We start from the raw sequence: 56,227 nt of genomic DNA, 5'->3' as shown, positions 1-56,227 counted from the left end.
GCCAGGATGCGCTCGCGGCCGGCGAAGGCCGACACCAGCATCATCAGGGTGCTCTCGGGCAGGTGGAAGTTGGTCACCATCGCGTCCACGCTGCGGATGCGGTAGCCGGGGAAGATGAAGATGCGGGTGTCGCCGGCAAAGGGGCGGACCTCGCCGTCGCGCAGCGCCGATTCCAGCGCGCGCACCACGGTGGTGCCGACCGCGACGACGCGGCCGCCGGCGGCGCGGGTCTGGGCGATCTGCTGGCACAGTTCCGCGCCGACGTTCAGCCACTCGCTGTGCATCACGTGGTCCTGCACGGTTTCGGCGCGCATCGGCTGGAAGGTGCCGGCGCCGACGTGCAGGGTGACGTGCCCGAAACGCACGCCGCGCGCCTGCAGTTCCGCCAGCAGCGACTGGTCGAAGTGCAGGCCGGCGGTGGGCGCGGCCACCGCGCCGGTGTGGCGGGCGAACAGCGTCTGGTAGCGCTCCAGGTCCTCGGCGCCGGGCTCGCGCTGGATGTAGGGCGGCAGCGGCAGCCGGCCGGCGCGCAGCAGCAGCTTCTCCAGCGGCTCGTCGGTGTCGAAGCGCAGGCGGTAGAACTCGCCCTCGCGGCCGAGCACGGTCAGCGCCGTGCCCTCGTCCAGGGTGATGCGGCCGCCGGCCTTGGGCGACTTGCTGGCGCCGACCTGGGCCAGCACCTCGTGGCCGCCCAGCAGGCGCTCGAGCAGGATCTCGACCCGGCCACCGCTGTCCTTGGTCCCGTGCAGCCGGGCCGGGATGACCCGGGTGTCGTTGAACACCAGCAGGTCGCCGGGCTGCAGGTAGTCGCCCAGGTCCTTCACCTGGCGGTCTTCGTAGGGCGGGGCCTGGGGGCCGACCACGAGCAGGCGGCTGGCCGAGCGTTCGGCCAGGGGCTCCTGGGCGATCAGCTCGGGCGGCAGCTCGTAGTGGAAGTCGGACTTCTTCAAGGCGCGGGCCGGGCGAATGGGGGCGGCATTATCCCAGAATCGCCGGACCGGCCGGCCGTGGCCCGGATCGGCTGTGGCATACTTGCGCGCTTGATTCCCTAGCGAGACGCCAAGTCCATGTCCCTGCTCGATATTCTGATTTCCCCCGCGGCCGCCCAGGCCGCCGGCCAGGCCGCCCCGAGCCCGCTGCCCAGCTTCCTGCTGATGGGCGCCGTCTTCATCGGCATGTACTTCCTGATGATCCGTCCGCAGATGAAGCGCGCCAAGGAACACCGCGAGCTGGTGTCCAAGCTGCAGAAGGGCGACGAAGTGATCACCAGCGGCGGCATCGCCGGCCGCATCGACGGCCTGGACGAGAACTTCGTCAGCGTCGAAGTCGCCGACAAGGTCAGCATCAAGATCCAGCGCGGCGCGGTCACCGCGGTCCTGCCCAAGGGCACGTTGAAGTCCGCCTGAGCCGTCCCCATCCGATCCACCCACGGCCCTGATCGGGCCGCCACCGGTTGTCGCCCATGCTTCAGTACTCCACCTGGAAATACGTCGTCGCCGCGCTGGTGATCGCGCTGTCCCTGTTCTACTCGCTGCCCAACATCTACCCGCAGGATCCCGCGGTGCAGGTCGCGGCCAACCGCGGCAACGTGGTGGACGACTCGCTGGTGCTGCGCGTGCGCGGCGCGCTCGAGGCAGCCAAGGTCCCGGTCAAGTCGGTGGCGATCGAGAAGGGCAACGTGGTCGTGCGCACGACCAACCCCGACCACCAGACCGCCGCCGCCGACCAGCTGCGCGGCTCGCTGGGCACCGGCTACACGGTGGCGCTGAACCTGGCCTCGACGGTGCCCGAATGGCTCGGCAGCTTCGGCGCCCGGCCCATGTCGATGGGCCTGGACCTGCAGGGCGGCGTCAACTTCCTGCTCGAGGTGGACCAGAAGGCGGCGATCGAGAAGCGCAGCAACGCCTTCGCCGACGAGATCTCCACGGTGCTGCGCGACGGCAAGTTCGCCTACACCAGCGTCGCCCGCGCGCCCGAAGGCGTGCAGGTCGAGATCAAGAACGCCTCCGACATGGCCGCCGTGCGCGCCGCCATCACCCGCGAGGCGCCCGAGCTGGAGCTGGTGGCCGACCCGGGCCAGCCGACCCGCCTGCTGGCGCGCATCACGCCGACCGTGATCAAGGAGATCATGGACGGCGCGATCGAGCAGAACCGCACCACGCTCGACAACCGCATCAACAGCCTGGGCGTGGGCGAGCAGGTGATCCAGCGCCAGGGCGACAGCCGCATCGTCGTGCTGCTGCCGGGCGTGCAGGACACCGCCGAGGCCCGCAAGCTGATCGGCGCGACCGCCACGCTCGAATACCGCCACGTCATCGACTACGGCAGCAAGGCGGTCGAGGCGGCGAACACCGGCGTCGTGCCGCCCAACGCCCGACTGTACCGCACCCGCGACATCGGTCCGGACGGCAAGCCGCGCCCGATCCTGCTCTCGCGCCGCATCATCGTCTCCGGCGACCAGCTGGTGAATGCGACCTCGCTGCTCGATCCGCAGTCCGGCACGCCGACGGTGTCGATCGAACTCAACCGCCTCGGCGGCGACCGCATGCAGGCGCACACCCGCGAAAACGTCGGCCAGCTGATGGCGGCGGTCTACATCGAGACGATCCCGGAAGTGAAGATCGTCGACGGCAAGGAAGTGCGCACTTCGCGCGTGAGCGAGGAGGTGATCAACGCCGCGACCCTGCAGGGCGTGTTCGGCCGCAACTTCCAGACCACCGGCCTCGACAGCATGGAAGAGGCCAGCGACATGGCCCGGCTGCTGCGCGCCGGTTCGCTGGCGGCGCCGATGGTGATCATCGAAGAGCGCATCATCGGCCCGAGCCTGGGTGCCGAGAACGTCGAGCGCGGCCTGACCGCCGTGTTCTGGTCCTTCGCCTTCGTGCTGGCCTTCTTCCTGGTCTATTACAAGATGTTCGGCATCGTCACCAACCTGGCGCTGCTGCTGAACCTGTTGATGGTGATCGCCGTGATGTCCGTCGTTGGCGCTACGCTGACGCTGCCCGGCCTGGCCGGCATCGCCCTGACCGTAGGCATGTCGGTGGACGCCAACGTGCTGATCAATGAGCGAATCCGCGAAGAGCTGCGCAACGGCAACACCCCGCTGGCCAGCATCGCCAACGGCTACGACAAGGCCTCCGGCACCATTGCCGACGCCAACGTCACGGCGCTGCTGGCGGGCATCGCGATGGCGGTGTTCGGCTCGGGCCCGATCCGCGGCTTCGGCATCACGCTGATCATCGGCATCCTGACCTCGATGTACACCGCGGTCTCGGTCTCGCGAGGCATCGCCACCCTGATCTACGGCAAGCGCAAGAAGCTCGCCAAGGTCTCGATCTAACCGTTTTCCAGGAGGCGACGTGGAACTCTTCCCGTCCAACAGCAAGATCAACTTCATGAAGATCCGGGTCGCGGCCCTGGTCGTGTTCGCGGCGCTGTCCGTGGCCGCGATCGGCGCGCTCGCCGCCAAGGGCTTCAACTACGCGCTCGACTTCACCGGCGGCACCGTGGTCGAGGTCGAGTTCCAGAAGCCGATCGACGTCGAGGGCGTGCGTTCGCGCCTGAACGCGGCCGGCTACGAGAGCCCGATCGTGCAGACCTTCGGCTCGGGCACCGACATCGTCATCCGGCTGCAGCCGCCGGAAGTCGATGAAAGCGCCGGCCCGGTCGAGGCCACGCCCAGCGAGCAGACCGGCACCGCGATCCTGCAGGCCGCCCAGACCCCGGACAACCCGGGCCGGGTGCTGCGCAGCGACTTCGTCGGCCCGCAGATCGGCGGCGAGCTGGCGCTCAACGGCATGTACGCGGCGATCTTCGTCGCGATCGGCTTCCTGGCCTACATCGCCATCCGCTTCGAGTACAAGTTCGCGATCGCGGCCGTGGCCTCGACGCTCGGCGACATCCTGCTGGTCTGCGGCTGGTTCGCGATCAGCCAGCACGAGTTCGACCTGACGGTGCTGGCCGGCATCCTGTCGGTGATGGGTTTCTCGATCAACGACAAGATCGTGGTGTTCGACCGCGTGCGCGAGAACTTCCGCCTGCTCAGCAAGCTCGAGCCCAAGGAAGTGCTGAACCGTTCGGTCAACCAGACGCTTTCGCGCACCATCATCACGTCCTTCGTGGCCTTCCTGACGGTGCTGGCGCTGTATCTGTACGGCGGCCAGTCGCTGCAGGGCATGGCGCTGTCGCAGATGATCGGCATCGTGATCGGCACGGTCTCGTCGATCCTGGTCGCCTGCCCGCTGCTCCTGGCGCTGGGCGTCACCAAGCAGGACCTGATGCCCAAGGCCCGCGACGACCTCGAGGCAGAACTGGCGCGCCGGCCGTAACGCTTCGCCACCGCTTCATGCAAAGGGCCCGCTTCGGCGGGCCCTTTCTTTTTGCGCGTACCGATCTGGCGCCGTCGGCACCGGAGAGCTGGAGGTCTCTTTCTGCTCAGTGAAGCCTCATTTCGCAGAAAGAGACCTCCAGCTCTCCGGCACCGCCGGTTCGACCAACGCGGTTTCGGGAAGGGAGTTCCTGGGTGGCATCGGCGGTTTGCTTGCGCGTGCGGTGGGCGGGCTTCCGCATGCAAGATCTTTCCTGCGCCACATGTCGGTCAAGCGGGAGCGCGCTAAAGATCGGAGCAGGGCGGCCTATCGTGGGGCGCGTTCCCCTGAACGCGTCCGGTGCCATTTCGGCAAGCTTGCGAAGAGTGCTCGCCGCTGCGCGGCGAACAGCAACGGCAACGGCAACGGCAGGATAGTCCCCGGCCCCGGCCCTTGCTTTGGTTCTGCTTCTTGTCGGGGCTCTGCGCCGCGCAGCGGCGGGCACTCCTGGCCAGTGTGCGGCAATGGCACCGGACGCGTTCAGGGGAACGCGCCCCACGGGAGGCGCGCCGTCGACAAGGGACGCATGCGCCTTAGCCAACGACAAGGCGCAGGAAAGATCCCGCACGCGGAAGCCCGCCAGGCCTACGCGCAAGCAGGGCGCCGATGCCCTCAGGAACTCCAGTCAGCAACCCGGACGATCCGCACCGGCAGTGCCGGAGGAGCGAGGCCCTCTTTCTGCGAAATGAGGCTTCACTGAGCAGAAAGAGGGCCTCGCTCCTCCGGTGCTGCCGGCGCCAGCCCCTCAAGCCGCGAGCAAGAAAAAGCCGCCCAGAAGGCGGCTTTTCCGGAAGCGGGAAGAAAAGCAGGTCAGACCGAGAAGGCCGCCGCGTAGTTGGACGAGACGATCGCCTTCTGCAGCGAATCGCTGATCTTGAGGTTGCCGGCCACGATCTGGCCCGACATCAGCAGCTTGTCGCTGCCGCCCCGGAAATCGCAGACCCGGCCACCGGCCTCGCGCACCAGCAGCAGGCCGGCGGCGATGTCCCAGGGCTTCACCCCGGCCTCGAAATAGGCGTCGGCCCGGCCACAGGCCACATAGGCCAGGTCCAGCGCCGCCGAACCCGTGCGCCGGATGTCCTCGGCCTCGAGCAGCAGCTTGTTGATGCACTCCAGCTGCGCCGGCACCCGCGCCCGCTCGCGCGGCGGGAAACCGGTGATCAGCAGCGCACCGCCGAGGTCCTTGCGCTCGGCCACCCGGATCTTCTTGTCGTTGAGCACCGCACCGGCCCCGCGCGAGGCGGTGAACAGCTCGTTGCGCAGCGGATCGAAGATCACCCCGTGGATCGGCTCGCCGCCCTCGCACAGCGCGATCGACACGCAGAAATGCGGCAGCCCGCGCAGGAAGTTCGAGGTGCCGTCCAGCGGGTCGATGACGAAGGTGTAGCGGCCCGTGCCCATGGCGCCCGATTCCTCGCCGAGGATGGCGTAGTCGGGGAAGGCGCGGCGCAGCTCGCGTATGATCTCCGCCTCGGCCTGGGAATCGACCTCGCTGGCGTAGTCCTGCTTCGACTTCTCGAAGACGTTCAGGGCGTCGAGCTTGCCCATGTGCCGCAGGATCAGGTTGCCGGCCGAACGGGCCGCCTTGACCATGACGTTGACGACAGGTTTTTGCATGGATCCCGTCCGATGACCGCTGGATTGTGTGAAGAACAAGGGGCCGGTCGAGCCGGCGCGGCGCAAAGGATAGCAGGTTGGCCCGAGCCGGGCCTCTAGAACCCCATGAATACCCTTCCGAACCTGCGAATCGTCCTGGTCGGCACCCAGCACCCGGGCAACATCGGCTCGGCGGCCCGGGCCATGAAGACCATGGGCCTGTCGGCCCTGCACCTGGTCGCGCCCGAGCGATTTCCCGACCCCGAGGCCAATACCCTGGCCGCTGGCGCCGACGACCTGCTGGCCGGGGCGGCCGTGCATGCCGACCTGGATGCGGCCCTGGCCGGATGCACCTACGTCCTGGGCACCAGCGCCCGCCGCCGGCACGTGCCCCTGCCCGAGCTGAGTCCGCAGGAGGCCGCCCGCCAGCTGGTCGAGGCCGCCGGCCGCGGCCCGGTGGCCCTGCTGTTCGGGCGCGAGCGCACCGGCCTGGAGAACGAAGAGCTGCAGCGCTGCCATGCCTCGGTGGGCATCCCGACCAACCCGGACTTCAGTTCGCTCAACCTGGCGGCCGCGGTGCAGGTCCTGGCCTACGAGCTGCGCCTGGCCCTGCTGGCCGCTGCCGAAGGCGCGCTGCCGTCGGGCCGGCCGATGCCGGCCCCGGAGCAGGAGCCGCCGGCCACCGCCGACGAACTGGAGCGCTTCTTCGGCCACATGCGCCTGACCCTGGACGAGATCGACTTCCACAAGGGCCGGCCGCCCGAGATGGTGATGGCCCGCCTGCGCCGCCTGTACCTGCGGGCCGGGCTGGACAGCCGCGAGGTGAAGATCCTGCGCGGCATCCTGTCCGAGGCCCAGCGCATGGCCCGCCTGGCCCGCGACCGCCGAACCTAGGCCGCACGGCGGAGCCTAGCGCCGCCGGGGCAGGGCGCATACAGTAGGCCGGCCCGATCCAAGCCGCCTCCGAGCCTTCTGTGACGTCAACGTTTCCCAGCGCAGTTCCCGGCGGTTTGCGACGTCTGAGTTTCCTCCTGCTTTTCCTGGCCGCCGGACTGGCCCAGGCCGCCGACGGCGTGCTGGTGCTGGGCCGCATCAGCGACGACCCGCGCCGCCACTACGAACAGCTGCAGCCGCTGCTGGACTACGTGGTGCCGCGCATGAAGTCGGTGGGCATCACCGAGGGCCGCGTGCTGATGGCGCGCGACCCCCAGCAGATGATGAGCTACCTGCGCCGCGGCAAGGTCGACTGGGTCACCGAGACCCCGGGTACCGGCCTGCTGCTGGCCGACCGCGCCGGCGCCCGCCCGCTGCTGCTGACCGAACGCAGCGGCGCCCGCGAGTACCGCAGCGTCATCTTCACGCGGCGCGACAGCGGCATCACCAGTCTGGCCCAGCTGCAGGGCAAGACCATCGCCTTCCAGTCGCCGTCCTCGACCAGCGCCTACCTGGTGCCGGCCATGGCCTTGCGCGAACAGGGCCTGGCGATGAGCCTGATGGTGTCGCCGCTGGAGGGCGCCGATGCCGGCAGTGTCGGCTATGTTTTCGCCAACACCGATGCCAACCTCGCCGCCTGGGTGCACAAGAAGCTGGTGGATGCCGGCGGCTTCAGCGACCAGGACTGGGCCTCGCTGCAGCGCGTGTCGGAAGCCTTCCGCCGCGACCTGGTCATCATCCACACCACCGAACCGGTGCCGCGCGCGATGGAAGTGGTCAGCGGCGGCATGCCGCCCGCGGTCGCCGAGCGCCTCAAGCAGGTGCTGCTGGGCGCCAGTGCCGATCCGCAGGCGCGCGACGCGCTGCGGCAGTTCTTCCGCACCACCGGCTTCTACGAAGTCGATGCCGGCACCCAGGCCCGTCTGGACCAGCTGCGCCGCGGTGCCCGCGACGTGCGCGAGGCCCTGGAGTGAGGCTGCCGTTCCGGCTGGGTCTGCGCGGAGAGCTGCTGCTGCTGGTGGCGGCGGTGCTGGTGGTGGTGATCGCACTGTTCGCGGCCCTGTGGTGGCACGAAAAGCGCAGCAACGCCGACGTGCGCGAACTCAGCGCCAGCGCCATGCGCGAGCTCGCGCGCGAGGGCCTGCTCAGCCGCGGCCAGACCCTGTCGAGCCAGCTGGCCGACGCCGCCACCAATCCGCTGTACTACCTCGACCTGGCCAAGCTGGGCGAACTCGCGCGGGCCACGCTGCGCCAGCCCGACGTGGTGTACGTCGTCATCCACGACGCCAACGGCCAGGTCGTGCACGACGGCTCCGGCGACATCCCGGCCTTCGGCCAGCCCATGTCCGATCCGATGGCCTACGAGGCGCTCAACGCCCAGGGCGTGCACGGGCAGTGGAGCGACAAGCTGCTCGACGTCGCCAGCCCGATCCGCATCGGCGAGGAGCGCATCGGCGGCGTGCGCGTCGGCCTGTCGCGCGACAACGCCAACCGCCGCGAGATAGAGATGCTCGGCCCGCTCGGCGACCGCCTGCAGGCCGCCAGCAACGAGCACCTGGCCTGGCTGATGGCGCTGCTGGTCGCGCTGATCGGCATCGCGGTCGCGGCGATGGTGCTGCTGCAGCGGCGCATCGTCCAGCCGATCGCCGGCCTGGCGGTGGCGGCCGCGCGCATCGAGCAGGGCCGCTACGCCGACGTGAAGCTGCATTCGGACCGCCAGGACGAGATCGGCGAACTGGTGCGTGCGTTCTCGCGCATGAGCGAGTCGGTGGCGCGCCACGACCGCGACATCCGCCGCATGGCCTACACCGATTCGCTCACCGGCCTGTCCAACCGCCTGGCCTTCCGCGAGGCCCTGGACGAGCGCCTGATGACCCTGCAGGCCAGCAGCGGCGAGCTGGCCCTGCTGTTCGTCGACCTCGACGACTTCAAGCGCGTCAACGACACGCTCGGCCACGAGGCCGGCGACGAGGTGCTGGGCCAGCTGTCGATGCGCATCCGCATGGCGGTCGAACGCCTGGGCGGCCTGGGCACCGAGATCGCACGTTTCGGCGGCGACGAGTTCATCGTGCTGTTCATGGCCGAGGACATCCGCACCAGCTCCGGCCGCCTGGCCGAATCGCTGATCGAGGAGATCCAGCGGCCGCTGGTGCTGCGCGGGCGCCAGGTGTTCCTGGGCGCGTCGGTCGGCATCACCCTGTTCCCATTCGACGCCGCCAGCGCCGGCCAGCTGCTCAAGAACGCCGACATCGCGATGTACCAGGCCAAGGTCGCCGGCAAGGGCTGCTACCGCTTCTATTCCAAGGCCATGGACCAGGCGGTCGAACGCCGCGTGCAGCTGGAGGAAGAGCTGCGCGGCGCCTGGGACCGCGGCGAACTGAGCCTGCACTACCAGCCGATCTACCGCCTGGCCGACGGCCGCCTGATGGGCGCCGAGGCGCTGTGCCGCTGGAACCACCCGCGCCTGGGCGTGGTGCCGCCGTCGGTCTTCATCGAAGTGGCCGAGCAGAGCGGCCTGATCGAATCGCTGGGCCGGCACGTGCTGGTGCAGGCCTGCAAGGACGCCGCGAGCTGGACGCCGCCGGGCGGCGAACGCCCCTTCGTGTCGGTGAACATCTCGCCTCGCCAGCTGCGTACCGGCGACCTGCCGGACGTCGTGGCCAGCGCGCTCGCCGCCACCGGCGTGCTGCCGCAGCAGCTGCATCTGGAGCTGACCGAAACCGCCGTGCTCGGCGACGAGGTCCAGGCCAGCGCCCTGCTGTCGCGCCTGCGCGCGACCGGCGTGAAGGTGTGGCTGGACGATTTCGGCACCGGCTTCTCGGGCCTGAGCCACCTGCGCCGTGTGCCGGTGGACGGCGTCAAGATCGACCGCAGCTTCGTCGCCGACGTGCTGCGCGATCCCGACGACCTGGCGCTCACCTCGGCCATCATCGCGATGGCGCATTCGCTGGGCATCACCGTGGTCGCCGAGGGCATCGAGGCCGAGGGCCAGTACGCGGTGCTGCGCGAACGCGGCTGCGACCAGGGCCAGGGCTTCTGGCTGGGCCGGCCGATGGTCGCTGCCGACATCCAGCGCAGCTTCCGCGAGATCAACTGACCGGGGCGGTCAGCTGAAGAGTTTCGCCACCCAGGCGGCGATCTGGCCGGAGAACAGCGCCATGGTCGCGATCTCGGCCACGCCCAGCACCCAGGCGATCGCCATCAGGCGGCCATCGCGTTCGATCAGCGCGATCGCATAGGCCAGCAGGATCAGGCCGAAGGGGTAGTTGGTCGCCGGCAGCGGCAGCGCCAGCAGGGCCCCCAGCACCACCAGCAGTCCGCCGGTGAAGGTGCGCGCAACCGGGTGGTCGATCAGGGTTTCGGTGCGCGGGCGGCTGACCTTCTCGATCCAGCCCAGCAGGCGCTGGGTGCGGTTGCGGAACTTGGTGACGCCGTCGCGCGAGAGCTCGCGCCGGGCGATGAATTTCGGCACCCAGGGGTGGTCCATCTGCGCCAGCAGCTGCAGGCCGATCAGGCTCACCAGCGGACCGCTGATCGCACCGGCGCCGATCGGCAGCGGCACGAAAGCCGGCAGCACCGACACCAGAAGGAAGACACCGTAGGCGCGCTCGCGGAACTGGTCGAGCAGACCACCCAGCGTCAGCGCCTCGCCGCCCGCACCCTCGGCCAGGGTGTCGAGCAGGGCGCGTGTGCTGATCTCTGGGCTCATGGGCGGGCAGTCTGGAAGGCGATGCCTTTATCCGCCCTAAACCCCGTCGTCGGCCAGCGGGTCGGGCAGGCGGGCGATCAGCAGCTTGTCGATGCGGGCACCGTCGAGGTCCACGACCTCGAGCCGCCAGCCCTGCCAGTCGAAGTGCTCGCCCGCGTGCGGGATGCGGCCGAAGCGCGCGATCACCAGGCCGGCGGCGGTGTGGAAGTCGTGTTCCTCTTCGCCGGGCAGGGTGTTGAGCGAGAGCAGCTCGCGCAGCTCCTCGCTCGACAGGCGGCCATCGACCAGGAAGGAACCGTCGGCGCGGGTCACCACCAGGGCCTCGGTCTCGCTGGCCTCGCTGGCCTGGACGCGGCCGAGCACGGCGTCGAGCAGGTCGTTGGCCGAGACCATGCCCTGGATGTCGCCGTATTCGTCGACCACCAGCGCCAGGGTCTGCTGTTCCTCGCGGAAGATCTCCAGGAGTTTCAGCGCATGCGTGGATTCGGACACGAACAGGGCCGGGCGCAGTTCCCGGAACAGGTCGGGCCGCGTGGTGCCGGCGCTGCAGATCAGGCCGGTGAGCGACTTGACCTCGAGCACGCCCAGCACCTCGGCGTCGCTGCCGCGGTAGACCGGATAGCGCGCATAGGGCGTCTCGCGCATGGTCGCCAGGTTCTCCTCGACGCCGGCGGCGGCGTCGAGCCAGACGATGCGCGTGCGCGGCGTCATCAGCCCGGCGCTGCTGCGGTCGCCCAGGCGCAGCACGCGGTTGATCATGTTGCGTTCGTCGGCGTCGATCACACCCTGCTCGTGGCTCTCGGCCACCAGCAGGCGGATCTCCTCTTCCGTCACCTGGTTGTCGTTGCCGCGGTTGAGGCCGAGCAGGCGCATCAGGGTGCGGGTGCTCAGCGAAAGAAGGTAGACGAAGGGCGTGGTTATCCACGAGATGGCGTTCATCGGCATCGCCACCACGCTGGCGATCCGCTCGGGCGCCAGCAGGGCGATGCGCTTGGGCACCAGCTCGCCGATGATGATGCTGAAGTAGGTGATCAGGGTGACCGCGACGCCGGTGCCGATGCCCTGGGTCCACTTGTCGTCCAGGCCCAGCGGCGCGATCAGCTCGGCCACCCGGTTGCCCAGGCTTTCGCCGCCGAACACGCCGGTGAGGATGCCGATCGAGGTGATGCCGACCTGCACGGTCGAGAGGAAACGCTCGGGGTGCTCGGCCAGCTCCAGCGCGGTCTTGGCGCGGCGGCTTTCCTGGGCCATCTGCCGCAGCTTGGGCTTGCGCGAGGTGACCACGGACATCTCCGACAGGGCGAAGAAGCCGTTGCAGAGAATCAACAGCAGGACCAGGGCGAGTTCTAGGGTCATGGGCCGCCGGGCGGGCCGGCAAAGTCTTCCGAATCGGGGGTGGGGCGAGCCGGCACTATGCCACAGGCCGGCCGGGCGGCCGGCCGGGGCCAACACCCGGCAGCGCGCCCCGGCGGGATTTTTGCGCGGTTCCGAGCCGTTTCCGGGGCGCATGCGCGGGCCGCCGGGCGCTCCGGGGGAGCCGGTCGCCGGGTGGACGTTGTAACATTGCCGCCACATTTGGGCCGGGCGGTTCCCGGCCAGACACGGGGTCCCGCATGTTTTCCCTCCAGACCATCTTCGGCAAGGGCGACAAGTTCTACGGCCTGCTCGAGGCCAGCGCCGCCGCCGCCCGCGAGAGCGCCCGCGCCCTGGGCGAGCTGCTCGCCACGCCGCCGGCCCAGCGTTCGCTGGAGAAGTTCAAGCTGGCCCGCCAGCGCGAGAAGGGTCTGGCCGCCCAGATCAGCCAGGAGCTGGTGAACACCTTCGTCACCGCGCTCGAGCGCGAGGACATCGAGGCGCTGTCGAACGCGCTGTACAAGATCCCGAAGGTGGTCGAGAAGTTCGCCGAGCGCTACACCCTGGCCAGCGAGCGGATCGGCGACGTCGACTTCATCGCCCGTGCCGCGATGCTCGAGCGCGCCTGCGCCGTGCTGGAGGAGATGGTCGGCCTGCTGCGCAAGGGCATGAACCTGGAAACCACCAAGGGCCTGAACGACAAGCTGCAGGCGATCGAGGCCGAGGCCGACCGCCTGATCCTCGAGCTCTACCGCGACACCTACACCAACGAGAAGGATCCGATGCGCTACCTGATCCTCAAGGACCTGTTCGAGATCCTGGAGAAGGCCATCGACCGCTGCCGCGACGCCGGCAACGTGATCTATGGCGTGGTGCTGAAGAACGCCTGACGCCATGACCCTCGCCCTGACCCTCGTGCTCGTCGTCGTGCTGACGGCGCTGGTGTTCGAGTACATCAACGGTTTCCACGACACGGCGAACTCGATCGCCACCGTGGTCGCGACCAAGGTGCTCACGCCCACCCAGGCGGTGATGCTGGCTGCCGGCATGAACCTGATCGGCGCCCTGGCCGGCACCGCGGTCGCCAAGACCATCTCCTCGGGCCTGATCGACGACCAGGTGGTCACGGTCACCTCGCAGCTGATCATCTGCGCGCTGTCGGGCGGCATCATCTGGAACCTGATCACCTGGTGGTTCGGCCTGCCGTCCTCGTCCAGCCACGCCCTGATCGGCGGCCTGTGCGGCGCCGCGCTGGCCGCCGCCGACAACAGCTTCGACGCGTTGATCTGGGCCCGCGAGGCCGAACACTGGACCAAGAACCAGGGCATCTTCTGGAAGGTCGTGGTGCCGATGATCAGCTCGCCGCTGGCCGGCTTCACGCTCGGCCTGGTGCTGATGGGTTCGCTGATGGCCATCATCAGCGCGATGAACGGCGCCGGCGGCTGGATCGCGCGGATCTCGCGCCCGCGCTGGGTGAACGCGCTGTTCGGCAAGGCCCAGATCGTCTCGGCCGCCTACATGGGCTTCGCGCACGGCACCAACGACGCGCAGAAGACCATGGGCATCATCGCCCTGGCCCTGATCGGCGCCGAGGCGGCCGGCACGCTCGACAACCTGCCGGGCTGGCTGGCCTTCATGCACCCCGGCGACGGCGACGGCATCGAGACGTGGATCGTGATCACCTGCGCCATCGTCATGGCCGCGGGCACCGCCGCCGGCGGCTGGCGCATCATCAAGACGCTCGGCCACAAGATGGTGAAGCTGCATCCCATCCACGGCTTCGCGGCGGAAACCAGCTCGGCCACCATCCTCACCCTGGCCGCGCACTTCGGCATGCCGGTGTCGACCACGCACAGCATCTCGACCGCGATCATGGGCGTGGGCGTGGCCAAGAACCCCCGCGCCCTTCAGTGGACGGTGATCCAGAAGATCGTCTGGGCCTGGATCCTCACCATCCCGGCTGCCGGCGGCATCGCCTGGCTGATGCTCAAGGGCCTCATCGCCCTCGGCTGGAGCTAGGCCACCCGCCGCAAGCTTGCTGCCGGCAACCGAAAGCCCCCTTGGTAAGGGGGCGCGCCGAAGGCGCGGGGATCGGAAGTGATGAGTCGGGGCCCGCGATCCGCGCAGCGGATCGTGGGAGTTCCAGGGCGAATGCCCGGGAACTACTTCCCCTTGGTAAGGGGGCGCGCCGAAGGCGCGGGGATCGGAAGTGATGAGTCGGGGCCCGCGAAACGCGCAGCGGATCGTGGGAGTTCCAGGGCGAATGCCCGGGAACTACTCCCCCTTGGTAAGGGGGCGCGCCGAAGGCGCGGGGATCGGAAGTGCTGAGTCGGGGCCCGCGATCCGCGCAGCGGATCGTGGGAGTTCCAGGGCGAATGCCCGGGAACTACTTCCCCTTGGTAAGGGGGCGCGCCGAAGGCGCGGGGATCGGAAGTGATGAGTCGGGGCCCGCGAAACGCGCAGCGGATCGTGGGAGTTCCAGGGCGAATGCCCGGGAACTACAGCAAGTCCCCACCGGCCGAGAGCATGCGCTCCATCTGGTCGCCCAGGCCGCCGATCTCCAGCACCAGGCGGTCGAGCTCGGAGGCCGTCAGGGTGTCGTAGGGGCGGTTCTCGCACAGCTGCAGGTAGGGCACCGAATCGAGCTCGCCGATGGCGAGGTAGCCGACGCGGCTCTGCCAGTTGAAGGCCAGCATGCGGCGCGCGTCGATGCCGGTCATGGGCGCCAGCACGGTGTTCACGCGCAGGTACTCGCGGCCATCGTCGCCCACCAGCTCCGACAGGAAGATGCTCTGGTGCCGCCGGCCCTGGGCCAGCGACAGCTGCACGCAGACCAGGTAGGGCTCGCTGGTGGTGAGCTTGTACTTGCCCTGGAGATGGCCGCGGATCTGTTCGAAGTTCTGCATGGCGGGATGGATTCCGTTGGGGAGGGGTATCCTAAACCCCATGCCGGCAAACCCCAAGGACGAGACCGAAACCCAGCGCAGCCGCCGCCTGATCCTGGCGGCGGTGCGGGCCGTTCCGCGTGGCCAGGTCGCCGGTTACGGCGAAATCGCCCGCCGCGCCGGCCTGCCGGGCCGGGCCCGCCTGGTGGCGCGCGTGCTTTCGACCGGCGACGAACCCGGACTGCCCTGGCACCGCGTGCTGCGCTCCGACGGCCGGGTCGCCTTTCCCGAGGGCTCGCCCGGCTACGACGAGCAGGTGCAGCGGCTGCGCGCCGAAGGCGTGCGCATCGAAGCCGGCAAGGTGCGCGGCCAGCGTGCCGCCGCGACCCTGGACGAAATGCTCTGGGCGCCGCCGGAGCCCAAGCCGAAGGCTAGCCGCCCCGCGGCCGCTGCCGGAACCAGGCGGCGACGCTGAAACGCGGGCGGTCGGCCGCCAGCACTTCGTGTTCGACCGATTCGCTGAGGAAGATCGCGATCGTGCCCAGGCGCGGCGCGATATCGAGCGGGCCTTCGGTCAGGTGCAGGCGCAGCGCACCGCCGGCATCGTCGGGCCAGTCGGGATTGAGATAGACCACCAGCGACAGCACGCGCGCGTCGTCGCTGCGGAAGCGGTCGCGGTGGCGCGCATAACCGGCGCCGGGCGGGTAGTGCGCGAAGTGCGCTTCGACCGAGTCCAGGCCCAGAAGCAGGCGGCGGTTGAGTTCGCCGCGCAGTCCGTCCAGCGCCGCCAGCAGCGCGGCGGCCGCCGAGCCGCAGGCGGGATCGTCCAGCCACAGCGTGGAATCGCCGCGCAGTCCCGCGAAGCGGCGATCGTCCGAACGCCCGGTGGCGGCGGGGCGCAGGTGGCCGGCCTCGGCGAGTTCGCGGGCTTCCGCACCGGCTGCCCGCAGCAGCGGATCGTCGGCAGACAGCGTGAGCACGGCCCAGTCAGCATCGCGCAGTCGCGCGGCCAGGCCGTCGAGCGTGGCGGCATCGGGCGGGAACGTGGGGGCAGGGGTCATGCGGCTATGATACGGCCACGTTCCGCACGAGCCTTCCCGCATGCGACTGCCCCCGGCCACCACTGCCCTGCTCTGGGCCATCGGCATCGGCTTCCTGCTCCAGCAGGTTATCGGTCCCGAATACATGCACTATTTTTCGCTCTGGCCGTTGGGGGAGTACCCGGCCGGGTTCGCCGAGGACGGCTCGCCGGTCAGCGTCGGTTTCCTGCCCTGGCAGATACTGACCTACGGTTTCATGCACGGCAGCTTCGGCCACCTGTTCTTCAACGGCCTGGCCCTGTACATGTTCGGGTCTTCGCTGGAACAGACCTGGGGCAGCCAGCGGTTCCTCACCTACTACCTGGTCTGCGTCGCGGGTGCCGGCCTGATCCAGCTCGTCGTGGTCACCTCGGGCATCACCGGTCAGGGCATCTACCAGACGGTGGGGGCCTCCGGCGGCGTGTTCGGCCTGCTGCTGGCCTACGGCATGCTGTTCCCGAACCGGCAGGTGATGCTGCTGATCCCGCCGATCCCGATGAAGGCGCGCACCTTCGTCATCGTCTTCGGCGCGATCGAGCTGGGGCTGGGCGTGTTCAACACCCAGTCCGGCATCGCCCATTTCGCGCACCTGGGCGGCATGCTGTTCGGCTGGCTGATGATCCGCTACTGGCGCGGCCAGCCCCCGTTCCGGCCGCGCGGGCCGCGGCTGGTGCGCTGAGCGCTGGAAAGTGATGAAGAAGCTCATTGTCGGCGTGTTGCTGCTCGCGGCGTCGTTGCCGGGCCTTTCCCGGGCTGAACTGGAGTCGCCGGAGCGGCCGTGCTTCCGCGCCGAGCGCGTGTTCGATCCCGCGCTGTCCGCCGAGGCGGTGGCGCCTGAAATGGAAAAGCTGCGGGCGGCCGGTGATGCAGGCGATGCCTACGCGGCCTACCTGCTGGGCACGCTCTATCGCCTGGGGCCCGCGCATCCGGCATCCCGGCTGCCGCTCGATCCCCAGGCCGCGCGCGTCTGGTTGCGCAGGGCTGCGCTCGACGGAAACCTGGGGGCCATGTCCGCCCTGGCGGAACTGGAGCTCGCCACGGGGCATGCAATGGAGGCCATGGTGCTCGCGCAGGCCGTCGTGCATTACGACGCCAAGCATCCACGCGGTGAACAGGCGACCTTGCGCCGGTATCAGGCCGGCCTGGTTGCCCGGGCGTTCGAGGACCTGGGCCGCGCGCCGTCGGCGACCGACGATCCGGAAATCCTGGGCGCGTTCCGGCAGTTCGTCGCGGAGAATGGCGCGAAGATCGACGCGGGGATCCGTCGCCGGATCTCCGGCCCCAAGGACTTCGCCTGCCCGCCGTTCCACGACAACGAGCGCTGGCCCCTGCAGTACAAGGGCCGCTATTACGTGATGACGCCCGCCCGCTCAGGCAAGAAGCTCAGCACCCCGGGCGTCGCGGTCTTCCATCTGGTCGTCGGCGCCAACGGCCGGGTGGACCAGGCGTTGCTCATCGACTCGCTGCCTGGTCCCGAGGCGGGCGCGGCGCTGCGGCCACTCGCCGAGGACATGCGCTTCAACCGGATCCGCGGCGCGCCGCCGCGTGCCGCACTGGCACCGGTCACGCAGTGAGTCCGGGCTGCGCCGCGATCAGCGCCGCAGCTGCAGGAAGTCCGTGCTCGCCACCAGGCGCAGGCTGTCCAGGCGCGGGCGGGCGGTGGGCAGGATCGCGAGCAGGGACTCGCGCTCCTTTTCCAGCGCGGCGATCTCTTCCGGGCGCACGGCCGGGTTGACCCGGGCCAGGGCGCGCAGGCGCTGGGCTTCGTTCGACAGCAGCGTGTCGGCCTTGGCGATCGCTTCGGCGATGCGGGCCTGGGCCACGGCCTGGGTTTCCTCGCGGGCGCGCTCGAGCATGGGCGGCACCAGGGCGGCGAGGATCTTGCGCTGCGGCGAGAGGTCGAACACGCGGTCGCCCGCACGCAGGCGCGCGCGCTCGCCGGGCGCGAAATCGGCGCGCACCTGCAGCCGCGTGTCCACCGCCACGCTCAGCGGCGCCGGCGGCAGGTAGCGTTCGATGTCCAGGCCCGCGGGCGCGACGCACTCGAGCACGTTCACCGCCTCCAGCACCACGGTGCGCGGCGGCAGGCTGTCGTCGACCAGGAAGGCGGCGTTGCCGGTTTCGCCCGACACCAGCAGTTCGCCGGCGGAAAGCAGCAACGGGTGGTCGGCGCGCAGGTAGAGCAGGTCGTCGCGCGCGAGCGCGGTGGCGCGGTCGAAGGTGGCGGTGCGCGGACCGTTCTTGAGCTCCTCGAAGCCGTCCACGGTGACGTGTTCGGGATCGAGCAGCCACAGGCCGGCGGCCAGCGGCTCGTTGTGCACGCCGAACTGCTCGAGCAGGCGCAGGGCATGGTCGTCCATGCCGGCGTGGCGGTCGTCTTCCTGCAGCGCGGCCAGCAGCTCGCCGCCGTCGCTGCCGCGGCTGCCGAGTTCGAGCAGGCGGTCGCGGCCCTCGGCGATGATGCGGGCGAGTTCGGCGTGTTTTTCCCTGCTGCGTTCGATCAGCTCGGTCAGCGCCGGCTCGCGCGCGTCGGCGTCCTGCGCCGCCAGCTGCAGCAGTTCGGCGCCGAAGGCGCGCAGCAGCTCACGGCCATCGGCCAGCACGCCGCGGAAGGCGTCCAGGCCCTCGTGCACCCAGCGCAGCAGCACTTCCTGGGCGCTGCCGGGCACCGCCGCGGCATGGATCACCACGTCGCCGCGCTGGCCGATGCGGTCCAGGCGGCCGATGCGCTGCTCCAGCATGTCCGGGTGCAGCGGCAGGTCCCACATCACCAGGTGCTGGGCGAACTGGAAGTTGCGGCCCTCGGCGCCGATCTCGCTGGCGATCAGCAGGCGCGCGCCCTCCGGGTCGGCGAAAAACGCGGCGTTGCGGTCGCGCTGCAGCAGGTTCATGTCTTCGTGGAAACGCGCGACCTGCAGGCCGCTGCGCAGGCGCAGCGCCTCCTCCAGCGCCTGCACCTTGGCGCGCGAACGGCACAGCAGCAGCACCTTGGCCGGCGCGACGGCGTCGAGGATGCCGAGCAGCCAGTCGGTGCGCGGATCGCGGGCATAGTCGTGCGAAGGCTCATCGTCGGTCTCGCCGACGTCGTGCGCGAACTCGGCGCGCAGACGGCCCAGAACGGTCGGTTCGTCCGGGTCGGGCAGGGCGGTGATCGCGGGCAGGCGGCGCGGGAAACCGCCGACCGCGCCGTGCATGGATGCACCAGTGTCACGGGAGGCAGGATGCCGGGAGTGACCGGCGCGGCGGTTGCGCACCATCACCCGGCCGGTGCCGTGACGGTCGACCAGGTCGGCGAGCAGGGCGTCGCGCTCGCCCTCGTCGCCGCCGGCGATGCGGCCCAGGCGGCGCGCCAGCTCATCGCCTTCGTCCGGGAACAGCGCAGCCAGCCGCTGCATGTCGCCGGTGGTGAGGGTCTGGCCGTCGAGAAGGCGTTCGGCCAGCGCGGACAGTTCGAGGTAACCGCGCGCGTCGGCGCGGAAGGCTTCCAGGTCGGTGTAACGCGCCGGGTCGAGCAGGCGCAGGCGCGCGAAGTGGCCACCGAGGCCGAGCTGCTCCGGCGTCGCGGTCAGCAGCAGCAGGCCCGGCGTGCGCAGCGCCAGCGCTTCGACCAGGGCGTAGCCGGGGCTGGAGAACTCCGGCGTCCACACCAGGTGGTGCGCCTCGTCCACCAGCAGCAGGTCCCAGCCCGCGGCCAGGGCCTGGCGTGCGCGCTTTTCATGGCTGGCCAGCCAGTCCACCGAGGCGATGACGCACTGTTCGTCCTCGAACGGGTTGGCCTTGGGCTCGGTCAGCTCCAGCGATTCGCAGCGCTCTTCGTCGTAGATCGCGAAGGGCAGGTTGAAGCGGCGCAGCAGTTCGACGAACCACTGGTTCACCAGGCTTTCCGGCACCAGCACCAGCACGCGCCGCGCGCGGCCGGTCGCCAGCTGCTGGGCGGCGATCAGGCAGGCCTCGATGGTCTTGCCCAGGCCGACTTCATCGGCCAGCAGCAGGCGCGGCGGCCGGCGCTCGCCGGCCATCGCGGCGACACGCAGCTGGTGCGGGATCAGGTCGATGCGCGCGCCCAGCACGCCCCAGCCGGCATGCGCGCGCGCCTCGGCGCGGCGCTGCAGGCATTCGCGCCGGAACTCGAACTGGTCGTTGCGGTCCACGCGCCCGGACAGCAGGCGCGAGTCGGCCTGCGACACCGGCTGTTCGGCGTCGAGCTCGCCTTCGGGGTGCACCTGGCCGTCGCAGGTGTAGTGGATCAGCAGCTCGTGCAGCTCCGCGCGTTCGACGGTCTTGTCGGCGCCGCCGATGCGCACGCGCTCGCCAGGACGGAACACCGCGCGCAGCAGCGGCGCCGACCCCAGCGCGTACATGCGCACCACGCCGGTGCCGGTGAAGACGATCTGCACCTGGCGCCCGGCCAGGCGCAGCACCGTGCCCAGGCCGAGTTCGGGTTCGGCGCTGGAGAACCAGCGCTGTCCGGGCGCGAAATTGTTCACGTCAACGCCACAGGGCGACCTGCTGCTTGGCCGGGCGCTGCATCGCGCTGCCGGCGCGGCAGCCGAAGGCCTGGCCGAAGGCGGGCAGGTTGGCGAGCGGGCCGTTCACCCGCCACTTCGACGGCGCGTGGTCGGCAGTCGCCTGCGCCGCGGCCAGCGCGGTCGCCTTGTCCTGGCGCGCCCACAGCGTGGCCCAGCCAGTGAAGAAGGCCTTGGAAGCGTTGGCATCCGGCGCGCCGCCGGCGTTGAGCGCGCCCCAGGCCAGCTCCAGCCCGGCCAGGTCGGCCTGGTTCTGGGCGAAGCTGCGGGTGCCGTTCACGCGGGTCGCGCCGCCGGTGGCGGAATAGACGTTGTACTGCGCAACCAGCGGCTGCGTGCGCGCGTTCCAGGCGGCGGCGTCGGCGCCGCTCCAGGTCTGCAGGGCCAGACTCATCTGCTGGCCGACCAGCGCACCGAGACCGCCGAAGTCGGCCGCGCTGCCGCCATCGTCGAGCAGCGGCGGCTGCAGGGTGGCGGCGGTGACCAGCAGGCGGTTCTCCTGCGGCAGCCAGACCACCAGCGGCTGCCACTGTTCGGCCGGCCAGGCGAAGCGGGCGCGCACCAGCGCGTACTTCATCAGCCAGCGGCGCAGGTTGAGCACGTTGCCGGCGAGGTCGTCGCGCGAGAAGCGCAGATCGTCGAAGACGTTGTCCGGCACTTCGCTGCCGACCTGCACCTGCATCGCCTCCAGGCGCTGGCGGGCACCGGCCTTGCCCTCGGCGCTGAGCCAGGCCGCACGGTCGACGGCGGCGAGCGCGCTGGCCTTCACGGCCGTGGCGATCGCCTGCGCGCGCTGCTGGCGCGGCACCGGCAGGAAGCGCTGGGTGTAGGCCGCGTCCAGGAACTCCGGCACGCGCGCTTCCAGCACCTGGCGCGCGCGGATGGCGCGCGAGGTCGGCGCGGGCTGGCCGGCCAGCGTCACTTCGTACAGGTCGGCCCAGGGACCATGGAAGGCCTTGCCCAGGGTCGGGGCCATGTCGCGGGCGATCTGCGCACGCAGATAGGCCCGCCACAGCTCGGGCTTGGTCTTGGCCAGGTGCTGGTTCACGGCCTGGAAGAAGCCGGGGCCGGTCATCGCGACCTGGCTGGCCTTGAGGCCGTGGGCGGTGAGCACGCCGTCGAGGTCGAGCGCGCCGGCCACCTTGGCCGCGTCCTTGGCAGCCATCACCTGGAACGGCGCGGCGGCCAGCACGGATTTCGCGAGGTCGCGCTCGATCTGCAGCACCGCGGCGGTTTCCGCCGCCAGCTTGTTCGCCGGCGTGCCGGTCAGGCGCAGCCACTCGGACACCGCGGCCTGGTACTTCTGCTCGACCGGCTGCACCAGCGGGTCGGTGCTGGCGTAGAAGCCCGGGTCGGGCAGGCCCATGCCGGCCGGGCCGACCTGGGCATAGGGCTTGCCGGTGTTGTCGCGCAGCACCTGCAGGTCCACCAGCACCGGCATGCCGGCCGCATGCAGGCTGGCGACGGCCTTGGCGACGTCCTTCGTGCGCTTGATCCGGTTGACGATGGCCAGCAGCGGCTCGATCGGGCGCAGGCCGGCGGCTTCGATCGCGGCCTCGTTCTCGGCGCTGGCGAACAGGTCGGCCAGGCGCACCGACACCGTGGCGCCGGCCGGGGCCGTGGTCGCGGCCAGCACCTGGTCGCGCTGGGTCCGGCCCAGGGCGATCAGCTGGTCCCAGCGGCTGAAGTGGTCGGCATTGGCCGGCAGCGGGTTGGCCCGCAGCCAGGCGGCATTGGTGTGGGAATAGAAGTCGGCGCAGGCCTGGGGGACGGCCGGGGCGCGCTGGGCGGCCACCGGGGCGGCGGCCAGGGTCAGCAGCAGGCTGCCGAGCAGGGGGGCGAGCAGGGGCTTCGGGCGGGAGGACATCGTTGGCTCCACGAGGGGGGAGGGGATTCTAACGCCCCGCCCCCGCCCGCCCCAAAAAAAACGGCCCGGACAAGCCGGGCCGTTCCTTCAGCCGCGTGGCGGCGGGGACTTACCAGATCGCGACCTTGGCGTCGTCGGCCCGGACCATCGCGTCGCCGGCCTTGCAGCCGAACGCGGCGGCGAAGGTCGGCAGGTTCGACGGCGCACCGATGGCGCGGAAGTTGGCCGGCGCGTGCGGGTCGGTTTCCAGGCGCACCTTCAGCTCTTCGGGTTTGAAGTTGCGGCGCCAGACGGTGGCCCAGTTCATGAAGAAGCGCTGGTCCGGGCTGTAGCCGTCGATTTCGGCGACGCGCTTGTTCTGCAGCTCGCGCTGCAGGGCGTCGTAGGCCACGGCCAGGCCGCCCAGGTCGGCGATGTTCTCGCCCAGGGTCAGCTTGCCGTTCACGTGCAGGCCGTCGATGGACTCGTAGGCGTCGAACTGCGCCACCAGCTTGTCGGTGCGCGCCTTGAAGCCGCTCATGTCCTCGTCGCTCCACCAGTTCTCGAAGTTGCCCTTGGCGTCGAAACGGCTGCCCTGGTCGTCGTAGCCGTGGATCATCTCGTGGCCGATCACGGCGCCGATGCCGCCGTAGTTGAGCGCGTCGTCGGCGTTGGCGTCGAAGAACGGCGGCTGCAGGATCGCGGCCGGGAACACGATCTCGTTGGCCAGCGGGTTGTAGTACGCGTTCACCGTCTGCGGGCTCATGCCCCATTCGGTCTTGTCCACCGGCTGGCCGATCTTGGCGAGATTGAACTTGTAGTTGAACTCGCTGGTGGCCATCAGGTTGGCGATATAGCTGTCGCGGGCCGTGCTCAGGCCGCTCCAGTCGCGCCACTTGTCCGGGTAGCCGATCTTCGGCGTGAAGGCCGCCCACTTCTCCAGGGCCTTGGCCTTGGTGTCGGCGCCCATCCAGTCCAGCGCCTCGATGCGCGCCTTCAGGGCTTCGCCGAGGTTGCCGACCAGGGTCTGCATGCGCGCCTTGGCTTCCGGCGAGAACGCCACCTCGACGTATTCCTGGCCCAGAGCCTCGCCCATCTGGTTGTTGATGGTGTTGAGCACGCGCTTCCAGCGCGGCTGCATTTCCTGCTGGCCGCGCAGGGTCTTGCCGTAGAAGTTGAAGTTTTCCTGCGCGAACGCATCGGCCAGGAAGGGCGCGGCATTGTCGATGGTCTGGTAGCGCAGGTAGGCCTGCCAGGTGGCGACCGGCACGTCGGCCAGCATCGCGTTCACTTCCTTGTGGAAGTCCGGCTGGGCCAGCGAGAACATCTCCGGCGCGGCCAGGCCCTGCGATTCGAAGAAGGCCGACCACTTGAAGTTCGGGGTCAGGGCGTCGGCGTCGGCGACCGAGACCGGGTTGTAGTACTTGGACACGTCGCGCGAGAGCTCCTCGCTGGACATCGAGACCTTGGCCAGGCGGGTCTCGAAGGCCATCACGTCCTTGGCCAGCGCGGCGGCGGTGGCGTCGTCGGCGCCGGCGAGCTTGAGGATGTTGCCGATGTGGGCGACATAGGCTTCGCGCACCGAGGCATGCTTCTCGTCGAAGTAGTAACCGCGGTCCGGCAGGCCCAGGCCGGCCTGGCCGGCGTAGGCGATGTTGACGGTGGAGTTCTTGAAGTCCGGGCTCGGGCCGAAGCCGAAGACGTAGCCCTGGCCCTTGGCGTAGCTGCTGCGCAGCAGGCCGGCGATGGCTTCCGGGGAGTCGACGGCGGCGATCTCGTCCAGGATCGGCTGGATCGGGGTCAGGCCGGCGGCATTGATCGCGGCCTCGTCCATGCCGGTGGCCCAGACGTCGCCGATGAGCTTGGCGGTGCCGGTGGCGTCGGTCTGCGCGGCCAGGTTCTCGACCAGTTTCTGCTGGATCTCGAGCGAACGTTCGGCCAGCAGTTCGAAGCTGCCCCAGGTGGTGCGGTCGGCCGGCACCGGGTTGGCGGCCAGCCACTTGCCGTTGACGAAGCCGTTGAGGTCGGTGCAGGCGGCGATGCTGGTGTCGAGGTCGGCGGCCTGGAAGGAGATGATCGGGGTCTTGAGCGCAGCCAGGTCGACCAGGGGCTTGGCGGGTTCCGGCGCGGCGGCGGTTTCGGCCGGGGCCTCGGTCTTCTGGCAGGCGGCGAGGGCGACGGTGACCGCGAGGGCCAGGGTCAGGGGTTTGATCGAGCGAAGGGTCACGTATGGCTCCAGGCGCCGCGGGGCGCGTTCGGAAAGGTGGGATCGGCCGTCGGCAGCGCGGCGGGCGGCTGATTCTGGACCCTTCGCCGGGACCCGGCATAGGTCGAAGGTCACCCCTCACCTTGGTGGCGCCGGGATCGTGCTTGGCGACAGGCCGCCGCACGAGGGTCATTTCCCGGGGACGCCGTGAATCCATCCATGGAGGCTCATCGAAAACGTCCGTGTTTTCGATGCCCCGGAAAATGACCCTCGCACGACGGCCTCCGGACCGTCCGGGCCGGGGTTTCGATCTAAAGGCAGCATCGGGTGTCCTGGCCTGTTGGCGAGACCGGTTGTTCCGGCGACGAGCCTTCGTGCCTTTTGGGGGCACGCGCTTGTCCCATCGGCCCGCGAGGAAGAGTCGTGGCGACGGCACGCATCGCTATAGTCCCCTGAAGCGAAGGCAGGATGCCGTAGCGGCCGCGAATCGGTGGGCAGGACGCCGCGCCGACTGAGCGGGCAGGGGACTATAGCGATGCGGGACGGCGCACGCCGGATCAACCGCCCGCGAGCACTTGATCTACTTGCGGAGCACGCGGCCGGGGGTAAAAGAAAACCCCGGGCAGCGGACTGCCCGGGGTGAGAAACGCGCGGGATTACCAGATGACGACGCGGTCGTTTTCGGAGCGGACCATCTTGTCGCCGGCCTTGCACTGGAAGGCGGCGGCGAAGGCCGGCAGGTTCTGCGCCGGGCCGACCGCCCGGAACATGCCCGGCGAATGCGGGCCGACCGTGATCTGCTGCTTGAGCTGCGCCTCGGTGAAGGCCACGCGCCACACCGTCGCCCAGTTCATGAAGAAGCGCTGGTCCTGCGTGTACCCGTCGATCATCGGGTCGGAGAAGTTCTCGCCCTGCGCCTTCTTCAGCGCGTCGTAGGCGACCGTGACGCCGCCGAGGTCGGCGATGTTCTCGCCCAGGCCCAGCTTGCCGTTGACGAACAGCCCCGGCAGCGCCTCGTAACCGCTGTACTGGTCCGCGAGCTTGGTGGTCGCGGCCTCGAACTTGGCGCGGTCGGCGTCGGTCCACCAGTTGGCCATGTTGCCGGCGGCGTCGAACTTGCTGCCCTGGTCGTCGAAGCCGTGCAGCATCTCGTGGCCGATCACCGCGCCGATGCCGCCGTAGTTGAGCGCGTCGTCGGCATTGGCGTCGAAGAACGGCGGCTGCAGGATCGCGGCCGGGAACACGATCTCGTTGGCGGTGGAACGGTAATAGGCGTTCACCGTCTGCGGGCTCATGCCCCATTCGCTGCGGTCCACCGGCTTGCCGATCTTGTCGAGGTTGTAGCGCATGTTGAAGGCGGCGGCGGCCATCAGGTTGGCGGCGTAGCTGTCGCGCGCCACCGACAGGCCGCTCCAGTCGCGCCACTTGTCCGGGTAGCCGATCTTGGGCGTGAAGCTGGACCACTTCTCGAGCGCCTTGGCCTTGGTCTCGGCGCTCATCCACTCCAGGTTCTCCAGCCGGCCCTTGAGCGAAGCCATCAGGTTCTGCACCAGGGCTTCCATCTTGGCCTTGGATTCGGGCGGGAAGGCCTGGGCGACGTAGATCTGGCCGAAACCTTCGCCCATCGAGCCGTTCAGCGCGCCGAGCACGCGCTTCCAGCGCTCCTGCATCTGCGCCTGGCCGGCCAGCGTCTTGCGGTAGAACTCGTAGTTGGCCTGCTCGAAGGCGCTGCTGAGGTAGGGCGAGGCGCCGTCGATCGTGCGGAAGCGCAGCCAGGTCTGCCACTGCTCCAGCGGCACATCGGCCAGCATCGCGTCGAATTCCTTGAAGAAGCCCGGCGTGGCCAGCGAGAAGGTCTTGGGCGCCTCGACGTCGAGCGCGGCGAAGAAGGCGGTCCAGCTGAAGTTCGGCGTGCTGGCGTCGGCGTCGGCCAGCGCGACCGGGTTGTAGCGGCTGGCCGGGTCGCGCAGCTCGAGTCGGCCCAGCGAGGCCTTGGCCAGGCGGGTCTCGAAATCCATGACCTGCTGCGCCTGCGCCTTGGCGGTTTCGGCATCGGCGCCGGCGAGCGTCAGCACCTTGGCCACGTGTTCGAGGAAGGCGGCGCGCGCGGTCTTGTAGTCCTCGCGGTCTTCCAGGTAGTAGGCGCGCTCGGGCAGGGACAGGCCGCCCTGGATGGCGTAGGCCATGTTGGTGTTCGAGTCGTTGTAGTCGGCCATCGCGAAGAAGCCGAACAGCATGCCCTGGCCCTTGGCGTAGGCCTCGCCGAGGTAGGCGGGGATCTCGGAGGTGGCGGTGAGCGCGGCGATGCGGTCCAGGTCGGGCTGGATCGGCGTGATGCCGGCGGCCTCGATCTTGGCCTCGTCCATGCCGGCGGCGAAGAAGTCGCCGACCTTCTGTTCCATCGTGCCGGCGGCCCAGGTGCCGGCGGCCGCGGCCTTGGCCAGCTCGTGCTGGACCTGCAGCGAACGCTCGCCCAGCGCCGCGAAGGCGCCCCAGGTGGTGCGGTCGCCCGGCACCGGGTTGGCAGCGAGCCATTTCGCGTTCACGAAGCCGTTGAAGTCCTGGCAGGCAGCGATGGACGGGTCGAGGTCGGCGGCCTGCAGCGAGATCGGCTGCTGGGCGACCTTGGCCAGGTCGATCGTGAGCTTGGGCGGTTCGGCGGCGGCGGCGGTGTCCGCGGGCGCCTCGGCCGGTTTCTGGCAGGCGGCCAGGGCGACGGTGATCGAAAGGGCGAGGGCGAGCGGCTTCAGGCGCGGGGTCATGGCGGGTCCGGATGCGGGTACGGAACGGCGAGGGTAGGGGGTTTGGTGGGGCTGGGTGTAGGCCATTGGTCATGCTTTGGCGGGCTTTTCGCGAGTGCGGGTGCGAGGGGGGCGCGTCCAGCTCCTCACCGCCGATTTCGGGCGGGGGGCGGGAGGGGGCTTCGGCTTTGCCGAAGAGGGGACGGGGCTCGCTACCTGGTCGGGCAATGACGGGCCGGTTTTCTTTGGCCTCGTTGTTCGTTATGGTGGGCTCGTAGGTCCTGGACTCCCATGCTCATGAAGCCCCGTCTCCAGACCCGCAGTCACGCCGGTGGCGTCGTTCCGCATCGGCTTTCTGAAGGTCACAGCGCAATCGCGCGATTCGATCGCCTCCCGGCGTCGTCTCTCCTTGCCCGCACGTCCGTGCGCCGGCAGACGGTGGATTTCCTGCGTACCCAAGCTCCCGCCGCGGCGGGCGTTGGCGTTTCCGCGACCTGAATCCGAGCCCGGCCTGCGCGCCCCGGCTCCGGGGCGTGCCGTCCGGTCTCCCACCGCTGTCGAATGAGGAGAGGGTTATGCGCGTATTGGCCTGTGATGGCATCCATGAGGACGGCCTGGCGCTGTTCCGCAATGCGGGATGGACGGTCGAGGTGTCCGAACCGATCAAGGACGCCGCGAAACTCGCCGCGAAGCTCGAGGGCTTCGACGCGGTGCTGGTTCGCTCGGCGACCCTGGTCTCGGCCGAATCGCTGGCCAAGGCCGGCGCCCTGAAGGTGATCGGCCGCGCCGGCGCCGGCGTCGACACCATCGACGTCGAGGCCGCCACTGCCCGCGGCATCGCCGTGATGAACGCGCCCGACGGCAATACCCTGGCTGCCGCCGAACATGCGATCTCGCTGCTGTTCGCCCTGGCCCGGCACGTGCCGCGCGCCGACGCCGGCATGAAGGCCGGCGAATGGCCCAAGGCCGGCCTCACCGGTTTCGAGCTCGAGGGCAAGAAGCTCGGCGTGATTGGTCTCGGGCGCATCGGCGCCACGGTCGCGCGCAAGGCCCAGGGCATCGGCATGGAAGTGGCCGCGCACGATCCCTTCCTGCCGGCGTCCGCGGCGGGCAAGGGCAGCGTGCCGCTGATGGCGCTCGACGAGCTGCTGGCCTGGGCCGACGTGATCACGCTGCACATCCCGCGCACCAAGGAAACCACCAACCTGCTCAACGAGGCGCGCCTGCGCACGATGAAGAAGGGCGCCTTCCTGGTGAACGCCGCCCGCGGCGGCCTGGTGGACGAGGACGCGCTGCTGAAGCTGCTGGACGAAGGCCACCTGGGCGGCGCCGCGCTCGACACCTTCGTGACCGAACCGCTGCCCAAGGACTCGCCCCTGCGCGGCAACCCGAAACTGATCCTGACCCCGCACCTGGGCGCCAGCACCGGCGAGGCGCAGCAGGCGGTCAGCACCATCCTGGCGCGGCAGATCATCGACTTCGTCGCCACCGGCGCCGTCGCCGGCTGCGTCAACCTGCCGCCGCTGACGCCGGAAACCGCGCGCGAAGTGGGGCCGTGGATGCCGCTGATGACCGCGTTGGGCAAGCTCGCGGCCAAGCTGGTTCCGGCGCCGGTGAAGCTGCAGGTCACCTATGCCGGCCGCACCGAGGGCCTGGATACGCGGCCGCTGACACGCCTGCTCGTCGCCTCGCTGCTGGGCCCGGCCTCTGGCCGCGTCACGCCGGTGAACGCGCTGCAGGAAGCGGCGCAACGTGGGCTGGAAGTGGCCGAAACCCTGGGCGGCGACGGCGACGGTTTCGACCGCCTGCTGCGCATCCGCGTGCAGGGCGGCGGCGTGGTGCGGGAGATCGAGGCGACCCTGCACCGCGGCCCGCGCGTGGTGCGCCTGGACGGCGTCGAACTCGATTTCGATCCGCTGGCGCACATCCTGCTGATGCGCAACGAGGACAAACCCGGCGTGATCGGCCTGGTCGGTTCGCACCTGGGCGCGGCGGGCGTGAACATCGTCAACTTCTCGCTGGGCGCCACCGGCGACGGCGGCGCGGTGGCGGCGATCACGGTCGATCGCGAGGTGCCAGAGGCGCAGCTGGCTTCGCTGCGCGGCATCCCGGGCATCGTCGCGATGGAGCAGGTCTGATGAAGGTCCTGCTCGCACGCCACGGCGAAACGCCCTGGAACGCCGAAGGCCGCTACCAGGGCCAGATGGACATCGCGCTGTCGGAAAACGGCGAGCGCCAGGCGCGCCTGCTCGGCGAACGCCTGGCCGGCGTCGACATCGCGCGCGCCGTCGCTTCGCCCCTGGTGCGCGCGCGCCGCACCGCCGAGCTCGCGCTCGGCGAGGCGCGTGCGGCCAGCCTGCGTTTCGACGAGGGCCTGAAGGAAATCGCGCACGGCGACTGGGAGGGCCTGCTGGCCGCGGAGATCCGCGAACGCGATCCGGTGCGCCTGCGCGCCTGGCGCGAAAAGCCCGAGACGGTGCAGATGCCCGGCGCCGGCGGCGAGTCGATCGTGGAAGTGCTCGACCGCGCCTGGCCGGCGTTCCAGCGCGCCTGCGCCGGCCTGGGCGCCGACGACACGCTGCTGGTGGTGGCGCACGACGCGGTGAACCGCGTGATCCTGTGCCGCATCCTCGGCCTGCCGCTGTCGCGGCTGTGGACCTTCCGGCAGGCGCCGACCACGATCAACCTGCTCGAGGGACCGTCGGCCGATGCGCTGGAGGTGGTGCGGCTGAACGACTGCGGCCATCACACCGCGCTGTTCGGCGAGGCGGTGCACCGGGCGCTGTGAGCGGCGAGGGCGCCAGGATCAGGCCGATCCTGGCGTCACGGTCGTTGGGTCCATCGGCCCTCGCGGGATCAGTCCGCGGAGGCGGCCGGATCAGCGTCTTCGGGGGTTTCGGCCTCGGGCGGCTGGCCGGCACGCTTGCGGGCCGCCTTCTCGGCTTCCTTCTCGGCCTTCTTCTTCTGCTTGGCGAGTTCGCGCTGGCGCTTCTCGAACGAATAATTGGGCTTGGCCATGGGGCGCTCGGCGTCTGGAATGCCGCCAGTCTAACCGCTGGGGCTGCTCCGCGGCGGTCCGGCGGCGGATAATGCCGCCATGAATCGAACCCTCGCGCAGTGGCTGGACTATCAGCAGTCGGTCCACCCCAAGTCCATCGACATGGGCCTGGAACGGGTGGGCGAGGTCGCGCGCCGGCTCGGCCTGGGCCGTCCCGGGCGCGCCGTGGTCACGGTCGGCGGCACCAATGGCAAGGGCTCGACGGTCGCCTTCCTGGAGGCGATCGCGCGCGCCGCTGGGCTGAAGGTCGGCGCCTACACCTCGCCGCACCTGCGCCGCTACAACGAGCGGGTGCGCGTCGATGGCGCCGACGCGGACGATGCCGCGCTGGTCGCGGCCTTCGAGCGCATCGAGGCCGCCCGCGGCGAGATCCCGCTGACCTACTTCGAATTCGGCACCCTGGCCGCGCTGCTGCTCTTCGAGGCCGCGGGGCTGGACCTGGCGATCCTCGAGGTCGGCCTGGGCGGCCGCCTGGACGCCACCAACATCATCGACCCCGACGTCGCGGTGATCACCACGGTGGACCTGGACCACCAGGACTACCTGGGCGACGACCGCGAAAGCATCGGCGCCGAGAAGGCCGGCATCCTGCGCGCCGGCAGGCCCGCAGTGCTGGCCGAGAAGGACCCTCCCTCGTCGGTGCTGCGGCGCGCCTACGCGATCGGTGCGTTCGCCATCCGCGGCCATTCGGATTACCTGATCGACGTCATCGAGGGCGGCTGGCGCTGGCGCGAGCCGGGTTACCAGATCGACCTGCCCGAACCCGCGCTGGAAGCGCCGGCCCAGCGCGGCAACGCGGCGGCCGCGATCGCGGCGCTGCGCGCGCTGGATCTGCCGATTCCCGACGCGGCGATCCGCGAAGGCGTGCGTTCGGCCCGGGTGCCCGGCCGCCTGCAGCGGCTGCCCGGCCGCCCCGAGCGCGTGCTCGACGTGGCCCACAATCCGCAGGGCGCGCGCCAGCTGGCCGAATGGCTGGCGGCCCACCCGAAGTCGACCGTGGCGGTGTTCAGCGCCCTGGCCGACAAGGACCTGGCCGGCATCAGCGCCCCGGTCGCGCCCTACCTGCAGGGCTGGCACCTGGGCCCGATCACCGACGCCGGCCCGCGCGGGCTCGCCGTCGAGGAACTGGCGCGGCGCCTGGCCGAGCACCTGCCGGCCGAGATCCTGCACCCGCACCGCAGCCTGGCCGAGGCCCTGGCCGCGGCGACGCGCGCGGCCGGGCCCGACGGCCGCGTGCTGGTATTCGGTTCATTCCACACGGTGGCTGAAGCCCTGGCCGCCGACTGAACCGGCGGCGCCGGCATCCCGGCTATAATTCGCGCCTCTCCCGGCCGGACTGAAATCCCGATGGATTCCGCCCTGAAACAGCGCCTGGTCGGCGCCGCCGTGCTGGTGGCGCTGGCCATGATCTTCCTGCCCATGCTGCTGATGGGGCCCGACACCGCCGAACCCGATGCCGCGCAGGTGCCGCTGGACATGCCGGCCGCGCCGGACCAGGAGTTCGAGACCCGCGAACTGCCGCTGACGCTTCCCGCCCAGGACACTCCGGAAGACGGCGTGCTGGGCCTGGACACCGCGCCCCCGGGCGCGGCCGATCCCGATGCCCTGGTCACGCTCGGCCCCGACGGCCGGCCGGTGGGCGGCAGCGCGGGCCCGGACGCCGCCGATCCGGTCGTGGCGCCGGTGGACGAAGAACCCATCGCGGCGGTGGACGCCGCCAGCGGCGAGCCCCTGGCCCCGACGCCCGCGACGCCGGAACCCGAAACTCCCGCGCCGGCGCCGGTCGCCGCCACCCCGGCACCCGCACCCGCACCCGCACCCGCACCCGCACCCGCACCCGCACCCGCCGCGCCGCTGCCGGCCAGCACCGCCGGTGGCCGCTACGTGGTCAACGTCGGCAGCTTCTCCAACCTCGCCAATGCCCGCGCCCTGGCCGACAAGCTGCGCGCCCAGGGCCTGCCGCTGACCAGCGAGACGGTGGACGTCGGCGGCAAGCCGGCGATGCGCCTGCGCGTCGGCCCCTACGCCGAGCGCACCGTCGCCGAAGCCGCGCGCCTGCGCGTGGAGGGCGTGACCGGCGGGTCCGCGCCGGTGATTGCCCTGGATGCCGGGGCGGCGGCGCGTCCGGCCCCGGCGGCCAGTGCGCCGACGCCGCGCCCTGCGGCGGCCGCCGACGTGGGCTTCGCGGTCCAGCTCGGCGCGCTCAGCTCCGAGGCCGATGCCAGCGCCCTGCGCGACCGCGCCAAAGCGGCCGGCTTCGTCGCCTTCCACCAGCGCATCAACACCGACCGTGGCGCCGTCTGGCGCGTGCGCGTGGGCCCCGAGGCCGACCGTGCCGCCGCCGACCGGCTGCGCGAGCAGGTGGCCAGCAAGCTGGGCCTGAAGGACGCGATCGTCGTCTCGCACCCGTGACCCGGACCTGCCGCCGATGCTGAACTGGGCCGACTACGCGCTGCTGGTCGTGCTCGCGATCTCGATGGCGATCGGCGTGTGGCGGGGCTTCGTGGTCGAGGTGCTGTCGCTCACGGTCTGGATCGGTGCGTTCTGGCTGTCGATCGGGTTCGGCGCCGATGTGGCCGCATATCTCACCGGCGTCGACGAACCCTCGGCGCGGCTGTTCCTCGGGTATGCCGGCGTGTTCCTGGTCGTGCTGGTCCTGGGCGGCCTGGCCACCTGGGGCATCGGCAAGCTGATCGCCAATACCGGGCTGTCGGGCACCGACCGGGTGCTGGGCCTGGGTTTTGGGCTGGCGCGCGGCCTGGTGCTGGCCTGCGTGGCAGTGATGCTGCTGGGCTTCACACCGGTGCCGCAGGACGCCTGGTGGTCGCAGTCGCGCTTCATCCCGGGCGTGCAGCGCGGCGCCGAGTGGATGGTGGGTTTCCTGCCGCCGGCCGCGGCCGAGCATGTCCGGTTCGAGGCGCCGCCCGAGGCGACCGAACCTTTCCTTTCCGGCGAGCCGCAGGACGCGGCCGCCCCCCCTGTTCCGGAGACCTGAAACCTATGTGCGGCATCATCGGAATCGCCGGCGCCAGCGACGTCGCGGCGGCCCTGTACGACGGCCTGACGGTGCTCCAGCACCGCGGCCAGGACGCGGCCGGCATCGCCACGATGGACGGCAACAAGGTCCGCCTGCACAAGGGCAACGGCCTGGTGAAGGAGGTCTTCGACGAGGACGCGATGGCGCTGCTGACCGGGCGAGTGGGCATCGGCCACTGCCGCTACCCGACCGCCGGTTCAGAAGGTTCGGATGAAGCGCAGCCCTTCTACGTGAACTCGCCCTACGGCATCGCCCTGGCGCACAACGGCAACCTGATCAACACCGACGCGCTGCGGCGCCTGGTGTTCGAGCAGGACAAGCGCAACGTCAACACCGAGTCCGACTCCGAGGTGCTGCTGAACGTGTTCGCGCACGAACTGCAGGCGCAGGGCGCGCTGACGCCGCAGGCCGCGGTGGCCGCGGTCGCCGGCGTGCACCGCCGCTGCACCGGCGGCTACGCGGTGGTGAGCATGGTGCTGGGCCTGGGCCTGGTCGCCTTCCGCGACCCGCACGGCATCCGGCCGCTGGTGCTGGGCAAGCGCCAGCGCGCCGACGGCGGCACCGACTACGCGGTGGCGTCGGAAAGCGTCGCGCTCGACATCCTGGGCTTCGTGCGCGAGCGCGACATCCAGCCGGGCGAGGCGGTGGTGATCACCGGCAACGGCCAGCTGCACGCCGAGGTCTGCGCCGAGGCGCAGCAGCACGCGCCCTGCATCTTCGAGTACGTGTATTTCGCCCGCCCGGACTCGATGATCGAGAACATCTCGGTGCACAAGGCGCGCATGCGCATGGGCGTGACCCTGGGCCAGAAGATCCTGCGCCTGCGGCCCGACCACGGCATCGACACCGTGATCCCGATCCCGGACACCTCGCGCGACGCCGCGCTGGAGATCGCCAACGTGCTGGGCGTGAAGTACCGCGAGGGTTTCATCAAGAACCGCTACGTCGGCCGCACCTTCATCATGCCGGGACAGGGCGAGCGCGTGAAATCGGTGCGCCGCAAGCTCAACCCGATCCCGCTGGAGTTCAAGGACCGGGTGGTGCTGCTGGTGGACGACTCGATCGTGCGCGGCACCACCAGTCAGCAGATCGTGCAGATGGCGCGCGACGCCGGCGCCAAGAAGGTGTACCTGGCCTCGGCGGCGCCGCCGGTACGGCACCCGAACATCTACGGCATCGACATGCCCTCGGCCGAGGAGCTGGTGGCGCACGGCCGCAGCGAGGCCGAGATCGAGAAGCTGCTCGGCTGCGACTGGCTGATCTACCAGGACCTGGCCGACCTCGAGGCGGCGGTCGCCGGCCCGAAGTTCCCGGGCAAACGTTTCGACAGCTCCTGCTTCAGCGGCGAATACGTCACCGGCATCGAGCCCGGTTATTTCGAACGCATCCAGCAGCTTCGCAGCGACGACGCCAAGCGCAAGCGGCGCGCGTCCTGAGCCGGCGCCGGGCGGAGACATGCGCTCGCTGTTCGATGCCGCCCGCGCCTGTCTTGACGAGGCCGAGCCGGCCCGCAAGGTCGCGCTGACGCACGCCGCGGCGACGGCCTTCCGCGCAGGCGAGCTTGGTATTCCCGACGACGCGCCGCCGCCGGCGCCGATCACCGCGCCGGGCCGGCCGGAAACGCCGCGGCTGGTGCATCCGCGCGACGTGCCGCAGCGCGGGATGGGCACGGTCGAAGGCCGCGCCGCCTTCCTGCACGCCATTGCCCACATCGAATTCAACGCCGTCAACCTGGCCTGGGATGCGGTCTACCGCTTCCGCGGCATGCCAGTCGGGTACTACGCCGACTGGGTCGGCGTGGCCGACGACGAGGCCCGCCACTTCGCGATGCTGTCCGCGCGGATGGCCGAATTGGGCGCGGCCTACGGCGACCACGCCGCGCACAACGGCCTGTGGGAGATGGCGGAAAAGACCGCCGACGACTGCCGCGTGCGCATGGCCCTGGTGCCGCGCGTGCTCGAGGCGCGCGGCCTGGACGTGACGCCGGGCATGATCGCGCGGCTGCGCGGCAACGGCGACGCCGTATCGGCGGAGATCCTGGAAGTGATCCTGCGCGAGGAAGTGGCCCACGTCGCCGCCGGCACCCGCTGGTACCACTGGTGCTGCGCGCGCGAGGGCCTGGCGCCCGGGCCCGAGTTCATCCGGCTGGTGCGCGAGGTCGCGCGCAGTTCGGTGCGGGGCCCCTTCAACCGCCCGGCGCGCGCCGCCGCCGGTTTTGATGACGACGAGATGCGCCTGCTCGAGGCGATGGAGTGACCGCATGATCCGCAAGCTGCTGCTGATGTCCGCGCTGGCGCTGGCCGCCTGCCAGCCCGCCGAGGTCGACCCCGCCTTCGACGAGGCCAAGGGCGCCGAACTGCTGAAGGCCTACGAGGCCGCGCGCGCCGACGCCGACTGGGAGATCGCCGAAGCCAGGGGCGACGAGCTTCGCCGCCGCCACGGCGAGACCGAGGCCGCGAAGACGATGCGCGCGACTCTGGACCAGGTGCGCGCCGAAGCCGAGGCGATGCGCGAGATGCGCCGTCTGGCCGGCCTTTGGGAATACCAGGCCATTCCCGCCGCCGGCGGCACCCAGCACACGGCCGCGATCTACAGCCGGGTCGAGACCAGCCCCGAGTCGGAAGAGGACGAAGTGGCGGCGATCCCGGACGCGCGCCTGATCCTGCGCCGGCATCCCGAATGGGGCGACAGCGTCTACCTGGTGCTGACCCAGAAGGCGCTCGAATGCGGGCCGCCGTGCCGGCTGCAGATCCGCTTCGACGAGGGCCAGGCGCAGTCCTACGTCGGCGACCCGGCCGACACCGGCACGGGGCCGGCGCTGTTCATCGAGGAGCGCGAACGCTTCCTCGCCGCGATGCGCGCGGCCAAGCGCGTGCGCGTCCAGCTGCCGCGCTCGGGCCACCTGGTCCCGGTCTTCGAGTTCGAGGTCGGCGGCTTCCGCCCGCCGCCGGCGCTGCTGGACTGAGTTCGCGCGGCGCACGGGGCGCCGGCGTCAGATCGCGGTGAGCGCGAGGCCGTCGGCGCTGGCGCGCAGCACCGAGCCCTGCTCGTACCAGTCGCCGAGCACGACCCGGATCGCGGGCTGGCCATTCACGGTCAGCGCATGGATGGCCGGGCGGTGGGTGTGGCCGTGGATCAGGCGGTCGACGCCGTAGCTCGCCAGCGTGCTTTCGACCGTGGCCGGCGTGACGTCGGTGATCATTTCCGAGACGCCGGCCTGGTGCTGCCTGCTGGCCGCGCGCGCCTGCGCGGCGAAGGCCTGCCGCGCCGGCAGCGGTTGCGCAAGGAAGTTCGCCTGCCAGGCCGGATCGCGCACCTGGCGCCGGAACGCCTGGTAGGCCGCGTCGTCGCTGCACAGCAGGTCGCCGTGCATCAGCAGGGTGGGGCGGCCGTGCAGCGAGATGACGCACGGGTCGGGCAGCAGCGTCGCGCCGCAGCGTTCGGCCATGGCCTGGCCGTACAGGAAATCGCGGTTGCCGCGCATCAGGAACACCGGCACGCCGCGGGCGGCCAGCGCCCGCAGCGTCGCGCACACCGAGGCGCCGGGTTCGCCGGGATCGTCGTCGCCGACCCAGGCTTCGAACAGGTCGCCCAGGATGTAGAGCGCCTCGGCCTGGCGCGCTTCGCCGGCCAGGAAGTCCAGGAACAGGGCCGTGATCGCCGGGCGCGAGGCGTCCAGGTGCAGGTCGGAGACGAACAGCACGGTCATCGGGTCGAAGGCTCCGTCGGTTCGGCCGGCGACGGCGCGGGCGGCGGCAGCGGATCGAGCAGCTGCACGCGTTCGATCACCACCGGCGTGTCGGGCACCCAGGCCGGGAACGGTCCGCGCGCGGACGTGGGCAGCGCGGCGATGCGCTCGACCACGTCCAGGCCCTGCAGCACGCGCCCGAACACGGCATAACCGGCGGTGTAGGCGCTGTCGCCGTCGCCGCGGTCGAAATGCGGGTTGTCGGCCAGGTTGATGAAGAACTGCGCCGTGGCCGAATCGCTGACGCCGCGGTCGCGCGCGGCGGCGATCGTGCCGCGGCGGTTGGACAGGCCGTTGCCGGCCTCATTGGGCACCGGTGCGCGGCTCGGTTTCTGCTGCAGGTCGGGCGTGAATGCGCCGCCCTGCACCAGCAGGCCCGGCACCACGCGGTGGAAGACGGTGCCGTTGTAGTGGCCATCGCGCGCGTAGGCCAGGAAGTTCTCGACCGTCTTCGGCGCGGCGGCGGCGTCGAGTTCGATCGTGATCTCGCCGAGCGAAGTCACCATCAGCACCCGCTGCGGCGCCGGCGCGACCACCGGCGGCGTCAGCGGCGCGGCCGGCGCCGGCACGGCGGTGGCGAAGGCGGGTGGCGTCAGCAGCAGGCAGGCGAAAAGCAGGATCGGACGGACCGGCATCCGCGGCTCCGGGGCAGGCAGGATCGACGGTCATGGTACCGCAGGCTCCGCCCTCAGCCCGGCCGGCGGCGGGCGCGGGTAGGATGGAAAACCCCATCGATACGGAGATCCGTCCATGAAGCCGCTCGCCCTCGGCCTGTCCACCCTCTGCCTGCTCGCCGGCGCTGTCCTGGCCGCCGAGCTGCCGCGCACACCGTCGCCCGCGGACGCAGCGGTGTATTTCATCAGCCCCCAGGACGGCGAAACGGTCACCGGCCCGGTGCAGGTGCGCTTCGGCCTGCGCGGCATGGGCGTGGCGCCGGCCGGCACTGTCGCCGAAGGTACCGGTCACCACCACCTGATCGTGGACGCGCCGCTGCCTCCCGCCGGCCAGCCGATCCCGAACGACGCCCGGCACCTGCATTTCGGCAAGGGCCAGACCGAGACCACGCTCACTCTGGCGCCCGGCAAGCACACCCTGCAGCTGCTGGTCGGCGACCACAGCCACATCCCGCACGACCCGGTCGTGGCCTCCGAGGTCATCACCATCACGGTGAAGTGACCCGGTCCGCCCGTCCCGGCCCCCGAGCAGGGGCCGGGGCGAGCGCGTAAAATGCCCGGCTTCCCGTTCCCCGAGCCCGGCCCGATGACCTGCCGCACCCGTTTCGCCCCCAGCCCGACCGGTTTCCTGCATATCGGCGGCGCCCGCACGGCGCTGTACTGCTACCTCGAGGCGCGCCGCCGCGGCGGCCAGTTCATCCTGCGGGTCGAGGACACCGACCGTGAGCGCAGCACCCAGGCCGCGATCGACGCGATCCTGGAGGCCATGGACTGGCTGGGCCTGGAGTACGACGAGGGTCCGGTCTTCCAGACCGCGCGCCTGGACCGCTACCGCGAGGTGGCCGAGCAGATGGTCGCCGCCGGCACGGCCTACTACGCCTACGAGACCAAGGAAGAGCTCGAGGCCATGCGCGAGGCGGCGATGGCCGCCCAGCTCAAGCCGCGCTACAACGGCCACTACCGCGAACGCAACGAGCCGTACCGCGACGATCCGAACCGGGTGATCCGCTTCAAGAACCCGATCGGCGGCACGGTGGTGTTCGACGACAAGATCAAGGGCCTCATCGAATGGAGCAACGACGAGCTCGATGACCTCGTCATCTTCCGCTCCGACGGCTATCCGACCTACAACTTCGCGGTCGTGGTCGACGACCTGGACATGGGCATCACCGACGTCATCCGCGGCGACGACCACGTCAACAACACCCCGCGCCAGATCAACATCTACAAGGCCCTGGGCGCGACGGTGCCGCACTTCGCGCACATGCCGATGATCCTCGACCCGGAGGGCGCCAAGCTGTCCAAGCGCTCCGGCGCGGCCAACGTGATGTCGTACAAGGAAGAGGGCTATCTGCCGCATGCGCTGGTGAACTACCTGGCGCGCCTGGGCTGGTCGCACGGCGACCAGGAAATCTTCAGCCGCGACGAGCTCAAGGCGCTGTTCGCGATCGAGGACGTCAACCAGAAGGCCTCGCGCCTGGACCCGGCCAAGCTGGGCTGGCTCAACCAGCACTACCTCAAGACCGACGATCCGGCCGAGGTGGCGAAACACTTCGAGCCGCAGCTCGTTGCCGCGGGTTACGACCTGGCCAAGGGCCCGAAACCCGCCGATGTCGTGGTGGCGCTGCGCGACCGCGTGCAGACCCTTAAGGAAATGGCCGAACGCGCCGCGGTCTGGTACCAGCCGCTGGCCGTGTACGACGACGCGGCCGTGGCCAAGCATCTGGTGGCCGCCGCGAAGGCGCCGCTGGACACCGTGCGCGGCGAACTGGCGAAGCTGGGCGAGTGGTCGGTTCCGGCCGTGCACGGCGCGCTGGACGCCACCGCCGCGGCGCTGGGCGTCGGCCTGGGCAAGATCGCCCAGCCGCTGCGCGTGGCCATCACCGGCACCCAGGTCAGCCCCTCGATCGACCACACGGTGTTCCTGGCCGGCCGCGAGGCCGCGCTGGCGCGCATCGACGCCGCGCTGGCGAAGATTCCCGCCTGAACCCGAGCCCCCGCACGGCTCGCGGCGAATTGATTTCGCCCCGGCCAAGGCCCACCCTAGCCCCATGCCACGCCACGCCCACGACACCGACTGCACCAGCCCCGAGCATCACGTGCACGATGCCAGCGGCTACGTGCACGCGGTCGAAAAGGCCTGCGAAGAGCGCGGCCTGCGCCTGACCCCGCTGCGGGCCCAGGTGCTGGGCCTGATCGCCGCGGCCGGCAAGCCGGTGAAGGCCTACGACCTGCTCGATTCGATGAAGACGCAGAACGGCAGCAGCGCGCCGCCGACGGTCTACCGGGCGCTGGATTTCCTGCTCGAGCAGGGCTTCATCCACCGCCTGGCCTCGATCAATGCCTTCGTCGGCTGCCACCACCCGCACGCGCGCCATTCGGTGCCCTTCCTGATCTGCGACAACTGCCAGGCGGCGACCGAGCTGGAGGACGAACGCATCCCGCAGCTGCTCGACAGCCAGGCCAAGGCCCTGGGTTTCGTGCCGCGTGCGCAGACCCTCGAGGTGCACGGCCTGTGCGCAACCTGTTCGGCGGCCTGATGCGCACCCGCGCGCTGGCGCTCGCGCTGTCCCTGGCCGCCGCATCGGCGGCCGCGCAGGATTTCCCGGTCGATCCGCCCGGCGGCGAGCCGACGCCGCCGACCACGCCGCCGGCCGGCATCGCCCTGCCGGAAATGCTGCCGCCGGCGCCCGAGCTGGTGACGCCGCTGGCCATCCTCGACCGCCTGGTCGTGCCCGGCACGCGCCTGCAGCTGGAATGGCGCCCGGCCGGCGGCATCAGCAATGCCGAGATCGCCAGCCCGGTGGTGGTGGCGCGCGGCGCGATGGCCGGCCCGGTGCTGTGCCTGGTCGCGGGCATCCACGGCGACGAGATCAACGGCGTCGAGATCGTGCGCCGCATCGCCCACTCGGTGGACCCGACCCGGCTGTCGGGCACCGTGATCGGCGTGCCGATCGTCAACGTGTTCGGCTATTCGCGCGGCTCGCGCTACCTGCCGGACCGGCGCGACCTCAACCGTTCGTTCCCGGGCAGCCGCCACGGCAGCATCGCCTCGCGCATCGCCAATGGCTTCTTCCAGGACATCGTGCGCCACTGCGATGTGCTGGTGGATTTCCACACCGGCAGCTTCGACCGCAGCAACCTGCCGCAGGTGCGCGCCGACCTGACCCAGCCCGACGTGCTGGAGTTCACCCGCGGCTTCGGCGCCACCGTGGTGCTGCACAGCCCGGGCAACCGCGGCATGCTGCGTACCGCCGCGACCGCGGTCGGCATTCCCTCGGTCACGTTCGAGGCAGGCGCGCCGACCAGGCTTGAACCGGCCGAGATCGCCCAGGCCGTCGCCGCCATCGACCGGCTGATGCTCAAGCTGGGCATGCGCCAGGCCGAGGCCGACGTGGTCGAGATCAACGCCGTGCCGCTGGCTGCGCAGGCCGAACCGGCGCCGATCTTCCTGGACTCGCGCTGGGTGCGCGCCAATTCCGGCGGCCTGCTGATCAGCGAAGTCGCGCTGGGCCAGCGGGTGGTCGCCGGCCAGCGCCTGGGCCGGGTGGTCGACCCGGTCAGCAATATCGAGCGCTACATCCTGGCGCCGGTGCCGGGCCGCGTGATCGGCATGTCGCAGAACCAGGCCGTGCTGCCGGGTTACGCCGCCTTCCACCTGGGCACCGAGACCAGCGAACAGCAGGCGGTGCAGGAAGCGGCGATGCCGCATGCGCCCGAACCGGTGGCCGAAGATCCGGAAGAGCGGCCCGAAGCGGCCGAGGTCGAGGACGGCGAGGACTACGAATAGTCCCCGCCGCCGGCTTCTTGCGCCGGTGGAACTCAGAAGCTGACGCGCAGGCCCACCGCGACGTTGCGGCCGGGCAGGGACGCGAAGTCCTTCAGGAACGACGTGTGTGCGCGCGCTTCCTGGTTGGTCAGGTTGCGGCCTTCGAGGAAGGCTTCCCAGCCGGTCGCACCGACATCCCAGTGATAGGCCAGGCCGGCGTCGACCAGCGTGTAGCCGTCGGTGGCGCTTTCGCCGGCCGCGACCTCGTCCTGCTCGGCCACGCGCACCGCGCCGATGCGTGCGCGCCAGCCGGCCAGCGACCAGTTCAGGTCGGCACCCACCCGGCCGGGCGCGATGCGCGGCAGTCGGCCGCCATCGTCGAGCTTCGCGTCCACGCCGTCGGCGAACACGCGCAGTGTCCACAGGCCGCTGGCGTTCTCGAACAACTCGGCCGAGCCTTCGGCTTCCCAGCCGGTGAAGGTCGCGTCACCCTGGATCCAGGCGCGCACCGGCAGGCCGTCGAGTTCGGCGCCGGTGTCGGACAGGTAGATGAAGTCGTCGAAGGCCGTGCGGTACACCGACAGCTTGCCCTCGAAGCGGCCCTGGTGCAGGTGCAGGCCAAGCTCGGCACTGGTCGCCGACTCCTTGTCGAGCGCGGCGTCACCGATTTCGTAGCTCTGGGTGGCGATGTGCGGGCCGTCGGAGAACAGCTCTTCGGCGGTCGGCGCGCGTTCGGCGCGGTCCAGGTTGATGCTCAGGTGCATCAGCTCGCTGAAGCGCCACAGGCCGCCGACCGCGAGGCTGGTGGCGTTGCGTTCGACGTCGGCCAGCGCGCCCTCGGGGTCGATGCGCACGCGGTCGTGGCGCGCGCCGAGCTCGAGCTTGAAGTCGCCGAAGTCGCGCTCCTGCACCAGGAACAGGCCGGCATCGCGGGTGACCGAAGGCGGCACGAAGGCCTCGTCGCCGATCGCGGCGAAATCGCGCCGGCCGTACTGCAGGCCGAAGGCGCCGCGCCAGCCGGCGATCTCGTTCTGCACCGCCTCCAGGCGCACTTCCGTGCCTTCGTTCTCGAACACGGTGCCGACCGCGTCGCCCTCGAACTCGGTGTGCTCGTACTGGCTGCGGGTGGCGCGCCAATTCAGTTCCTGCAGCGGGCCCAGGCCGCGGAAGCCGCCGCGCAGGTCCAGGCGGTCCTGGCGCAGGTCCAGGCGCACGACTTCCTCGCCGTGTTCCTCGTCTTCCTCTTCGCCCCCTTCGTGCGCGTGCGCGCCGGGCGGGATGCCGTAGTTGCTGCGATACGTGTTGGCCGAAGCGCCGAACCAGGCGCGCTCGCCGAACCAGCTGGCACCGACGGCGCCGCCTTCGGTGGTGAGCGCGCTGTTGGGCAGCCTGCCGCGGGCGAAGTGTTCGAGCTCCTCGCCTTCGGCCAGTTCCTCCGCGATGAGCTCGGGCGAAAAGGCGTAGCCGGGAATGCGGTAGTCGCCGCTGTCGCGGCGGAAAAGGTCGGCGTGGAAGGTGAGCGGGCCGGCGTCGGCGTCGATGCGGCCCATGCCGGTGTTTTCGTCCGACACGCTGCCGTGGCGGATCTCGGCCCGGCCGGTGAGGTCGCGGCCGGCGCGCTGGGTCGGCACGCGGCCGTCCACCACGTTCACCGCGCCGCCGATCGCGCCGCTGCCGTAGAGCAGGGTGGCGGGGCCCTTGAGCACTTCGATCTGGTCGGCGAGGAAGGGTTCGATGGTGACCGCGTGGTCGGCGCTGATGGTCGACACGTCGGCGGCGCCGGTGCCGCCGGTGAGCACCTGCACGCGCGCGCCGTCCTGGCCGCGGATGATCGGCCGGCCGACGCCGGCGCCGAAGTAGGACGACTGCACGCCGGTCTGGCGCTCCAGGGTTTCGCCCAGGGTGCCGGCCTTGCGGGCGTCGAGCTCTTCGCCGGCGAGCACCTCGACCGGGCGGGCCAGGTCGTCGATGGCGTTGCGCAGCGGCGAGGCCGTCACTTCGACGGCATCGAGGGTGCGGGCGGTGTCGTGGTCGTGCGCGTCGCCGCGGTTGTCGGCCAGGACCAGGCCGGGCAGGGCCAGCAGGATGGCGGTGGTCAGGGCGGCGGGGCGGGGGATTCGGGGCATGGTCACGGTCCGGTTGTCTGGGCTCGGGGCGGAATGTTATATTGTTCCAACTTGAGCGCAATCCCCCGGACGTCATGGCCAGCCTGATCAAACCGCGAAGGTTCCACCTGCCGCACTGGGCCGACCGCCTGGGCGCCGTCGGCGCATTCATCTGCGCGCTGCACTGCGCCCTGATCCCGGTGGCGCTGGCGGTGGTGCCGGCCCTGGGTCTGGGCCTCGTGGCCTGGCACGGCTTCGAATTCGCCTTCAGCAGTTTCGCCACGGTGCTGGCCCTGATCAGCCTGTACCTGGGCTACCGCGGCCACCGCGCCTACCACGCCTGGCTGCTGGTCGCGCCGGGCCTGCTGCTGATCTGGGGCGCCTATCTGTATCCGCCGCTGCACGATTCGATCACGCCGCATGCGGTGGCCATGGCCATCGGCGGTGTGCTGATCGCACTGGCGCATCTGGTCAACCTGCGGCTGTCCTGGGGCCATTCGCACTGAGGCACCGGGCCGGCCATCTTGGTCGGCAGGGCGCGCGGTGGTAGGCTACGCGCCTCACCGAACATCACTTTCTAAGGAATCACCATGGGTAGGGGCGACAAGAAGACCGCCAAGGGCAAGCGTTTCACCGGCAGCCACGGCAATGCCCGTCCGCAGACGGTCAAGAAGCCGACCGCCGCGAAGGCTGCCACCGTGAAGGCCCCGGTCGCCAAGGCCCCGGCCAAGAAGGCTCCGGCCAAGAAGGCCGCCGCCGCCAAGTAATCGCGCCCCGCGCGTTGCTGGTTCGAAGCCCCGCTCCGGCGGGGCTTCGTCGTTTCCGGGCGCTCAGTCGCTGACGCGGCGCCCGGCGATGTGCACGGCATAGGCCACGTCGCCGCCGAGCCAGTAGCACAGCTCCGCCGGATGCTGGATGTTCCACTGCACGAAGTCGGCGCGCTGGCCCGGCTGCAGCCGGCCGCGGTCGTGCAGTCCGAGCGCGGCGGCGGCATGCACGGTGGCGCCGCGCAGGGCCTCTTCGGGCGTGAGCTTGAAGTGGGTGCAGGCCAGCGACATCGCCAGCCGCAGCGACTGCAGCGGCGAGGTGCCGGGGTTGAGGTCGGTGGCGACCGCCATCGGCACGGCGTGTTCGCGCAGCGCGGCGATCGGCGGCAGCTTCGTTTCCCGGAGCACGTGGAAGGCCCCGGGCAGCAGCACAGCGACCGTGCCGGCTTTCGCCATCGCGCGCACGGCGGCTTCGCCGGTCCATTCGATGTGGTCGGCCGATAGCCCGCCGAACTCCGCGGCCAGGGCCGCGCCGCCGAGGTCGCTGAGCTGGTCGGCGTGCAGCTTCACCGGCAGGCCGAGCGCGCGCGCGGCCTCGAACACCCGCCGCGTCTGCGCCGGCGAGAAGCCGATGCCTTCGCAGAAGGCGTCGACCGCGTCGACCAGGCCTTCGGCGTGCAGCACCGGCAGCCATTCGCAGACGGCGGCGATGTAATCGTCGGCGCGGCCGGCAAATTCCGGCGGCAGCGCATGCGCGGCCAGATAGGTGGTGCGCACCGTCAGGCCCAGCGCCTCGCCGAGCCGCCGCGCCGCGCGCAGCATCCGCCGCTCGCTGTCGAGGTCCAGGCCGTAGCCGGACTTGATTTCGAGCGTGGTCACGCCGTCGGCCCGAAGCGCGCGGGCGCGCGGAAGCGACGCGGCCAGCAGCGCCTCCTCGTCCAGCGCGCGGGTGGCGCGCACCGTCGAGACGATGCCGCCGCCTTCGCGGGCGATCTGTTCGTAGGTCGCGCCCTGCAGGCGGCGCTCGAATTCCACCGCGCGGTCGCCGCCGAACACCAGGTGGGTATGGCAGTCCACCAGGCCGGGCGTGATCCAGCGCCCCTGCGCGGAATCCACGCGCGCGGCCAGGGCGGCGGGTTCGCCCGGCAGGTCGCCGCGCGGACCGGCATAGGCGATCAGCCCGTCCTTCCAGGCCAGCACGCCGTTGTCGATGGCGCCGTAGCCGCCCAGGTCGTCGCGCAGCGTCGCCAGGCGCGCGTCCAGCAGCAGCCGGTCCCAGGGCGGCGCGAGCCGGCCGATCACCGGATCGCTCCCTGCGTGCGCAGGCTGGCCGGGTCGAAGCCGTAGTGCCGCGCGATCTCGTCGCTGTGCTGGCCCAGGGCGGGCGGTGCGCGCTCCAGCCGCGGCGGCGAGGCGGACAGTTTCAGCGGGCTGCCGACCATCGGCACGCCGTCGATGGCGATGCGCATGCCGCGCGCCTGCGCCACCGGGTGGTCGAGCGCCTGCCGCACCGAATTGATCGGTGCCGCCGGCACGCCGGCACGTTCGAACAGCGCCAGCCAGTGCGCGGTCGTTTCGCCGGCGAACAGCGCCTGCAGGTCGCCGCACAGCGCCTCGCGGTGTTCGACCCGCGCCGCGTTGTTGAGGAAACGTGGATCGCGCAGCCATTCGCTGCGGCCCAGCGCCTCGCAGGTCTGCATCCAGAGTTTTTCGCTCGCCACCGCCAGCACGAACTCGCCGTCGCGGGCGTGGAAGGCCTGGTAGGGCACGATGCTGGCGTGGGCATTGCCGTAGCGCGCCGCCCCGCCTTCGGTGAACAGCGCATTGCTGCCGACGTTGGCGAGCAGGGCCAGCTGACTGTCGAACAGCGACACGTCGATGCGCTGGCCCCTGCCGGTGTGGTGGCGCTGCATCAGCGCGGCCAGGATGGCGGTGGCGGCGTTCTGGCCGGTGGACAGGTCGGCCACGGCCACGCCGACCTTGTGCGGTTCGCCGTCGGCCGGCCCGGTGATCGACATCAGCCCGGCCTCGGCCTGCACGACGTAGTCGTAACCCGGCAGCTGCGCGCCCGGTCCCGAACGGCCATAGCCGGAGATCGAGCAGTACACCAGGCGTGGATTGATCTTCGCCATCGCCTCGTAGCCCACGCCCAGCGACTCGGCGCCGCCGGTGCGGTAGTTCTCGACCAGCACGTCGGCCTCGCGCACCAGCGCCTCCAGCAGCGGCCGCGCGGCCGGCGCGCGCAGGTCGATGGCCAGCGAACGTTTGTTGCGGTTGCAGCAGGCGAAGTACGCCGACATGCCGTCCAGGAAGGGCGGGCCCAGCCCGCGGGTGTCGTCGCCGTCGAAGGACTCGAGCTTGATCACGTCCGCGCCCAGGTCGGCGAGCACCATGCCGCACCACGGCCCGGCCAGGACCCGCGACAGTTCCAGCACCGTTATTCCGGACAGGGCATTCATGGGCCGGCATTGTATGCGGCCCGGATGCGGTCATGCGAAACTCGCGCCATGCCGGACCTGCCCACCGAACACCTGTTCACGCCCGAAGGCTGGGCCAAGCTGGCCGCGGTCGACAGCGTCGACGCGGCCGTCGCCCGCTGGCGCATGAGCGGCCTGCCCAACCTGCATTCGCACGCCTTCCAGCGCGCGATGGCCGGCCTTGCCGAACGCCAGAGCCATCCCGAGGACAGCTTCTGGACCTGGCGCGAGCTGATGTACCGCTTCGCCGGCCGGGTGACGCCGGACACCCAGTACGCCATCGCACGGCAGCTCTACGCGGAGATGCTGGAGTCGGGCTTCACCACCGTCTGCGAATTCCATTACCTGCACCACCAGCCCGACGGTCGCCCCTACGACGACCCGGCCGCGATGTCGAAGGCGCTCATCGCCGCGGCCCGCGACACCGGCATCCGCCTGACCCTGCTGCCGGTGCTGTACATGACCGGCGGTTTCGACGGCCGCCCGCTGTCGGAACGCCAGCGCCGCTTCGGCCACACGCTCGACGGCTTCCTGGCGCTGCTGCAGTCGCTGCGCGCGCTCGAGCACGACACCCTGAAGGTCGGCGTCGCCCTGCACAGCCTGCGCGCCGTGCCGGAAGCGGCGATGCACGAGCTGCTGGCGGCGATCGCCGGCACGCCGATGCCCGTGCATATCCACATCGCCGAACAGATCGGCGAAGTGCAGGACTGCCAGGCCCTGCGCGGCGCCCGCCCCGTCGAATGGCTGCTGGCGAATGCGCCGGTGGATGCGCACTGGACCCTGGTGCACGCCACCCATCTGGAAACCGCGGAAGTGCAGGGCATCGCCGCCAGCGGCGCCACGGTGGCGATCTGCCCGACCACCGAAGCCAATCTCGGCGACGGCCTGTTCCCGCTGCGCGATTTCCTTGCCGCCGGCGGCCATTGGGGCATCGGTTCGGATTCGCACGTGTCGGTGTCGCCGGTGGAGGAGCTGCGCTGGCTCGAATACGGCCAGCGCCTGGTCACGCGCCGCCGCAACATCGCCGTCAGTGCCGACCAGCCCAGCACCGGCGAGTTGCTCTACACCCAGGCCCTGGCCGGCGGCCTGCGCGCCTGCGGCCAGCCGGCGGCCGCGCAGGATTGGATCGTGCTCGACCCGGGCGCGCCGGCGCTGGCCGGCGCCACGCCTGCCGACCTGCTCGACCGTTTCGTGTTCGGCGGCAACCGCGGCCTGGTGCACGAGGTCCATGTCGCCGGCCAGACCGTGGTGGCCCAGGCCCGGCACCGCGACCACGACGACATCGCCCGCCGCTACGGCGAGGCGATGAAGGACCTGCTGGCGGATTGAGCCGGCGCTGCGGGGGTTCCGTCGCCAGCCCGCGGCCTTCCATCGCAAGCCGCCCCGGGTGGCCGTCCGGGCGGGCAGCCTGAAACGGTCCCTCATCCGGAGTCCGCCATGTCCCTGCCCAGCCAAGCCCTGATCCTGGCCCTCGCCGTCGCGGCCGCGTCCCCCGCCCAGGCCCTGAGCCAGGCCGACCTCGAGGCCAAGCTGGCGCAGCGCTTGCACGGCGACCGCACCGGCGCCTGCTTCGCGGTGGCCGTGGTCGACAAAAACGTCACCCGCGCCTTCGCCTGTGCCGATGCGGACAAGGCGCTGCGCGTCGGACCCGACACCGCCTTCGAGATCGGCTCGGTCAGCAAGACGATGACCTCGGCCCTGCTCGCCGGGCTGATCCACGAAGGCAAGGGCTCGCTGGACGACCCGCTGTCGGCCTGGCTGCCGGACGGCATCAAGGTGCCGGGCTTCGAGGGCCAGCCGATCCTGCTGCGTCATGTGGTCAGCCATACCAGCGGCCTGGCGGCGCTGCCGCCCGGCGTCGCGATCGAGAACGCCGCCAATCCGTATGCGCCGGTGACCGCCGAGATGCTGCTCGCCGCGCTCGAGCGCAGCGAATTGTCGCGGGCGCCGGGCGCGGGCTTCGACTATTCGAACTTCGCCTCGATGCTGCTCAGCTACGCGGTCGCTCGCCGCGCCGGCGCCGATTTCGAGACCCTGCTCGACGAGCGGGTGTTCACGCCGCTGGGCATGACCGGCGCCCACATCAACCGCCGCCCCGACGGCGTGCGGGTCGCCCAGGGCCATCTGCCGAACGGGCAGCCGACGCCGGCCTGGGATTTCCGCACCGACGTCGCCGGCGTCGGCGGCGTGCGCGCGACGCTCGACGACATGGTCCGCTACGTTCAGGGCCAGCTCGGCGCTGCGCCGGAACCGCTGGCCGCGGCGCTGGCGCTGAGCCAGCAGCCGGTGAATCCCGGCGCGCAGCCGGCGATGGCGATGAACTGGATGCTGGCGCCGCTCAACGGCCGCACCTGGCATGCGCACGAGGGCGGCACCGGCGGCTTCTCGTCCTTCGTCGCCTTCGACCGCGCGGCCGCACGCGGCGTGATCGTGCTGTCGGACACGGCGCTGCATTCGCTGGGTGGCCTCGGCAGCCTCGGCCTGCACCTGGCCGATGCCTCGGTGCCGCTGGGCAAGCCGCGCAAGGTCGTCGCCGCGCCTGCCGAGCTCGTGGACGCGCTGGTCGGCCACTACACCCTGCAGGGCGGCATGAAGATGGAGCTCAGCCGCAAGGGCGAAGCGCTGGTGATCCAGGCGGAAGGCCAGCCGGCTTTCGAGATGGGCCACGACGACGCCGGCGATTTTTATCCGCTGGCCTTCGACGCGCTGCTCCGGCCGCAGCGCAAGGCCGACGGAAGCTACGGCTTCACCTGGGTGCAGATGGGCGCGCAGCTCGCCGCCGTCCGCCGCGACCTGGCGCCGAAGCCGGCGATGCCGGCGCCGTCCGCCGAAGCGCTGCAGGCCTATGCCGGCGACTACCCGCTGATGCCGGAGTTCTCGCTGAAGGTGTTCGAGCGCGACGGCCGGCTCTTCGTCCAGGGCAGCGGCCAGCCCGCGCTGGAAACGGTGGCGGTGGCCAAGGACGTGTTCACCGTGGACGCCGTCGGCGCCGAGATCCGCTTCGAGCGCGACGCCGCCGGCCGCGTGGTCGCGGTCGTCCTGCACCAGGGCGGCCAGGTGCTGCGCGGGGCCCGGCCGTGAGCCGGGACGCCCGCTGCCGCCGCGGTCCGCACGGTATCCTTCGCCGGCCATGACCGACGCCACCTCCGCCCGCTATTCGCTCCAGCAGACGCTTCCGGCCGAAGTGCTGGTGGGCGGCGACTCGACCTGGGGCCGCTACCGCCAGTACCCGGTGTTCAGCCTGCGCTGGCTGCGCGGGCGAAGCGCGCTGTTCGCGGTATTCATCGCACTGTTCGCCGCGCTGTCGATGATCGGCACGGCCGCGGCCACGCACGACTACCCGCTGGGCGCGTTGGCCGGCGCGCATATGTTCGTAGCCTTCCTGTTGATGGCCACCACCGGTCCGGCGCTGGCGACCTGGGTGCGGCACCGCCGCTGGCCGCAGCGCCGCGAACGCCTCGGCGTGGTCCTGGCCGTGCTGGCCGGCATGGGAGCCAGCTATTTCGTCGACAAGTGGGCCTCGACCTACGTCGAGAAGGAAGTCGAGGACGCACTGGTCGAACAGGGCCTGGCGACGCGCAAGAAGCCCGACATCTCGCCGGCGATGAAGCCGGTGGTGATGGTGCTCAACGGCGCCGTCCTGGTCGGCATCTACGGCCTGTTCGGAGGCGGCCTGGCGCTGCGCGCCTATTTCAGCGAAGACCGGCGCTGGCAGGAGAACCGCCGCCGCCAGGAGATCGAGGCCCTGCGGGCCCAGAAGCAGCAGTCCGACCTGCGCCTGGGCCTGCTGCAGGCGCAGGTGGAGCCGCACTTCCTGTTCAATACGCTGGCCTCGGTGCGCGCGCTCGTGCGCCAGGATCCGGGCCAGGCCGAAGCCACGCTGGATGCCCTGGTCGACCACCTGCGCGCCACCATCCCCAAGCTGCGCGACGGCGAGGCGATGCTGCATTCCACGCTCGGGCAGCAGCTCGACATCTGCGCCAGCTATCTGTCGCTGATGAAACTGCGCATGGGTGGTCGCCTGAGTTTCGCCGTCGAGGCCGACGCTTCGCTTCGCGCGCGGCCGTTCCCGCCGCTGCTGCTGATCACCCTGGTCGAGAACGCGATCAAGCACGGCATCGAACCGCAGCCGGGCCCGGGCCGGGTCGACGTGCGCGCCTCGCTGCGCGGCGACCGCCTGGTGCTGAGCGTGGTGGACGACGGCGCCGGCCTGCAGCCCGGCCTCGGCAGCGGCATGGGCCTGGCCAACGTGCGCGACCAGCTCGCCACGCGTTTCGGCGAGGGCGCCAGCCTCAGCCTGCGCAGCCTGGCCGGCCGCGGTGCGGTCGCCGAGATCATCCTGCCGCCGGAGCCGACGCCGTGAGCCGCATCACCGCACTGATCGCCGAGGACGAAGCGCCTCAGCGCGCCGCCCTGCTGGACATGCTGGCCGAGGCCTGGCCGGCGCTGGACGTGGTCGCGGTCTGCGAGGACGGCGTGTCGGCGCTCGAGGCCGCGCGCGAGCACCGTCCCGCGGTCGCCTTCCTCGACATCCGCATGCCCGGCGTCAATGGCCTGGACGTGGCGCGCGCGGTGGTCGCCGGCGGTGGCCTGGTGGTGTTCACCAGCGCCTACGACGACTACGCGATCAAGGCCTTCGAAGCCGGCGCGGCCGATTACGTGCTCAAGCCGGTCCAGCCGGCGCGCCTGGCGCAGGCGGTCGAGCGCCTGCAGGCACGCCTGGAGGAACCGCGTCCGGCCGACCTGCAGGCCCTGGTCGAGAACCTGGAAGCGCGCCTGCGGCCGCAGGGCGAACGCCTGATCCGCTGGATCAGCGCCAGCATTGGCGACAGCGTGCGCATGATCGGCATCGACGAGGTGCTGTACTTCCAGGCGCAGGACAAATACGTGCGCGTGGTCACCGGGCACGACGAGGCGATCATCCGCACGCCGGTGAAGGACCTGCTCGCCGGCCTCGACCCGGACACGTTCTGGCAGGTGCACCGCGGCGTGGTGGTGCGCGTCGCCGCGATCGACCGCCTGCGCAAGGACGAACTCGGCAAGGCCACGCTGAGCCTGCGCGGCCGGGACGACTGCCTGCCGGTCAGCGCCGCCTTCCTGCACCGATTCCGCGGCATGTGAGCGGCCGGTGGCCGCAGGCCACGGGCCGAGGGTAGAGTGGCGGCGTCGCTTCGACCTCCGGATCGCTCCCGATGCTGCGCCTGATCCTGCTGTGCCTCGTGCTGCTCTCGGCGCCTCCCGCGGCGGCCGCCGAGCGCGTCACCGTGTTCGCCGCCGCCAGCCTGCAGGAAAGCCTGGACACCGTGGCCGAACGCTGGACCGAACGCTCCGGACAGCCGGTGGTGATTTCATATGCCGCGAGTTCGGCCCTGGCCCGGCAGATCGAGCAGGGTGCGCCGGCCGATGTTTTCGTCTCCGCCGACCTGGAATGGATGGACTACCTGCAGGCGCGCCGCCTCGTCGACCCGGCGACGCGCGTGTCGCTGGCGCGCAACCGCCTGGTCGTGATCGCTCCGGCCGCGACTGGGCCCGCGGCGCTCGCCCTGGAAGCGGGTGAACTGAAGGCGGCCCTGGGCCCGCAGGGGCGCCTGGCGCTGGGCGAAACCACCAGCGTGCCGGCAGGACGTTACGCCCGCCAGGCGCTGGAAGCCCTGGGGCTCTGGCAGGTCGTCGCCGACCGCCGCGCCGAAGCCGACAACGTGCGCGCCGCGATGGCCTTCGTCGCGCGCGGTGAAGCGCCGCTGGGCATCGTCTACGCCACCGACGCCTTGGCCGAGCCGAAGGTGCGGGTGGTGGCGGACATTCCGGCCACCAGCCATGCGGCCATCGTCTACCCGGCAGCGCGCATGGCCGCGGCGCGGGCCGCGCGAGCGGACGCGTTCCTGCGTTTCCTGTCCGGCCCGGAAGCCCGTGCCGTGTTCGAGCGCGCCGGTTTCGATCCGCCCTGAGTGCTGACCGCCGACGAAATCGCCATCGTGTCGCTGAGCCTGCGGGTGGCCGCGCTGGCGGTGCTGTGCGCGCTGCCGTTCGCCATCGCCGCGGCCTACGTGCTGGCGCGGCTGCGATTCCGCGGCAAGGTGCTGTTCGACGCCGTCGTGCACCTGCCGCTGCTGCTGCCACCGGTGCTCACCGGCTACGTGCTGCTGGTGCTGTTCGGGCGCCAGGGTGCGATCGGGCAGGCGCTGGAGCAGTGGTTCGGCCTCAGCCTCGCCTTCCGCTGGACCGGCGCGGTGCTGGCCGCGGCGGTGATGGCCTTCCCGCTGTTCGTGCGCGCGATCCGGCTGTCGATCGAGGCGATCCCGCGCGAGATCGACGAGATGGCCGCCAGTCTCGGCGCCCGGCCCTGGGCGAAGTTCTTCCAGGTGATCCTGCCGCTGAGCGTGCCAGGCATCGCCGCGGGCATGGCCCTGGCCTTCGCCAAGGCGCTGGGCGAGTTCGGCGCCACCATCACCTTCGTCTCCAACATCCCCGGCGAGACCCGCACGCTTTCGCTGGCCATGCATTCGCTGATGCAGCTGCCCGGCGGCGAGGCCGGCATCACCCGGCTGGCGGTGGTATCGGTGTTGCTGGCGCTGGGCGCCCTGCTGGCGTCGGAGTGGATGGTGCGCCGATCGGCCTACCGCCGGGCCAGCGAATAGGGCGGAAACCTGAACGGAATCCGGTCAGCGGCCGTACAACATCGGCCCGCGGCCCAGGTCTAGACTGGCTCCGCCACCCCCGCCGGAGAACGCCATGAAACGTCTCGCCCTGACCCTGCTGCTCGGCTTGTCCGCGTTCGCCGTCCACGCGCAGACCCCGGCGCCCGCGGAAGAAGCCACCCCGGCCGTCGCCGCCGAAGACGTCACCGTCATCACGCCGGCCGAGACCGCCAGGCTCGACAACGGCTGCGTGCGCGAGACCGGCACCCGGCTCAAGCGCCGCGACCAGCGCGGCTGCACCGGCTCGCCCGGCCAGTCCTACAGCCGCGCCGACATCGATGCCACCGGCGCCGTCGACACCGCCGACGCGATCCGCAAGCTCAGCCCGCGCGCCACGGTCGGCCGCGGCCACTGACTGCCGCCGCATGCACTGCGACGCCGCCTCCGGGCGGCGTCGTCGTTTCCGGCCTCAGAACCCCAGCCCGCGCTGGCCGGCGCCTTCGTGCCCGAGCAGGAACTTCTTCAGCGGCAGGCCGCCGCCGAAGCCGGTGAGGCTGCCGTCGGCGCCGATCACGCGGTGGCAGGGCAGGATCACCGGCAGCGGGTTGCGGCCGTTCGCCGCGCCCACCGCGCGCACCGCCTTCGGTTCGCCGATGCGGCGCGCGAGCTCGCCGTAGCTCCAGGTCTGGCCGTACGGGATCCCCGCCAGCATCGTCCACACCTTCACCTGGAAGGGCGTGCCTGTCGGCGCCAGCGCCAGGTCGAACGCCGCGAGTTCGCCGGCGAAGTAGGCCAGCAGCTGTTCGCGCGGCGCCCGCAGCGCGTCGGTGTCGCGGCGCCAGCCGTCGCGGCCGGCCGGCGGATACTTGTTGTCCGGGAACAGGACGTGGCGCAGGCCGGCGTCGTCGGCGGCGACGGTCATTTCGCCGATCGGCGTGTCGAAGCGGTCGAACCGCATCAGGCGTTCTCCTTCACCGCGTCGCCGGAAAGAAACCACAGGTGCAGCACCGCATAGGCGCGCCACGGCCGCCAGGCCTGCGAGCGCGCCTCGGTCTCGCGTTCGCTCAACCGGCCGTCCGCGCCGCCGAGCACCTGCTGCAGCACGAGGTCGCCGGCCGGGAAGGCGTCGGGATGGCCGAGCGCGCGCATGGCCACGTAGTGCGCGGTCCACGGGCCGATGCCGGGCAGGGCGACCAGGCCGCGCACGAACTCGTCCAGGCGCTGGCCGGCGCCGAAATGCACGCGACCTTCGGCGACGGCGGCGGCGAGTGCACGCAGCGTGGCGGCCCGCGACTTCGGCAGGCCGATCGCCTCCAGCGGCGCCTCGGCCAGCTCCGCGGGGGTCGGAAACACGCGGTCCAGCCCCGGGCGGCCCGCGGGACGTTGCGCGCCGTGGTTCTGCACCAGCCGCCGCGCCAGCGTGGTGGCGCCGGCGACGCTGACCTGCTGGCCCAGCACCGCGCGCACCGCCAGTTCGAAACCGTCCCAGGCGCCCGGCACGCGCAGGCCGGGCCGGCGGCGCAGGCCGATCGCGAGCTGTGGCGTTCCTGCCAGGCCGGCCTGCACCGACGCCGGATCCGCGTCGAGGTCGAAGAGGCGGCGGACGCGGCGCACGAGGTCGGGAAGGCCGCGCGGGTCGCCGCCTTCGATCTCCAGCCGCAGCTCCGGCCGGTCCGGCACGGCGGTGACCCGCAGGAACACCGGTGCGTCGGCCGGGCCGCAGACCCGCTCGTAGGTGTCGGCGCCGACGCGCTCGATGCCGTCGATCGCGCGTTTGCCGAGGAAGGCCAGCAGCAGCGGAAAATCCAGCGGCGGGCGGTAGACCAGGCGCAGCGCCAGGGTGCCGGCCGGGGTTTCGCCGCGCTGGCGCCGGATCGCGCCCGGCGGCATGCCGCAGCCTTCGAGAAAGGCCGCATGGAAACGGCGCAGGCTGCGGAAACCCGAGGCGAGGGCGATCTGGGTCACCGGCAGCGCGGTCTCCGTCAGCAGTTGCTTGGCCAGCAGCAGGCGCCGCGTGCCGTGCACCGCGATCGGCGTCGCGCCGGTTTCGGCAAGGAACACCCGGCGCAGCTGGCGTCCGCCCAGTCCGACCTCGCGCGCCAGCTGTTCGACCGAACCTTCGTCCAGCGCGCCGTCGGCGATCAGTGCCAGCGCGCGCTGCACCGCCTGCTCGCCGCCGCGCACGAACGCGCCCGGCGACAGCTCCGGCCGGCAGCGCAGGCAGGGCCGGTAGCCGGCGGCGGCCGCGGCCGCGGCGCTCGGGTAGTAGCGGATGTTCTGGCGCTTGGGTGTCGGCGCCGGGCAGACCGGCCGGCAGTAGATGCCGGTGCTGCGCACCGCGGTGAAGAACAGGCCGTCGAAACGGGCGTCCTTGGCGGCGCGGGCGCGGTCGCAGACATCGGGCGGGGGCAGGGTCTGGGCATCCATGGGGACATCGTAGCGCCGGGCCCAATGCCAGACTCGCCGTTTTCGGACACCAATGCCACTGCCTCGCGAGAACCTATAATCGCGGCCTGCCCCTGGGAGCCCCCGATGTCCGCGAACCGCAACGACCCGTCCCGCACCATCCGCGCGCCGCGCGGCAACACGCTCAGCTGCCGGTCGTGGCTCAGCGAGGCCGCGTACCGGATGATCCAGAACAACCTCGACCCGGAAGTCGCCGAAAACCCGGCCGAACTCGTGGTCTACGGCGGCATCGGCCGCGCCGCGCGCG

The 56,227-nt window shown here is 71.0% G+C and carries 51 protein-coding genes (2 of these 51 cut by a window edge); 33 read left to right on the top strand and 18 right to left on the bottom strand.

From position 1 onward, the window contains the following. A protein-coding gene (queA, locus tag E1B00_RS05950) for a tRNA preQ1(34) S-adenosylmethionine ribosyltransferase-isomerase QueA (protein WP_139446593.1) crosses the window boundary here: on the bottom strand, positions 1-950 show its 5' portion. It extends 85 nt beyond the left edge of the window; only the first 950 of its 1,035 coding nucleotides appear in the window; the start codon lies at positions 948-950; its stop codon lies beyond the left edge, outside the window. A gap of 117 nt (positions 951-1,067) precedes the next feature. Here queA and yajC point away from each other — a divergent pair, with 117 nt between their 5' ends. From yajC to secF, 3 genes are read left to right on the top strand one after another with little or no spacing between them, the layout of a single operon-like run. Then, the gene (yajC, locus tag E1B00_RS05945; RefSeq protein WP_139446591.1) at positions 1,068-1,406 is read left to right on the top strand and encodes a preprotein translocase subunit YajC; all 339 of its coding nucleotides are present in this window, start codon (positions 1,068-1,070) and stop codon (positions 1,404-1,406) included. 56 nt (positions 1,407-1,462) lie between these two features. After that, positions 1,463-3,340, top strand: coding sequence for a protein translocase subunit SecD (secD, locus tag E1B00_RS05940; protein WP_139446589.1), 1,878 nt, complete (start codon positions 1,463-1,465; stop codon positions 3,338-3,340). Between the two features lie 55 nt (positions 3,341-3,395). Then, positions 3,396-4,328, top strand: coding sequence for a protein translocase subunit SecF (gene secF / locus E1B00_RS05935; protein WP_139447746.1), 933 nt, complete (start codon positions 3,396-3,398; stop codon positions 4,326-4,328). Positions 4,329-5,177: 849 nt separating this feature from the next. On the opposite strand, the gene E1B00_RS05930 is transcribed toward secF, so the two are convergent. Beyond that, a complete protein-coding gene (locus E1B00_RS05930; protein ID WP_139446588.1) occupies positions 5,178-5,984 on the bottom strand; it encodes an inositol monophosphatase family protein in 807 nt (268 codons plus the stop codon). Between the two features lie 105 nt (positions 5,985-6,089). On the opposite strand from E1B00_RS05930, the gene E1B00_RS05925 reads away from it, so the two are divergent. From E1B00_RS05925 to E1B00_RS05915, 3 genes are all read left to right on the top strand, one after another. Then, entirely contained in the window at positions 6,090-6,857 is a 768-nt protein-coding gene (locus E1B00_RS05925; protein ID WP_139446586.1) for an RNA methyltransferase, read from the top strand. A gap of 116 nt (positions 6,858-6,973) precedes the next feature. Beyond that, on the top strand, positions 6,974-7,870 hold the full coding sequence (locus E1B00_RS05920) for a phosphate/phosphite/phosphonate ABC transporter substrate-binding protein (RefSeq protein WP_425456448.1): 897 nt from the start codon (positions 6,974-6,976) through the stop codon (positions 7,868-7,870). Further along, positions 7,867-9,993, top strand: a complete 2,127-nt coding sequence (locus E1B00_RS05915) for a putative bifunctional diguanylate cyclase/phosphodiesterase (protein WP_342774264.1) — start codon at positions 7,867-7,869, stop codon at positions 9,991-9,993. Before E1B00_RS05920 ends, E1B00_RS05915 begins: the two co-directional genes overlap by 4 nt. Positions 9,994-10,002: 9 nt before the next feature. Here the strand turns inward: E1B00_RS05915 and E1B00_RS05910 are convergent, their stop codons facing one another. Continuing rightward, positions 10,003-10,605, bottom strand: a complete 603-nt coding sequence (locus E1B00_RS05910) for an exopolysaccharide biosynthesis protein (RefSeq protein WP_139446584.1) — start codon at positions 10,603-10,605, stop codon at positions 10,003-10,005. Positions 10,606-10,641: 36 nt separating this feature from the next. After that, positions 10,642-11,961 carry a hemolysin family protein gene (locus tag E1B00_RS05905; protein ID WP_139446582.1) on the bottom strand — a complete coding sequence of 440 codons (1,320 nt, stop codon included), beginning with the start codon at positions 11,959-11,961 and terminating at the stop codon, positions 10,642-10,644. Between the two features lie 257 nt (positions 11,962-12,218). Between E1B00_RS05905 and E1B00_RS05900 the strand changes: the two genes are divergently transcribed. Together E1B00_RS05900 and E1B00_RS05895 are read left to right on the top strand one after the other, a co-directional pair. Then, positions 12,219-12,848, top strand: a complete 630-nt coding sequence (locus E1B00_RS05900; RefSeq protein ID WP_139446580.1) for a DUF47 domain-containing protein — start codon at positions 12,219-12,221, stop codon at positions 12,846-12,848. A gap of 4 nt (positions 12,849-12,852) precedes the next feature. Beyond that, positions 12,853-13,977: an inorganic phosphate transporter gene (locus tag E1B00_RS05895; RefSeq protein WP_139446578.1), complete on the top strand. Its 1,125-nt coding sequence runs from the start codon at positions 12,853-12,855 to the stop codon at positions 13,975-13,977. A 479-nt stretch (positions 13,978-14,456) separates the two neighbouring features. On the opposite strand, the gene E1B00_RS05890 is transcribed toward E1B00_RS05895, so the two are convergent. Further along, on the bottom strand, positions 14,457-14,864 hold the full coding sequence (locus E1B00_RS05890) for a hypothetical protein (RefSeq protein ID WP_139446576.1): 408 nt from the start codon (positions 14,862-14,864) through the stop codon (positions 14,457-14,459). Between the two features lie 40 nt (positions 14,865-14,904). Between E1B00_RS05890 and E1B00_RS05885 the strand changes: the two genes are divergently transcribed. Then, complete coding sequence (locus tag E1B00_RS05885; protein ID WP_139446574.1) at positions 14,905-15,318, top strand: MGMT family protein; 414 nt, start codon at positions 14,905-14,907, stop codon at positions 15,316-15,318. Here the strand turns inward: E1B00_RS05885 and E1B00_RS05880 are convergent. Continuing rightward, entirely contained in the window at positions 15,275-15,904 is a 630-nt protein-coding gene (locus E1B00_RS05880; protein ID WP_176693129.1) for a 2OG-Fe(II) oxygenase, read from the bottom strand. The genes E1B00_RS05885 and E1B00_RS05880 overlap by 44 nt on opposite strands. Before the next feature lie 40 nt (positions 15,905-15,944). Here E1B00_RS05880 and E1B00_RS05875 point away from each other — a divergent pair, with 40 nt between their 5' ends. Both E1B00_RS05875 and E1B00_RS05870 read left to right on the top strand, forming a co-directional pair. Then, on the top strand, positions 15,945-16,601 hold the full coding sequence (locus tag E1B00_RS05875) for a rhomboid family intramembrane serine protease (RefSeq protein WP_139446570.1): 657 nt from the start codon (positions 15,945-15,947) through the stop codon (positions 16,599-16,601). 13 nt (positions 16,602-16,614) lie between these two features. Next, a complete protein-coding gene (locus E1B00_RS05870; protein WP_139446567.1) occupies positions 16,615-17,496 on the top strand; it encodes a hypothetical protein in 882 nt (293 codons plus the stop codon). Between the two features lie 18 nt (positions 17,497-17,514). Here E1B00_RS05870 and rapA read toward each other — a convergent pair whose 3' ends face one another. From rapA to E1B00_RS05850, 4 genes are all read right to left on the bottom strand, one after another. After that, positions 17,515-20,409, bottom strand: a complete 2,895-nt coding sequence (rapA, locus tag E1B00_RS05865) for an RNA polymerase-associated protein RapA (protein ID WP_139446565.1) — start codon at positions 20,407-20,409, stop codon at positions 17,515-17,517. A gap of 1 nt (position 20,410) precedes the next feature. Beyond that, on the bottom strand, positions 20,411-22,315 hold the full coding sequence (locus tag E1B00_RS05860) for a M13 family metallopeptidase (protein WP_139446563.1): 1,905 nt from the start codon (positions 22,313-22,315) through the stop codon (positions 20,411-20,413). Positions 22,316-22,424: 109 nt separating this feature from the next. After that, positions 22,425-24,521: a M13 family metallopeptidase gene (locus E1B00_RS05855; RefSeq protein WP_139446561.1), complete on the bottom strand. Its 2,097-nt coding sequence runs from the start codon at positions 24,519-24,521 to the stop codon at positions 22,425-22,427. Between the two features lie 635 nt (positions 24,522-25,156). After that, the gene (locus E1B00_RS05850) at positions 25,157-27,262 is read right to left on the bottom strand and encodes a M13 family metallopeptidase (RefSeq protein ID WP_139446559.1); all 2,106 of its coding nucleotides are present in this window, start codon (positions 27,260-27,262) and stop codon (positions 25,157-25,159) included. A gap of 554 nt (positions 27,263-27,816) precedes the next feature. Here E1B00_RS05850 and serA point away from each other — a divergent pair. Together serA and E1B00_RS05840 are read left to right on the top strand one after the other, a co-directional pair. Beyond that, positions 27,817-29,379 (top strand): phosphoglycerate dehydrogenase, encoded by a 1,563-nt coding sequence (gene serA / locus E1B00_RS05845; RefSeq protein ID WP_139446557.1) that lies wholly within the window; start codon positions 27,817-27,819, stop codon positions 29,377-29,379. Next, positions 29,379-30,029: a histidine phosphatase family protein gene (locus E1B00_RS05840; RefSeq protein ID WP_139446555.1), complete on the top strand. Its 651-nt coding sequence runs from the start codon at positions 29,379-29,381 to the stop codon at positions 30,027-30,029. Before serA ends, E1B00_RS05840 begins: the two co-directional genes overlap by 1 nt. A 68-nt stretch (positions 30,030-30,097) precedes the next feature. Here the strand turns inward: E1B00_RS05840 and E1B00_RS15555 are convergent, their stop codons facing one another. Beyond that, positions 30,098-30,259 carry a hypothetical protein gene (locus tag E1B00_RS15555; protein WP_176693128.1) on the bottom strand — a complete coding sequence of 54 codons (162 nt, stop codon included), beginning with the start codon at positions 30,257-30,259 and terminating at the stop codon, positions 30,098-30,100. A 79-nt stretch (positions 30,260-30,338) separates the two neighbouring features. On the opposite strand from E1B00_RS15555, the gene folC reads away from it, so the two are divergent. The 6 genes from folC to E1B00_RS05810 are packed head-to-tail and all read left to right on the top strand — an operon-like array spanning position 30,339 to position 36,301. Next, positions 30,339-31,586 carry a bifunctional tetrahydrofolate synthase/dihydrofolate synthase gene (gene folC, locus E1B00_RS05835; protein ID WP_139446553.1) on the top strand — a complete coding sequence of 416 codons (1,248 nt, stop codon included), beginning with the start codon at positions 30,339-30,341 and terminating at the stop codon, positions 31,584-31,586. Between the two features lie 60 nt (positions 31,587-31,646). After that, a complete protein-coding gene (locus tag E1B00_RS05830; protein ID WP_139446551.1) occupies positions 31,647-32,711 on the top strand; it encodes an SPOR domain-containing protein in 1,065 nt (354 codons plus the stop codon). A gap of 16 nt (positions 32,712-32,727) precedes the next feature. Continuing rightward, the gene (locus E1B00_RS05825) at positions 32,728-33,294 is read left to right on the top strand and encodes a CvpA family protein (protein ID WP_139446549.1); all 567 of its coding nucleotides are present in this window, start codon (positions 32,728-32,730) and stop codon (positions 33,292-33,294) included. Positions 33,295-33,299: 5 nt separating this feature from the next. Then, the gene (purF, locus tag E1B00_RS05820) at positions 33,300-34,772 is read left to right on the top strand and encodes an amidophosphoribosyltransferase (protein WP_139446548.1); all 1,473 of its coding nucleotides are present in this window, start codon (positions 33,300-33,302) and stop codon (positions 34,770-34,772) included. Positions 34,773-34,791: 19 nt separating this feature from the next. After that, complete coding sequence (locus E1B00_RS05815; RefSeq protein WP_139446546.1) at positions 34,792-35,592, top strand: ferritin-like domain-containing protein; 801 nt, start codon at positions 34,792-34,794, stop codon at positions 35,590-35,592. 4 nt (positions 35,593-35,596) lie between these two features. Continuing rightward, positions 35,597-36,301: a hypothetical protein gene (locus E1B00_RS05810; RefSeq protein ID WP_139446544.1), complete on the top strand. Its 705-nt coding sequence runs from the start codon at positions 35,597-35,599 to the stop codon at positions 36,299-36,301. A gap of 27 nt (positions 36,302-36,328) precedes the next feature. Here E1B00_RS05810 and lpxH read toward each other — a convergent pair whose 3' ends face one another. Together lpxH and E1B00_RS05800 are read right to left on the bottom strand one after the other, a co-directional pair. After that, positions 36,329-37,045: a UDP-2,3-diacylglucosamine diphosphatase gene (lpxH, locus tag E1B00_RS05805; protein WP_139446542.1), complete on the bottom strand. Its 717-nt coding sequence runs from the start codon at positions 37,043-37,045 to the stop codon at positions 36,329-36,331. Next, positions 37,042-37,719 carry a peptidylprolyl isomerase gene (locus E1B00_RS05800; protein WP_139446539.1) on the bottom strand — a complete coding sequence of 226 codons (678 nt, stop codon included), beginning with the start codon at positions 37,717-37,719 and terminating at the stop codon, positions 37,042-37,044. Before E1B00_RS05800 ends, lpxH begins: the two co-directional genes overlap by 4 nt. Before the next feature lie 115 nt (positions 37,720-37,834). Between E1B00_RS05800 and E1B00_RS05795 the strand changes: the two genes are divergently transcribed. The 4 genes from E1B00_RS05795 (at position 37,835) to E1B00_RS05780 (ending at position 41,548) form a co-directional block, all read left to right on the top strand. Continuing rightward, the gene (locus tag E1B00_RS05795) at positions 37,835-38,260 is read left to right on the top strand and encodes a DUF4399 domain-containing protein (RefSeq protein ID WP_139446537.1); all 426 of its coding nucleotides are present in this window, start codon (positions 37,835-37,837) and stop codon (positions 38,258-38,260) included. 84 nt (positions 38,261-38,344) lie between these two features. Continuing rightward, positions 38,345-39,745: a glutamate--tRNA ligase gene (gene gltX, locus E1B00_RS05790; protein WP_139446535.1), complete on the top strand. Its 1,401-nt coding sequence runs from the start codon at positions 38,345-38,347 to the stop codon at positions 39,743-39,745. A 64-nt stretch (positions 39,746-39,809) separates the two neighbouring features. After that, on the top strand, positions 39,810-40,298 hold the full coding sequence (locus E1B00_RS05785; protein WP_139446533.1) for a transcriptional repressor: 489 nt from the start codon (positions 39,810-39,812) through the stop codon (positions 40,296-40,298). Further along, on the top strand, positions 40,274-41,548 hold the full coding sequence (locus E1B00_RS05780) for a succinylglutamate desuccinylase/aspartoacylase family protein (protein WP_139446531.1): 1,275 nt from the start codon (positions 40,274-40,276) through the stop codon (positions 41,546-41,548). Before E1B00_RS05785 ends, E1B00_RS05780 begins: the two co-directional genes overlap by 25 nt. A gap of 32 nt (positions 41,549-41,580) precedes the next feature. On the opposite strand, the gene E1B00_RS05775 is transcribed toward E1B00_RS05780, so the two are convergent. Continuing rightward, positions 41,581-43,653: a TonB-dependent receptor gene (locus tag E1B00_RS05775; RefSeq protein ID WP_139446529.1), complete on the bottom strand. Its 2,073-nt coding sequence runs from the start codon at positions 43,651-43,653 to the stop codon at positions 41,581-41,583. A 41-nt stretch (positions 43,654-43,694) separates the two neighbouring features. Here E1B00_RS05775 and E1B00_RS05770 point away from each other — a divergent pair, with 41 nt between their 5' ends. Beyond that, on the top strand, positions 43,695-44,138 hold the full coding sequence (locus tag E1B00_RS05770; RefSeq protein ID WP_425456446.1) for a MerC domain-containing protein: 444 nt from the start codon (positions 43,695-43,697) through the stop codon (positions 44,136-44,138). A gap of 84 nt (positions 44,139-44,222) precedes the next feature. After that, a complete protein-coding gene (locus E1B00_RS05765; RefSeq protein WP_139446525.1) occupies positions 44,223-44,399 on the top strand; it encodes a 30S ribosomal protein THX in 177 nt (58 codons plus the stop codon). Between the two features lie 63 nt (positions 44,400-44,462). Here the strand turns inward: E1B00_RS05765 and hutI are convergent, their stop codons facing one another. Continuing rightward, positions 44,463-45,701 carry an imidazolonepropionase gene (gene hutI, locus E1B00_RS05760; protein ID WP_246048489.1) on the bottom strand — a complete coding sequence of 413 codons (1,239 nt, stop codon included), beginning with the start codon at positions 45,699-45,701 and terminating at the stop codon, positions 44,463-44,465. Next, complete coding sequence (locus E1B00_RS05755) at positions 45,698-46,858, bottom strand: CaiB/BaiF CoA transferase family protein (protein ID WP_139446523.1); 1,161 nt, start codon at positions 46,856-46,858, stop codon at positions 45,698-45,700. Before E1B00_RS05755 ends, hutI begins: the two co-directional genes overlap by 4 nt. 48 nt (positions 46,859-46,906) lie before the next feature. Between E1B00_RS05755 and E1B00_RS05750 the strand changes: the two genes are divergently transcribed. From E1B00_RS05750 to E1B00_RS05720, 7 genes are all read left to right on the top strand, one after another. After that, positions 46,907-48,205 carry a formimidoylglutamate deiminase gene (locus tag E1B00_RS05750; RefSeq protein WP_139446521.1) on the top strand — a complete coding sequence of 433 codons (1,299 nt, stop codon included), beginning with the start codon at positions 46,907-46,909 and terminating at the stop codon, positions 48,203-48,205. A 108-nt stretch (positions 48,206-48,313) separates the two neighbouring features. After that, a complete protein-coding gene (locus E1B00_RS05745; RefSeq protein ID WP_139446519.1) occupies positions 48,314-49,957 on the top strand; it encodes a serine hydrolase in 1,644 nt (547 codons plus the stop codon). A gap of 49 nt (positions 49,958-50,006) precedes the next feature. Continuing rightward, positions 50,007-51,239 carry a sensor histidine kinase gene (locus E1B00_RS05740; RefSeq protein WP_139446517.1) on the top strand — a complete coding sequence of 411 codons (1,233 nt, stop codon included), beginning with the start codon at positions 50,007-50,009 and terminating at the stop codon, positions 51,237-51,239. After that, positions 51,236-51,997: a LytR/AlgR family response regulator transcription factor gene (locus E1B00_RS05735; protein ID WP_139446515.1), complete on the top strand. Its 762-nt coding sequence runs from the start codon at positions 51,236-51,238 to the stop codon at positions 51,995-51,997. Before E1B00_RS05740 ends, E1B00_RS05735 begins: the two co-directional genes overlap by 4 nt. A 71-nt stretch (positions 51,998-52,068) precedes the next feature. Further along, positions 52,069-52,824: a molybdate ABC transporter substrate-binding protein gene (modA, locus tag E1B00_RS05730; protein ID WP_139446513.1), complete on the top strand. Its 756-nt coding sequence runs from the start codon at positions 52,069-52,071 to the stop codon at positions 52,822-52,824. After that, on the top strand, positions 52,825-53,514 hold the full coding sequence (gene modB, locus E1B00_RS05725) for a molybdate ABC transporter permease subunit (protein WP_139446511.1): 690 nt from the start codon (positions 52,825-52,827) through the stop codon (positions 53,512-53,514). It begins immediately after the preceding gene. Between the two features lie 94 nt (positions 53,515-53,608). Then, positions 53,609-53,929, top strand: coding sequence for a hypothetical protein (locus E1B00_RS05720; RefSeq protein ID WP_139446509.1), 321 nt, complete (start codon positions 53,609-53,611; stop codon positions 53,927-53,929). Between the two features lie 54 nt (positions 53,930-53,983). On the opposite strand, the gene E1B00_RS05715 is transcribed toward E1B00_RS05720, so the two are convergent. Both E1B00_RS05715 and E1B00_RS05710 read right to left on the bottom strand, forming a co-directional pair. Then, the gene (locus tag E1B00_RS05715; protein ID WP_139446507.1) at positions 53,984-54,472 is read right to left on the bottom strand and encodes a methylated-DNA--[protein]-cysteine S-methyltransferase; all 489 of its coding nucleotides are present in this window, start codon (positions 54,470-54,472) and stop codon (positions 53,984-53,986) included. Further along, positions 54,472-55,941: an AlkA N-terminal domain-containing protein gene (locus E1B00_RS05710; RefSeq protein WP_139446505.1), complete on the bottom strand. Its 1,470-nt coding sequence runs from the start codon at positions 55,939-55,941 to the stop codon at positions 54,472-54,474. The genes E1B00_RS05715 and E1B00_RS05710 overlap by 1 nt, the downstream gene beginning before the upstream one ends. Positions 55,942-56,046: 105 nt before the next feature. Between E1B00_RS05710 and hutU the strand changes: the two genes are divergently transcribed. Next, positions 56,047-56,227: the start of a urocanate hydratase gene (gene hutU / locus E1B00_RS05705; protein ID WP_139446504.1), read on the top strand. Its footprint extends 1,487 nt past the window's final position; only the first 181 of its 1,668 coding nucleotides appear in the window; its start codon is at positions 56,047-56,049; its stop codon lies beyond the right edge, outside the window.

Source organism: Arenimonas terrae (assembly GCF_006265115.1).
GTDB classification, from domain to species: domain Bacteria; phylum Pseudomonadota; class Gammaproteobacteria; order Xanthomonadales; family Xanthomonadaceae; genus Arenimonas; species Arenimonas terrae.
This window is presented reverse-complemented; position numbering and strand designations above follow the sequence as displayed.

Bases quoted from the DNA above. Each gene is read 5' to 3' on its own strand.
- E1B00_RS05860 (WP_139446563.1), bottom strand. From the start codon at position 22,315: ATGTCCTCCCGCCCGAAGCCCCTGCTCGCCCCCCTGCTCGGCAGCCTG.
- E1B00_RS05810 (WP_139446544.1), top strand. From the start codon at position 35,597: ATGATCCGCAAGCTGCTGCTGATGTCCGCGCTGGCGCTGGCCGCCTGC.
- E1B00_RS05765 (WP_139446525.1), top strand. From the start codon at position 44,223: ATGGGTAGGGGCGACAAGAAGACCGCCAAGGGCAAGCGTTTCACCGGC.
- E1B00_RS05785 (WP_139446533.1), top strand. From the start codon at position 39,810: ATGCCACGCCACGCCCACGACACCGACTGCACCAGCCCCGAGCATCAC.
- lpxH (WP_139446542.1), bottom strand. From the start codon at position 37,045: ATGACCGTGCTGTTCGTCTCCGACCTGCACCTGGACGCCTCGCGCCCG.
- E1B00_RS05850 (WP_139446559.1), bottom strand. From the start codon at position 27,262: ATGACCCCGCGCCTGAAGCCGCTCGCCCTCGCCCTTTCGATCACCGTC.
- folC (WP_139446553.1), top strand. From the start codon at position 30,339: ATGAATCGAACCCTCGCGCAGTGGCTGGACTATCAGCAGTCGGTCCAC.
- E1B00_RS05745 (WP_139446519.1), top strand. From the start codon at position 48,314: ATGTCCCTGCCCAGCCAAGCCCTGATCCTGGCCCTCGCCGTCGCGGCC.
- E1B00_RS05815 (WP_139446546.1), top strand. From the start codon at position 34,792: ATGCGCTCGCTGTTCGATGCCGCCCGCGCCTGTCTTGACGAGGCCGAG.
- E1B00_RS05900 (WP_139446580.1), top strand. From the start codon at position 12,219: ATGTTTTCCCTCCAGACCATCTTCGGCAAGGGCGACAAGTTCTACGGC.
- gltX (WP_139446535.1), top strand. From the start codon at position 38,345: ATGACCTGCCGCACCCGTTTCGCCCCCAGCCCGACCGGTTTCCTGCAT.
- E1B00_RS05930 (WP_139446588.1), bottom strand. From the start codon at position 5,984: ATGCAAAAACCTGTCGTCAACGTCATGGTCAAGGCGGCCCGTTCGGCC.
- E1B00_RS05740 (WP_139446517.1), top strand. From the start codon at position 50,007: ATGACCGACGCCACCTCCGCCCGCTATTCGCTCCAGCAGACGCTTCCG.
- secD (WP_139446589.1), top strand. From the start codon at position 1,463: ATGCTTCAGTACTCCACCTGGAAATACGTCGTCGCCGCGCTGGTGATC.
- E1B00_RS05905 (WP_139446582.1), bottom strand. From the start codon at position 11,961: ATGACCCTAGAACTCGCCCTGGTCCTGCTGTTGATTCTCTGCAACGGC.
- secF (WP_139447746.1), top strand. From the start codon at position 3,396: ATGAAGATCCGGGTCGCGGCCCTGGTCGTGTTCGCGGCGCTGTCCGTG.
- purF (WP_139446548.1), top strand. From the start codon at position 33,300: ATGTGCGGCATCATCGGAATCGCCGGCGCCAGCGACGTCGCGGCGGCC.
- E1B00_RS05710 (WP_139446505.1), bottom strand. From the start codon at position 55,941: ATGGATGCCCAGACCCTGCCCCCGCCCGATGTCTGCGACCGCGCCCGC.
- E1B00_RS05880 (WP_176693129.1), bottom strand. From the start codon at position 15,904: ATGACCCCTGCCCCCACGTTCCCGCCCGATGCCGCCACGCTCGACGGC.
- E1B00_RS05775 (WP_139446529.1), bottom strand. From the start codon at position 43,653: ATGCCCCGAATCCCCCGCCCCGCCGCCCTGACCACCGCCATCCTGCTG.
- E1B00_RS05715 (WP_139446507.1), bottom strand. From the start codon at position 54,472: ATGCGGTTCGACCGCTTCGACACGCCGATCGGCGAAATGACCGTCGCC.
- E1B00_RS05755 (WP_139446523.1), bottom strand. From the start codon at position 46,858: ATGAATGCCCTGTCCGGAATAACGGTGCTGGAACTGTCGCGGGTCCTG.
- E1B00_RS05870 (WP_139446567.1), top strand. From the start codon at position 16,615: ATGAAGAAGCTCATTGTCGGCGTGTTGCTGCTCGCGGCGTCGTTGCCG.
- E1B00_RS05890 (WP_139446576.1), bottom strand. From the start codon at position 14,864: ATGCAGAACTTCGAACAGATCCGCGGCCATCTCCAGGGCAAGTACAAG.
- E1B00_RS05750 (WP_139446521.1), top strand. From the start codon at position 46,907: ATGCCGGACCTGCCCACCGAACACCTGTTCACGCCCGAAGGCTGGGCC.
- E1B00_RS05840 (WP_139446555.1), top strand. From the start codon at position 29,379: ATGAAGGTCCTGCTCGCACGCCACGGCGAAACGCCCTGGAACGCCGAA.
- E1B00_RS05875 (WP_139446570.1), top strand. From the start codon at position 15,945: ATGCGACTGCCCCCGGCCACCACTGCCCTGCTCTGGGCCATCGGCATC.
- yajC (WP_139446591.1), top strand. From the start codon at position 1,068: ATGTCCCTGCTCGATATTCTGATTTCCCCCGCGGCCGCCCAGGCCGCC.
- E1B00_RS05825 (WP_139446549.1), top strand. From the start codon at position 32,728: ATGCTGAACTGGGCCGACTACGCGCTGCTGGTCGTGCTCGCGATCTCG.
- serA (WP_139446557.1), top strand. From the start codon at position 27,817: ATGCGCGTATTGGCCTGTGATGGCATCCATGAGGACGGCCTGGCGCTG.
- E1B00_RS05795 (WP_139446537.1), top strand. From the start codon at position 37,835: ATGAAGCCGCTCGCCCTCGGCCTGTCCACCCTCTGCCTGCTCGCCGGC.
- E1B00_RS05910 (WP_139446584.1), bottom strand. From the start codon at position 10,605: ATGAGCCCAGAGATCAGCACACGCGCCCTGCTCGACACCCTGGCCGAG.
- E1B00_RS05830 (WP_139446551.1), top strand. From the start codon at position 31,647: ATGGATTCCGCCCTGAAACAGCGCCTGGTCGGCGCCGCCGTGCTGGTG.
- E1B00_RS15555 (WP_176693128.1), bottom strand. From the start codon at position 30,259: ATGGCCAAGCCCAATTATTCGTTCGAGAAGCGCCAGCGCGAACTCGCC.
- E1B00_RS05885 (WP_139446574.1), top strand. From the start codon at position 14,905: ATGCCGGCAAACCCCAAGGACGAGACCGAAACCCAGCGCAGCCGCCGC.
- E1B00_RS05925 (WP_139446586.1), top strand. From the start codon at position 6,090: ATGAATACCCTTCCGAACCTGCGAATCGTCCTGGTCGGCACCCAGCAC.
- E1B00_RS05800 (WP_139446539.1), bottom strand. From the start codon at position 37,719: ATGCCGGTCCGTCCGATCCTGCTTTTCGCCTGCCTGCTGCTGACGCCA.
- E1B00_RS05720 (WP_139446509.1), top strand. From the start codon at position 53,609: ATGAAACGTCTCGCCCTGACCCTGCTGCTCGGCTTGTCCGCGTTCGCC.
- modA (WP_139446513.1), top strand. From the start codon at position 52,069: ATGCTGCGCCTGATCCTGCTGTGCCTCGTGCTGCTCTCGGCGCCTCCC.
- E1B00_RS05895 (WP_139446578.1), top strand. From the start codon at position 12,853: ATGACCCTCGCCCTGACCCTCGTGCTCGTCGTCGTGCTGACGGCGCTG.